General features: G+C 71.2%; 51 protein-coding genes, 2 tRNA genes, 1 pseudogene and 1 riboswitch (1 of these 55 running past the window's edge). Of the genes and pseudogenes, 34 read left to right on the forward strand and 20 right to left on the reverse strand.

Annotation, left to right across the window (positions count from 1 at the left end):
* Positions 1 to 97 precede the first annotated feature (97 nt).
* Positions 98 to 520, forward strand: a pseudogene (locus ACFY93_RS19790) (hypothetical protein); the annotation flags it as partial.
* Between the two features lie 223 nt (positions 521 to 743).
* Here ACFY93_RS19790 and ACFY93_RS19795 read toward each other — a convergent pair.
* A complete protein-coding gene (locus tag ACFY93_RS19795; protein WP_391360526.1) occupies positions 744 to 1001 on the reverse strand; it encodes a mycoredoxin in 258 nt (85 codons plus the stop codon).
* Between the two features lie 166 nt (positions 1002 to 1167).
* Here ACFY93_RS19795 and ACFY93_RS19800 point away from each other — a divergent pair, with 166 nt between their 5' ends.
* From ACFY93_RS19800 to ACFY93_RS19815, 4 genes are all read left to right on the forward strand, one after another.
* Positions 1168 to 3444 (forward strand): UvrD-helicase domain-containing protein, encoded by a 2277-nt coding sequence (locus tag ACFY93_RS19800; RefSeq protein ID WP_391360527.1) that lies wholly within the window; start codon positions 1168 to 1170, stop codon positions 3442 to 3444.
* Between the two features lie 167 nt (positions 3445 to 3611).
* Positions 3612 to 3932 (forward strand): hypothetical protein, encoded by a 321-nt coding sequence (locus tag ACFY93_RS19805; protein WP_391360530.1) that lies wholly within the window; start codon positions 3612 to 3614, stop codon positions 3930 to 3932.
* 175 nt (positions 3933 to 4107) lie between these two features.
* A complete protein-coding gene (locus tag ACFY93_RS19810; RefSeq protein ID WP_391360532.1) occupies positions 4108 to 4476 on the forward strand; it encodes a WhiB family transcriptional regulator in 369 nt (122 codons plus the stop codon).
* Positions 4473 to 4796 (forward strand): hypothetical protein, encoded by a 324-nt coding sequence (locus tag ACFY93_RS19815; RefSeq protein WP_391360535.1) that lies wholly within the window; start codon positions 4473 to 4475, stop codon positions 4794 to 4796. The genes ACFY93_RS19810 and ACFY93_RS19815 overlap by 4 nt, the downstream gene beginning before the upstream one ends.
* Positions 4797 to 4949: 153 nt before the next feature.
* On the opposite strand, the gene ACFY93_RS19820 is transcribed toward ACFY93_RS19815, so the two are convergent.
* Both ACFY93_RS19820 and ACFY93_RS19825 read right to left on the reverse strand, forming a co-directional pair.
* A complete protein-coding gene (locus tag ACFY93_RS19820; RefSeq protein WP_391360538.1) occupies positions 4950 to 6341 on the reverse strand; it encodes an AarF/UbiB family protein in 1392 nt (463 codons plus the stop codon).
* Positions 6334 to 7539, reverse strand: a complete 1206-nt coding sequence (locus ACFY93_RS19825; RefSeq protein WP_391360541.1) for a TOMM precursor leader peptide-binding protein — start codon at positions 7537 to 7539, stop codon at positions 6334 to 6336. Before ACFY93_RS19825 ends, ACFY93_RS19820 begins: the two co-directional genes overlap by 8 nt.
* Positions 7540 to 7750: 211 nt before the next feature.
* On the opposite strand from ACFY93_RS19825, the gene ACFY93_RS19830 reads away from it, so the two are divergent.
* From ACFY93_RS19830 to ACFY93_RS19845, 4 genes are all read left to right on the forward strand, one after another.
* Positions 7751 to 8347 carry a SprT-like domain-containing protein gene (locus ACFY93_RS19830; protein ID WP_391360543.1) on the forward strand — a complete coding sequence of 199 codons (597 nt, stop codon included), beginning with the start codon at positions 7751 to 7753 and terminating at the stop codon, positions 8345 to 8347.
* Positions 8348 to 8472: 125 nt separating this feature from the next.
* Positions 8473 to 10167, forward strand: coding sequence for a TerD family protein (locus tag ACFY93_RS19835; protein ID WP_391360545.1), 1695 nt, complete (start codon positions 8473 to 8475; stop codon positions 10165 to 10167).
* Positions 10168 to 10178: 11 nt separating this feature from the next.
* On the forward strand, positions 10179 to 10859 hold the full coding sequence (locus ACFY93_RS19840) for an AIM24 family protein (RefSeq protein WP_391360548.1): 681 nt from the start codon (positions 10179 to 10181) through the stop codon (positions 10857 to 10859).
* A 16-nt stretch (positions 10860 to 10875) separates the two neighbouring features.
* Positions 10876 to 11631, forward strand: coding sequence for an AIM24 family protein (locus ACFY93_RS19845; protein WP_391360551.1), 756 nt, complete (start codon positions 10876 to 10878; stop codon positions 11629 to 11631).
* A gap of 55 nt (positions 11632 to 11686) precedes the next feature.
* Here the strand turns inward: ACFY93_RS19845 and ACFY93_RS19850 are convergent, their stop codons facing one another.
* Together ACFY93_RS19850 and ACFY93_RS19855 are read right to left on the reverse strand one after the other, a co-directional pair.
* A complete protein-coding gene (locus ACFY93_RS19850; RefSeq protein ID WP_391360553.1) occupies positions 11687 to 12208 on the reverse strand; it encodes an NUDIX domain-containing protein in 522 nt (173 codons plus the stop codon).
* On the reverse strand, positions 12205 to 13668 hold the full coding sequence (locus ACFY93_RS19855; protein ID WP_391360556.1) for a zinc-dependent metalloprotease: 1464 nt from the start codon (positions 13666 to 13668) through the stop codon (positions 12205 to 12207). Before ACFY93_RS19855 ends, ACFY93_RS19850 begins: the two co-directional genes overlap by 4 nt.
* Before the next feature lie 191 nt (positions 13669 to 13859).
* On the opposite strand from ACFY93_RS19855, the gene ACFY93_RS19860 reads away from it, so the two are divergent.
* The 4 genes from ACFY93_RS19860 (at position 13860) to ACFY93_RS19875 (ending at position 17134) form a co-directional block, all read left to right on the forward strand.
* A complete protein-coding gene (locus ACFY93_RS19860) occupies positions 13860 to 14975 on the forward strand; it encodes an NAD-dependent epimerase/dehydratase family protein (protein ID WP_391360560.1) in 1116 nt (371 codons plus the stop codon).
* A gap of 135 nt (positions 14976 to 15110) precedes the next feature.
* Positions 15111 to 15569 (forward strand): molybdenum cofactor biosynthesis protein MoaE, encoded by a 459-nt coding sequence (locus ACFY93_RS19865; protein WP_391360563.1) that lies wholly within the window; start codon positions 15111 to 15113, stop codon positions 15567 to 15569.
* Between the two features lie 214 nt (positions 15570 to 15783).
* Positions 15784 to 15948, forward strand: a complete 165-nt coding sequence (locus ACFY93_RS19870; RefSeq protein ID WP_391360566.1) for a hypothetical protein — start codon at positions 15784 to 15786, stop codon at positions 15946 to 15948.
* A gap of 91 nt (positions 15949 to 16039) precedes the next feature.
* On the forward strand, positions 16040 to 17134 hold the full coding sequence (locus ACFY93_RS19875) for a PDZ domain-containing protein (RefSeq protein ID WP_391360568.1): 1095 nt from the start codon (positions 16040 to 16042) through the stop codon (positions 17132 to 17134).
* A gap of 36 nt (positions 17135 to 17170) precedes the next feature.
* Here the strand turns inward: ACFY93_RS19875 and ACFY93_RS19880 are convergent, their stop codons facing one another.
* Entirely contained in the window at positions 17171 to 17713 is a 543-nt protein-coding gene (locus tag ACFY93_RS19880; protein WP_391360571.1) for a PPA1309 family protein, read from the reverse strand.
* Between the two features lie 136 nt (positions 17714 to 17849).
* Here ACFY93_RS19880 and ACFY93_RS19885 point away from each other — a divergent pair, with 136 nt between their 5' ends.
* From ACFY93_RS19885 to ACFY93_RS19900, 4 genes are all read left to right on the forward strand, one after another.
* Positions 17850 to 20837 carry a UPF0182 family protein gene (locus ACFY93_RS19885; protein ID WP_391361063.1) on the forward strand — a complete coding sequence of 996 codons (2988 nt, stop codon included), beginning with the start codon at positions 17850 to 17852 and terminating at the stop codon, positions 20835 to 20837.
* Between the two features lie 43 nt (positions 20838 to 20880).
* Positions 20881 to 20954, forward strand: a tRNA-Met gene (locus tag ACFY93_RS19890).
* Between the two features lie 228 nt (positions 20955 to 21182).
* The gene (locus ACFY93_RS19895) at positions 21183 to 23144 is read left to right on the forward strand and encodes a sel1 repeat family protein (protein WP_391360574.1); all 1962 of its coding nucleotides are present in this window, start codon (positions 21183 to 21185) and stop codon (positions 23142 to 23144) included.
* A gap of 114 nt (positions 23145 to 23258) precedes the next feature.
* A tRNA-Met gene (locus ACFY93_RS19900) sits at positions 23259 to 23332 on the forward strand.
* Positions 23333 to 23488: 156 nt separating this feature from the next.
* Here ACFY93_RS19900 and ACFY93_RS19905 read toward each other — a convergent pair.
* Positions 23489 to 23905, reverse strand: coding sequence for a transcriptional repressor (locus tag ACFY93_RS19905; RefSeq protein WP_391360577.1), 417 nt, complete (start codon positions 23903 to 23905; stop codon positions 23489 to 23491).
* A 135-nt stretch (positions 23906 to 24040) separates the two neighbouring features.
* Between ACFY93_RS19905 and ACFY93_RS19910 the strand changes: the two genes are divergently transcribed.
* Complete coding sequence (locus ACFY93_RS19910; protein ID WP_391360579.1) at positions 24041 to 25492, forward strand: catalase; 1452 nt, start codon at positions 24041 to 24043, stop codon at positions 25490 to 25492.
* A 107-nt stretch (positions 25493 to 25599) separates the two neighbouring features.
* On the opposite strand, the gene ACFY93_RS19915 is transcribed toward ACFY93_RS19910, so the two are convergent.
* A complete protein-coding gene (locus ACFY93_RS19915) occupies positions 25600 to 26001 on the reverse strand; it encodes a CBS domain-containing protein (RefSeq protein WP_391360581.1) in 402 nt (133 codons plus the stop codon).
* A gap of 329 nt (positions 26002 to 26330) precedes the next feature.
* Positions 26331 to 27131 carry a histidinol-phosphatase gene (gene hisN, locus ACFY93_RS19920; protein ID WP_391360583.1) on the reverse strand — a complete coding sequence of 267 codons (801 nt, stop codon included), beginning with the start codon at positions 27129 to 27131 and terminating at the stop codon, positions 26331 to 26333.
* A 189-nt stretch (positions 27132 to 27320) separates the two neighbouring features.
* Here hisN and ACFY93_RS19925 point away from each other — a divergent pair, with 189 nt between their 5' ends.
* Positions 27321 to 27977 carry a TetR family transcriptional regulator gene (locus ACFY93_RS19925; RefSeq protein ID WP_391360586.1) on the forward strand — a complete coding sequence of 219 codons (657 nt, stop codon included), beginning with the start codon at positions 27321 to 27323 and terminating at the stop codon, positions 27975 to 27977.
* Positions 27978 to 27980: 3 nt separating this feature from the next.
* Here the strand turns inward: ACFY93_RS19925 and ACFY93_RS19930 are convergent, their stop codons facing one another.
* The 4 genes from ACFY93_RS19930 to ACFY93_RS19945 form a co-directional block, all read right to left on the reverse strand.
* Entirely contained in the window at positions 27981 to 28304 is a 324-nt protein-coding gene (locus tag ACFY93_RS19930; RefSeq protein ID WP_391360589.1) for an SMR family transporter, read from the reverse strand.
* Between the two features lie 188 nt (positions 28305 to 28492).
* Positions 28493 to 29506: a ribosome small subunit-dependent GTPase A gene (gene rsgA / locus ACFY93_RS19935; protein WP_391360591.1), complete on the reverse strand. Its 1014-nt coding sequence runs from the start codon at positions 29504 to 29506 to the stop codon at positions 28493 to 28495.
* A 16-nt stretch (positions 29507 to 29522) separates the two neighbouring features.
* Entirely contained in the window at positions 29523 to 30863 is a 1341-nt protein-coding gene (aroA, locus tag ACFY93_RS19940; protein WP_391360593.1) for a 3-phosphoshikimate 1-carboxyvinyltransferase, read from the reverse strand.
* Between the two features lie 97 nt (positions 30864 to 30960).
* A complete protein-coding gene (locus tag ACFY93_RS19945) occupies positions 30961 to 31683 on the reverse strand; it encodes a M50 family metallopeptidase (RefSeq protein ID WP_391360596.1) in 723 nt (240 codons plus the stop codon).
* Positions 31684 to 31787: 104 nt separating this feature from the next.
* Between ACFY93_RS19945 and ACFY93_RS19950 the strand changes: the two genes are divergently transcribed.
* The 10 genes from ACFY93_RS19950 (at position 31788) to ACFY93_RS19995 (ending at position 42222) form a co-directional block, all read left to right on the forward strand.
* Positions 31788 to 32603, forward strand: a complete 816-nt coding sequence (locus ACFY93_RS19950) for an SOS response-associated peptidase family protein (RefSeq protein WP_391360598.1) — start codon at positions 31788 to 31790, stop codon at positions 32601 to 32603.
* A 1-nt stretch (position 32604) separates the two neighbouring features.
* Positions 32605 to 33297, forward strand: a complete 693-nt coding sequence (locus ACFY93_RS19955) for an alpha/beta family hydrolase (RefSeq protein ID WP_391360601.1) — start codon at positions 32605 to 32607, stop codon at positions 33295 to 33297.
* Between the two features lie 275 nt (positions 33298 to 33572).
* Complete coding sequence (sigR, locus tag ACFY93_RS19960; RefSeq protein WP_391360603.1) at positions 33573 to 34256, forward strand: RNA polymerase sigma factor SigR; 684 nt, start codon at positions 33573 to 33575, stop codon at positions 34254 to 34256.
* Positions 34253 to 34555, forward strand: coding sequence for a mycothiol system anti-sigma-R factor (rsrA, locus tag ACFY93_RS19965; RefSeq protein WP_391360605.1), 303 nt, complete (start codon positions 34253 to 34255; stop codon positions 34553 to 34555). The genes sigR and rsrA overlap by 4 nt, the downstream gene beginning before the upstream one ends.
* A 257-nt stretch (positions 34556 to 34812) precedes the next feature.
* On the forward strand, positions 34813 to 36180 hold the full coding sequence (locus tag ACFY93_RS19970; protein WP_391361065.1) for an HD domain-containing phosphohydrolase: 1368 nt from the start codon (positions 34813 to 34815) through the stop codon (positions 36178 to 36180).
* Positions 36177 to 37502 carry an HD domain-containing protein gene (locus ACFY93_RS19975; RefSeq protein WP_391360608.1) on the forward strand — a complete coding sequence of 442 codons (1326 nt, stop codon included), beginning with the start codon at positions 36177 to 36179 and terminating at the stop codon, positions 37500 to 37502. The genes ACFY93_RS19970 and ACFY93_RS19975 overlap by 4 nt, the downstream gene beginning before the upstream one ends.
* A gap of 199 nt (positions 37503 to 37701) precedes the next feature.
* Positions 37702 to 38682: a tetratricopeptide repeat protein gene (locus ACFY93_RS19980; RefSeq protein ID WP_391360611.1), complete on the forward strand. Its 981-nt coding sequence runs from the start codon at positions 37702 to 37704 to the stop codon at positions 38680 to 38682.
* Positions 38683 to 38783: 101 nt separating this feature from the next.
* Complete coding sequence (def, locus tag ACFY93_RS19985; protein WP_391360613.1) at positions 38784 to 39434, forward strand: peptide deformylase; 651 nt, start codon at positions 38784 to 38786, stop codon at positions 39432 to 39434.
* Positions 39435 to 39820: 386 nt separating this feature from the next.
* Positions 39821 to 40858: an epi-isozizaene synthase gene (gene cyc1 / locus ACFY93_RS19990; RefSeq protein WP_391361067.1), complete on the forward strand. Its 1038-nt coding sequence runs from the start codon at positions 39821 to 39823 to the stop codon at positions 40856 to 40858.
* Positions 40855 to 42222: a cytochrome P450 gene (locus tag ACFY93_RS19995; protein ID WP_391360628.1), complete on the forward strand. Its 1368-nt coding sequence runs from the start codon at positions 40855 to 40857 to the stop codon at positions 42220 to 42222. Before cyc1 ends, ACFY93_RS19995 begins: the two co-directional genes overlap by 4 nt.
* A 24-nt stretch (positions 42223 to 42246) precedes the next feature.
* Here the strand turns inward: ACFY93_RS19995 and ACFY93_RS20000 are convergent, their stop codons facing one another.
* Positions 42247 to 43209 carry a helix-turn-helix domain-containing protein gene (locus ACFY93_RS20000; RefSeq protein ID WP_391360630.1) on the reverse strand — a complete coding sequence of 321 codons (963 nt, stop codon included), beginning with the start codon at positions 43207 to 43209 and terminating at the stop codon, positions 42247 to 42249.
* Between the two features lie 93 nt (positions 43210 to 43302).
* Here ACFY93_RS20000 and ACFY93_RS20005 point away from each other — a divergent pair, with 93 nt between their 5' ends.
* Positions 43303 to 43521 carry a hypothetical protein gene (locus ACFY93_RS20005; RefSeq protein WP_391360633.1) on the forward strand — a complete coding sequence of 73 codons (219 nt, stop codon included), beginning with the start codon at positions 43303 to 43305 and terminating at the stop codon, positions 43519 to 43521.
* Here the strand turns inward: ACFY93_RS20005 and ACFY93_RS20010 are convergent.
* From ACFY93_RS20010 to ACFY93_RS20030, 5 genes are all read right to left on the reverse strand, one after another.
* Entirely contained in the window at positions 43434 to 44390 is a 957-nt protein-coding gene (locus tag ACFY93_RS20010; RefSeq protein ID WP_391361070.1) for a ribonucleotide-diphosphate reductase subunit beta, read from the reverse strand. The genes ACFY93_RS20005 and ACFY93_RS20010 overlap by 88 nt on opposite strands.
* Before the next feature lie 80 nt (positions 44391 to 44470).
* On the reverse strand, positions 44471 to 46834 hold the full coding sequence (locus tag ACFY93_RS20015; protein ID WP_391360636.1) for a ribonucleoside-diphosphate reductase subunit alpha: 2364 nt from the start codon (positions 46832 to 46834) through the stop codon (positions 44471 to 44473).
* A 147-nt stretch (positions 46835 to 46981) separates the two neighbouring features.
* Positions 46982 to 47059: riboswitch (cobalamin riboswitch) on the reverse strand.
* 259 nt (positions 47060 to 47318) lie between these two features.
* Positions 47319 to 48947, reverse strand: coding sequence for a monocarboxylate uptake permease MctP (mctP, locus tag ACFY93_RS20020; RefSeq protein ID WP_391360637.1), 1629 nt, complete (start codon positions 48945 to 48947; stop codon positions 47319 to 47321).
* A complete protein-coding gene (locus ACFY93_RS20025) occupies positions 48944 to 49198 on the reverse strand; it encodes a DUF3311 domain-containing protein (protein ID WP_391360639.1) in 255 nt (84 codons plus the stop codon). Before ACFY93_RS20025 ends, mctP begins: the two co-directional genes overlap by 4 nt.
* A gap of 252 nt (positions 49199 to 49450) precedes the next feature.
* Positions 49451 to 50215, reverse strand: a complete 765-nt coding sequence (locus ACFY93_RS20030) for a UTRA domain-containing protein (RefSeq protein ID WP_391360642.1) — start codon at positions 50213 to 50215, stop codon at positions 49451 to 49453.
* Between the two features lie 434 nt (positions 50216 to 50649).
* Here ACFY93_RS20030 and ACFY93_RS20035 point away from each other — a divergent pair, with 434 nt between their 5' ends.
* The 4 genes from ACFY93_RS20035 (at position 50650) to ACFY93_RS20050 (ending at position 55481) form a co-directional block, all read left to right on the forward strand.
* On the forward strand, positions 50650 to 51933 hold the full coding sequence (locus tag ACFY93_RS20035; protein WP_391360645.1) for an extracellular solute-binding protein: 1284 nt from the start codon (positions 50650 to 50652) through the stop codon (positions 51931 to 51933).
* An 87-nt stretch (positions 51934 to 52020) separates the two neighbouring features.
* A complete protein-coding gene (locus ACFY93_RS20040; RefSeq protein WP_391360648.1) occupies positions 52021 to 53007 on the forward strand; it encodes an ABC transporter permease subunit in 987 nt (328 codons plus the stop codon).
* A complete protein-coding gene (locus ACFY93_RS20045) occupies positions 53004 to 53933 on the forward strand; it encodes an ABC transporter permease subunit (RefSeq protein WP_391360650.1) in 930 nt (309 codons plus the stop codon). The genes ACFY93_RS20040 and ACFY93_RS20045 overlap by 4 nt, the downstream gene beginning before the upstream one ends.
* Before the next feature lie 9 nt (positions 53934 to 53942).
* Positions 53943 to 55481 carry a glycoside hydrolase family 3 N-terminal domain-containing protein gene (locus ACFY93_RS20050; RefSeq protein WP_391360653.1) on the forward strand — a complete coding sequence of 513 codons (1539 nt, stop codon included), beginning with the start codon at positions 53943 to 53945 and terminating at the stop codon, positions 55479 to 55481.
* An 81-nt stretch (positions 55482 to 55562) separates the two neighbouring features.
* Here ACFY93_RS20050 and nagB read toward each other — a convergent pair whose 3' ends face one another.
* A protein-coding gene (gene nagB, locus ACFY93_RS20055) for a glucosamine-6-phosphate deaminase (RefSeq protein WP_391361072.1) crosses the window boundary here: on the reverse strand, positions 55563 to 56138 show its 3' portion. 210 nt of this gene lie beyond the right edge of the window; 576 of the gene's 786 nt are visible here — the last part of the coding sequence; the start codon falls outside the window, past its right edge; the stop codon is at positions 55563 to 55565.

Raw genomic sequence — 56138 nt, forward strand, 5'->3', positions numbered from 1 at the left:
GCCCGTCGAATACGAAGTCAACTACTACACCGAACTCACGAAACCCCAGTTCATCACCACAATCTGAGATCTCTACCGAACCCGGGGCGGTTCAGATGAGAACCTGACCGAGTTGCCTGCTGACATGCTGGCTGTTCTCGCGGCTCGTGGCCTGCGGATGCCGAGCCCCGACGAGTGGGAGCACGCTTGTGGAGCTGGGGCAGAAACCCTGTTTCGGTGGGGGAACGACTGCCCCCTCGACCGCATCCCCTACGGGGACCGCACGGGCCCGCAGAACCAGCTGAACGCCTTCGGCCTGCGCATCGCCTACGACACCTACCGCACGGAGTTGACGAGCGACGTTACAGCGGTCCACGGCGGAGACGGTGGCGAGTCGGTGTGCGGCGGCTACGGCCACATGCTGGCATGGCTGCCCCTGGCCACCGCCAATCGCAACCCATCCATGGTCGAGTTCGTGTATGGCCCGGATGGTGAGGACCTTTGCGAGGACTTCTCTACTCGGCCTGTGCTCGCGCTCTGAACCTACGGCTTTGCTACCGCGCGCTCAGAGGTTCTGTCGGTGACGGCCACCAGGTGGAACGCTCAGTCTCTCTGCGCCCTGTGCAGGGAGCGTTCAGGAGACGGCCTCGCATCTACAGCGGTGGTCGCCGGGGGCGGGCCTTGGTCCTGCCGCTGCGGTCTCCCCGGGGCACACAAAACCCCCGATCGGCGTCAGGCCGGTCGGGGGCTGCGTCTCGCAAGGGTCAGACGCCGAGCGCCTGCTTCACCTGGGCAAGGCTCGGGTTCGTCATCACGACCTCAGCGCCACCACTGGAGGGAACTACCTGAACGGTCGGGACCGTCTGGTTCCCGCCGTTCGCCTTTTCCACGAAGGCCGCGGACTGCGGGTCCTGCTCGATGTTGATCTCGGTGTAGGCGATGCCCTCACGGTCCATCTGGCTCTTCAGCCGACGGCAGTAGCCGCACCACGTGGTGCTGTACATCGTCACAGTGCCCTGCATGTGTCTCGCGCTCCTTCGCTGCCGGGGTTGCGTGTCCGCAGTCAGAGGAACGTACGTGAAGGTTCCACCATTCCCGTACCCGGGACCCTGCGGGGAGCGGGAGTGGGCGCCGCGCGGAGGGTGGGCGGGCGGCGCCCGTGCGTGACCGAGGCGACGGCAGGGGCCTGTGACGCCTGCCGCATTAGTACGACCGCGAGGGCCTCCCTGTGGACAACCGGCTCGTCCGTCCCGGGCGACCTGGCAGCATGGCGGGGTGACAGCAGCAACGCGCTCCCCTCTCTTCCCGCAGGTTCCGGATACGGCCGACGCGGTGCTCGAAGGGCTCGACCCCGAGCAGCGCGAGGTGGCGACCGCCCTGCACGGGCCGGTCTGCGTGCTGGCGGGCGCCGGCACGGGCAAGACCCGCGCGATCACCCACCGCATCGCCTACGGCGTGCGGGCCGGTGTCCTCCAGCCGTCCAGCGTGCTCGCCGTCACCTTCACCAACCGTGCCGCCGGTGAGATGCGCGGCCGCCTGCGCCAGCTCGGTGCCGCCGGCGTCCAGGCGCGCACCTTCCACTCCGCCGCGCTCCGCCAGCTCCAGTACTTCTGGCCGAAGGCGGTCGGCGGCGGCCTGCCCAGGATCGTGGACCGCAAGATCCAGCTCGTCGCCGACGCCGCGGCGTCCTGCCGCGTCCGCCTGGACCGCAGCGAGCTGCGGGACGTCACCGCCGAGATCGAGTGGTCCAAGGTCACCCAGACCGTCCCCGGCGACTACGCGGCCGCGGCGGCCGGGGCCGGCCGTGAGGCGCCCCGCGACCCGGCCGAGATCGCCCAGATCTACGGGGCGTACGAGGACGTCAAGCGCGACCGGGCCCTCATCGACTTCGAGGACGTCCTGCTGCTGACCGTCGGTATCCTCCAGGACCGTCACGACATCGCCGACCAGGTCCGCTCCCAGTACCAGCACTTCGTGGTCGACGAGTACCAGGACGTCAGCCCCCTCCAGCAGCGACTCCTGGAGCTCTGGCTCGGCGAGCGCGACAGCCTCTGCGTCGTCGGAGACGCCAGCCAGACGATCTACTCGTTCACCGGTGCAACGCCCGACCACCTTCTCGACTTCCGTGCCCGACACCCCGCGGCCACCGTCGTGAAGCTGGTCCGCGACTACCGCTCCTCGCCCCAGGTGGTCCGACTCGCCAACGGCCTGCTCGCCCAGGCCCGGGGCCGGGCCGCCGAGCACCGCCTGGAGCTCGTCTCCCAGCGGGCCCCGGGACCCGAGCCCCGGTACGCCGAATACACCGACGAGCCCGCCGAGGCGGAGGGGGCCGCCCGACGCATCCGGGACCTCGTCGCCTCGGGCGTCCCGGCGGGGGAGATCGCCATCCTGTTCCGTACGAACTCCCAGTCGGAGATCTACGAGCAGGCCCTCGCCGACGCCGGAGTCCCCTACCAGCTGCGGGGTGCCGAGCGCTTCTTCGACCGCCCGGAAGTGCGCAGGGCAGGTGTGGCCCTGCGCGGCGCCGCCCGCTTCGGGGGCAACGACGCCCTCCTCGACGACACCGTCGACCTGCCTTCGCAGGTGCGCGCCGTGCTGTCGGGCGAGGGGTGGACGAGCGTGCCTCCGGCCGGCTCCGGAGCGGTCAGGGAGCGCTGGGAGTCGCTGGCCGCACTCGTCCATCTCGCGGAGGACTTCAGCGGGGCCAGACCGGACGCCACCCTCGGCGATCTGGTGGCCGAGCTCGACGAACGGGCGAGCGCCCAGCACGCCCCGACCGTGCAGGGCGTGACCCTCGCGTCGCTGCATTCCGCCAAGGGCCTGGAGTGGGACGTCGTCTTCCTGGTCGGTGTCGCCGAGGGCATGATGCCGATCACCTACGCAAAGACGCCGGAGCAGCTGGAGGAGGAGCGCCGCCTGCTCTACGTCGGCGTCACCCGCGCCAGAGAGCACCTCTCCGTCTCCTGGTCGCTGTCCCGCACGCCCGGTGGCCGGGCGAGCCGCCGGCCCAGCCGCTTCCTCGACGGTCTGCGACCGGGATCGGTCGCCACCGCGGGCCGGACCGGCGCGGCGGGCGGCGCCGGAGGCGTCGAGCGCGGAGTGGGCGGGAGCGGGGGGACGGGGCCGCGGCGCGCGAGCAGGACCCCGGCCCGCTGCCGGGTCTGCGGGCGCACCCTGACCGACGCCGGTGAGATGAAGCTGATGCGCTGTGACGACTGCCCGTCCGACATGGACGAGGGGCTGTACGAGCGGCTGCGGGAGTGGAGGGCCGCGCAGGCGCAGCGCAGCGGGCAGCCCGCCTTCTGCGTCTTCACGGACAGGACCCTGATGGCGATCGCCGAGGCCACACCCGACGACGAGCGGGAGCTGGCGCGGATCCCCGGGGTCGGCGCACGCAAGCTGGGCCGCTTCGGCGCCGATGTCCTGGCCATCTGTGCAGGTCAGGAGGTCGGCGGTGGTGGGTGAAGTGGCTGATACAAACTCGTCGAGAAAATAGTTTGCGCGCGGCCCGGCAATCCCCATAGGTTCTTAACACGGAAACGGCGGGCTTCTCCGAGGCCCGGGTTCCGTGCTGTACTTGATGACCGTCGGACTGGTTCCAGTCCCCAAGACGCCGAGAGGAGGCGATTGCAGTGATCAGCATCAACAGCAGCTTCGTCAGCAACGTGAAAGTGACCGATCGCTCGGTCGTCTCCACGTGTGTCCTCGGCGGCTCGAACCAGGGCACCGGTCTGTCCGGCATGCATGCCGTCCGTCCGGCCTCCCCTGAGTTCCTCACGGGTCTGTCCATCCGTGAGCGCGATGAGCGACCGATCAAGGCACTGGAAGCAGTAGAGGCACAGGCGCAGGCCTATGCCTTTGCGGCAGCCGGTGCCGGATCCCTGAAGCAGACGAAGCAGAACCACACGATGTGGGCCTTCCGCGGGCCTGAACCCTGGAGTGATCCAGCCTGATCCTCGATCAGGCCGGCGCCTTCAGGGCCGCGGAACCCCACCCGGGATCCGCGGCCCTTCTGTTTGTCCCCGACCGGGGACGGCGGAGCGAAGGGGCCTCGGGACAAGAAAAGAACCCGGTACCAGCCGCCAACCGGCCGACCGGCCGGCACGACCCAGACGAGGAAGACGAACCGTGCAACTCGAAGCGCACGCCCCGTCCGTACCGCCTTCCGAAACGATCCCCCCGCCCGGCCCCACAGAGGACTCCGCCTTGACCCCGCTCATCACGCTCACCGCGCTCGACGACGCCATCGAGAACCTCGGCGTACCCGTCCCCTGCCGCTCCTACGACCCGGAGGTGTTCTTCGCCGAGTCGCCGGCCGATGTCGAGTACGCCAAGTCCCTCTGCCGTACCTGCCCGCTGGTCGAGGCCTGCCTCGCCGGCGCCAAGGAGCGGCGTGAGCCGTGGGGCGTCTGGGGCGGCGAGCTCTTCGTCCAGGGCGTCGTCGTCGCCCGGAAGCGGCCGCGTGGCCGCCCGCGCAAGAACCCGGTCATGGCATGAACATCACCGGAACGATCGACCGCCCCCTCACGAACGACCCCACGAAACAGGCCCCGATGAAGCCGTCCACCAGCGAGCCCGCCGGTTCCGCGATCCCAGACTTCACCACCACCGACGCGAAGGACTCGCGTCAGAACAGGACCCGAGAGATGCAACTCATCCCAGAAGCCCTGGCGCGTGCGCATATGCACCAGCGCCTGCACGAGGCCGAGCAGGAACGCCGGGCACTGCGCCTGGCGGCCGCTCGCCGGATACAGCGGCGTGCCGAGCGCGCCTCGCTGCGCGCTCGGCGCGCGCTGGCCATGGCCGTCATGCAGTAAGCAGCCGACGCACGTCGGAAGAAGGGCCGGTACACGTACCGGAAGAAGCAGTGATGTGATGCGGGGGCCGGTCCAGGAGGACCGGCCCCCGCGGCGCGTCGCCGGGCGCGTCACCGGACGCGTCACCCGGCGCGGGGGCCGGGCGCGGGGCCGTCACGCCTCTATGGCCGGCTCCTCCTCGTTCAGCGGCTCCCCCTCGTCCAGCGGTTCCTCCGCCGCCGTGTCCGCCAGGAACCCCGGCAGCCACTCCTCCAGTTCGTCGCGCAGCCGGACCGTGGCCCCGAGCTGGCACAGCACGCCGATCGTGCTCAGCGTCACCCGGTGGATCAGGAGGTAGGAGGGCGGCAGGTTCAGCTGCTTGCCCAACTGGTGGGCGGGGGAGCGGGGGTCGGCCACGCGCGCGGCCTGGCTGCGGATCCAGCTCCTGGTGAAGGTGAACTCGTGGGCCTCGGCGGGCTCGATGATCGGCAGGAGGTAGTCGAGGACCGCGTCGGGGTCGAGGTCTATCGACTCCTTGACGAAGCCCTCCTCGCAGAGCGTCTGGTAGACCGCTTCCGCCTCGCCTTCGATAGTCATGCGCAGACAGCCGCCGATCGTCGGGGGCAGGCCGCCGGGCAGCCGGTCCACCGTGCCGAAGTCGAGGACGCCGAGGCGCCACCCGACCTTGTCGTCGGGCAGCAGGCGGAAGTTGCCCGGGTGCGGATCGGCGTGCAGCAGTCCCGTGCGCGCGGGGCCCGAGAACAGGAAGCGGGCCAGCAGCTGTCCCGCACGGTCCCGCTGTTCCTGGGTGCCGTCGGTGATCACCTCCGACAGAGGTGTCCCGTCGATCCACTCCGTGACCAGAACCTGCTCACACTGGTGCACAACAGCCGGAACCAGTACATCCGGGTCGTCGGCGAACTCCTGCGCGTGCACCTCCTGGGCCTGGGCCTCCAAGCCGTAGTCGAGCTCCTCGGAGACCCGGTCGCGCATCTCCGTGATCAGCGGCTTGATGTCCATGCCGGGGACGAGGGGGCCCAGCAGCCGTGCGAAGCGGCTGAGTTGGTTCAGGTCCGACAGCAGGGCGTCGCCCGCGCCGGGGTACTGCACCTTGACCGCCACCTCACGGCCGTCGTGCCACACCGCGCGGTGCACCTGGCCGATGGAGGCCGCCGCGGACGGCTGGTCCTCGAACTCCAGGAACAGCTCGGGCCACTCCGGTCCCAGTTGGTCCTCCAGCACGGAGTGCACCGTGCGCGTCGGCATCGGCGGCGCCGCCTCCTGCAGTCTGGTCAGCGCCGCCCGGTAGGGACCCGCCACCTCCTCGGGAAGCGCGGACTCGAAGACGGACAGGGCCTGCCCGAACTTCATCGCGCCGCCCTTGAGTTCACCGAGCACCTTGAACAGCTGCTCCGCGGTGCGCTGCTGCAGCTCCCGGCCCACGATCTCGGCGGACTTCCCGCCGATCCGCTTGCCGAGGCCCCAGGTGACCCTTCCGGCGAAGCCGATGGGCAGGGCGGCGAGCTTGGCGGTTCGGGTGACCGCCTTCCGGGGAAGATCAGACATGCGCCCTCCAGGTCCCAGACGGCCGTGCGGCGTAAGGCTGTTGCCCCGCCATTGTCGCGTGCGGCTCCGTGCCCGTGGAGGTGTGATCCTCCTTACCCCGGTCCGCGGCCCCGCACGAGCAGTCGGGGTGCGGCCAGAGCGGGCGCGCGTGCCAGTTGAACCGGGGCACGGAGGTCTCCCACCGGGCCGCCGCACTCGACGGTAGTTCCCCGTCGAGAAAGGCCAGCGCGTGCCCTGCCGCCAGTCCGGCGACCGAGGCCGCCAGGGACAGGTCGCACGCCTGCACCTGCCGCTGCCGACCCGAGCGCCACTGCGCGACCATACGCGGCCAGGCCGGATCCCGGTCGGCGCGGCCCCGGTCCAGGCAGCCGGCGCAGCCCGTGTCACCGGGCAGCACCAGGGGGCCGACCACACCGGTGCCTTCCACGACGCCGGCATAGAGATGGGGTGTCCCCGAGGCGATCAGGGGCTCGGCGGCGGCCGGATCGGGTGCGTGGACGCCGAGCCCGTCACGGGGCGTGAGGACCACGAGTGACATCCCGGGCTCCTCGGTCCCCGTGCCACGCGTCCGGCCGCCTCCCCGGGCGCGGGCCCGTGGCGGCCGGTCCGGCATGGCCGCTCGCACGGCGCGCCGGGCCGCCTCGTCCCTGCGCTCGCCGACGGACTCGGCGGACAGCCCGCCCGGCGCGACATCCCACGGCTCGACGCAGCCGCCGTCGCGGACCTCGACCTCGCCGACACCCGCACCGGCCAGCAGCGAGGCCAGTACCACCCCCACGCGCCCGGCTCCCCGCACCTGCACACGCGGGGAGCGGCGGGCGGCCAGACGTCTCGCGCCATCGCCCGGACCGGAGGTGGACAGGGTGAGGGAGGCGAGGTCGGGGCGCAGCCGGTCCCACGTCGTCCGCTTCTTGCGCAGGGCGTCGGCGGCCGGGCCGCCGCCGGTCGCGTCGTCCAGCAGACCGGACCCGGCCAGGCGGTCCACCAGCGCGTCGACATGGCCGTCGGGCAGGCCCATCCTGCGGCCCTCGTCCCGTAGGAGCGGCAGTCCGCGCGTGCCGTCGAGCAGGGTCAGGAAGCTGCCCGTGGCCGTGTCCACCGGCCCCAGCACCATCGCGTGCGCGGGAGTCATCCCGAACTGCACGGTGTTGAGATCCCGCCAGCCGCGCCGCAGCGCGGGCTTCACCATCGGATGCATGACCGACCCCCGTACCCGTGAACGTCCCCGTATGCCGGCGTCCGTCCTGGTTCGCCGACTCGTGCCAGCATGCCCGCCCGGCTCGCCGACTGCCGAAAGTTGTCCACAGGCAGCGGCGTTCGTCGTACGAATCAAGCGCACGGGGACCGGATCGCAAGCGAACCGTCCCGGGGACGGGACTTCCCCCAGGTACAGCGGGTAACGTCGGGGCGTGCCCGCCGACCCACTGCACCGCGCCGGAAAACCACAGCGCAGCACGACGAGCCTGCCGCCGAGCGGCTCGGGGGCGAGCGCGATCGAGGTCCGCAGGAGCGCCCGCCGCCGCAGGACGGTCTCCGCGTACCGCGAGGGCGATCGCACCGTCGTACTGATCCCTGCCCGGATGTCCGCGGCGGAGGAGCAGCGCTGGGTGACCGTCATGCTCGACAAGCTGGCCGCCCAGGAGAGCAAGCGGATGCTCGGCGACACCGAGCTGTCCGAGCGCGCCGGGCGCCTTTCCGACCAGTACTTCAACGGCCGGGCCCGGCCCGCCTCGGTGCGCTGGGTCACGAACCAGAACACGCGCTGGGGCTCGTGCACCCCGTCCGAGGGCAGCATCCGCCTGTCCCACCGGCTCCAGGGAATGCCCGAGTACGTCGTCGACTACGTGCTGCTCCACGAGCTCGCGCACCTGCTGGTGCCCGGCCACGGCCCCCGCTTCTGGCGACTGCTGGAGGCGTACCCGCGCACGGAGCGGGCCCGCGGCTACCTGGAGGGCGTCGTCGCCGCCGACCGGCTGCCCCACCTTCCGGCTGCCCGGGACGAGTGACCCCGAGGCCGGTCCCCGCCGGAGACGGTTGTGTACCGGGTCTGTACCGGCATCGTCCCTTCCCAGATTTTGCCGTTAGCCTGGCGCGACGCACTCGCATTCGGGATGGGGGACGGTCGTTTCGCATGGCCAGGGATTTCCAACGCGGCCACAAGGCCAGGATCAGTGACCTCACCGCGGGCACCGATCTGTACGTAGGCGTGCAGATCACCGGCCCCGGCTTGACCTTCGACATCAGCTGCTTCGGTCTGGACGCCGACGAACGGCTCTCGGACGACCGTTACTTCATCTTCTTCAACCAGCCGAAGAGTCCCGAGGAGTCCGTCCAGCTGCTGGGCGAGCAGGCGGGTGACACGGAATCCTTCCGTGTCACGCTCGACCGGATCCCGCCGCGGATCCAGAAGCTGTCCTTCACCGCGACGATCGACGGCGCGGGACAGATGTCGCAGATCGCCCCCGGATACCTCCGGATCGTCGCAGGCGGCGAGGAGGTGGCCCGGTACGCGTTCAGCGGTGCGGAGTTCTCCACCGAGCGTGCCGTGATGCTGGGTGACTTCTACCTGAAGGACGTCTGGCGGTTCGCCGCGGTCGGGCAGGGCTTCGACGGCGGTCTCGACGCGCTGCTGAAGAACTTCGGCGGCGAGGTGGCCGAGGAGGAGCCGGCCGCCCAGCAGCCGCAGCCGGGCGGTGCCCCGTCCTTCGCGCCGCCGCCCCAGGCCGCCGCGCCCGCTTTCGGAGCCCCGGCCGCGCAGTCCGCGCCCGCCCCGGCCCCCGCACCCGCCCCCGCGCAGGGCTTCGCGCCGCCTCCGGGTGGCACTCCGCCTCCCGCCCCGGCGCCCGCGCCGTCCGTGCACGCCGCGCCGACGATCGTCGCCCCGCTGACGCCCCCCGGGGGCGGCACGGTGCACCCGCCGGCCCCCGCGCCGTACGGGCAGCCGAGCGCTCCGCCCGGATACGGCCAGCCCCCCGGCCAGTCGGCCCCGCCGCCTCCCGGGTACGGCCAGCAGCCCCCGAGCGCGCCGCCCGGATACGGCCAGCAGCCGCAGTACGGCCAGGTCCCGGGGCCGCCCGGTCCCCCCGGCCCGCCCGGACAGATCCCCGGCCAGCCCGGTGCCCCGTCCCCGTACGGTGCTCCGCAGGGCACCCCGCAGGGCGGCGCCGGTGTCGCCGCCGCGCTCAACGGCTTCAAGGAGAAGCCCACCGGCCAGCGCTGGACGCAGCAGAACAAAAAGCTCATCCGCGTCGACCTCGGCGTCGGCGGGGACCAGGCCGTTCTGGCCCGGCAGGGCAGCATGGTGCTGTACCAGGGCAAGGTCGACTTCAGCTACAAGGGAGCCGGATTCGCCGGCCGGATCGTGGGCAACGCGACCGGCCAGGAGATGCAGCTCATGCGCTGCACCGGCCGGGGCCAGGTGTTCCTCGCCGAGGAAGCCACCCACGTGCACCCGGTCGAACTGCAGGGCGACGCCATCTGCGTCTCCGCCGAGAACGTCCTCGCCTTCGACGAGTCGCTCCAGTACGAGGTGCGCCGGATCGAGGGGCACGGCATCCCCGGGGGCGCGCTGTTCACCATGCAGTTCCAGGGGACCGGCACCGTCGTCGTGAAGACGCACGGCGCGCCCGTGGTGCTGCCGGTGACCCCGACGACGTTCGCCGACTGCAACGCCGTCGTGGCCTGGTCCGCCGCCTCCCAGGTGATCGTCTCCAGCCAGGTGCGCATGCGCCGCAACGCCTACCCGGGGGACACCGGCGAGAGCGTGAACCTGCAGTTCCGCGGCGCCCCCGGCAATTTCATCGTCGTCCAGCCGTACGAGGTCTGAGGGAGCCCGTCATGAACCAGCCACTCGCGGGCTTCGCCCCTGCACCCGTCTCCGCGCGCATGGAGAACCACGGCAACCACATGCTCAAGGTCGCCATGCAGACCGGAAGCGACCTCCTCGCGCGCGTGGGGTCGATGGTCGCCTACGAAGGCTTCGTCCAGTACGAGCCGAATCCGCCGGCGGTGCGCCAGATCGCCCGCGACTGGGTCACCGGTGAGGGCGCCCCCCTCATGAAGTGCTCCGGGGACGGACTGCTCTACCTGGCCGACTACGGCGCCAACGTCGTCGTCATCAACCTCAACGGGGACGCGATCTCCGTCAACGCGACCAACCTCCTCGCCTTCGACGCGCACCTCCAGTGGGGTGTCGAGCGCGTCAAGGGACTGGCCAAGTTCGCAGGTCAGGGCCTGTGGAACACCAAGATCTCCGGTCAGGGCTGGGTCGCGCTGACCTCCCGGGGCAAGCCGATCGTCGTCGACTGCGGTGGCGGTGAGGACGAGACGTACGTCGACCCCGACGCGCTCGTCGCCTGGTCTCCGAACCTGAAGGTGAAGGGCAAGCGCAGCTTCAAGGCCCAGTCGCTGATCGGACGCGGCAGCGGCGAGGCGTACCAGATGGCGTTCTCCGGGCAGGGCATCGTCGTCGTCCAGCCCAGCGAGGACAGCACCGACCGCATCCGGGTCCGGGGCTGAGGGGGAGCTACACACCATGCAGAGTCCGCTTTTCGGCTACAACGAACAGCAGTCCCAGGACCGCTACAGCCTGCAGAACTCGCAGATGCTGAGGGTCGCCCTGGAGGGTCACGACGACATCCTCGCCCGCAAGGGCACGATGGTCGCCTACCAGGGGCTGGTGGAGTTCGACGCCGAGTACCAGACCTCCGGCCAGCGGCGCGCCCGCGCGCACACCGGTGAGGGTCTCGACCTGATGCGCTGCCACGGTCAGGGCACCGTCTACCTCGCCAACCTCGCCCAGCACGTGCACGTCGTCGAGGTCGACCAGGACGGTCTCACCGTCGACAGCAGCTATGTCCTCGCCATGGACTCCTCGCTGCACCACGAGGTCATCGCCGTGGACAGCCAGTACGGCATCTCCGGCTCGGGCAAGTACCAGCTGGTGATCACGGGACGCGGCAAGGTCGCGCTGATGACCTCGGGCATGCCGCTGATGATGCAGGTCACCCCCGACCGGTACGTGAACTGCGACGCCGACGCGATCGTCGCCTGGTCGAACGGCCTGCGCGTGCAGATGCAGGCCCAGACGCACTCCTCCGGGGTGTGGCGCCGTCGTGGCAACACCGGCGAGGGCTGGGAGCTCAGCTTCATGGGCCAGGGCTACGCGCTGGTGCAGCCCAGCGAGCTGCTGCCGCCGCAGAACGCGGCGATCGGCCAGGGCCTTCGCGCCCAGTACGGCATGGGCCAGCAGGGCGTCCACGCGCAGAACCGGGGCAACGCCTGGAGCTGAGCGCCGAGGGACAGAGGTGAGGGGCGACCGTCCAGGCGGTCGCCCCTCACGTCGTTCACAGGCGGGCGCGGGCCGCCTTCAGCAGTCGTACGACCGACGCGTCGGCGACGTCCGCGACCTCGTCGTAGCCGAACCAGCGCAGGTCGAGGGACTCGTCGCTGATGCGATGAACGGCTCCGGGCGGTGCCACGACCGCGTACTGCACATCGAGATGCCAGTGGCACGGCGCCGGGATCGGGTGCCGGTCCAGCGCCACGGGCCCGCCGGGAAGCAGCGTCAGACCCTCGACGCCGGACTCCTCGGTGGCCTCACGCAGAGCCGCGGCGTCGACCGTGACGTCGCCCGGCTCACAGTGGCCGCCCATCTGGAGCCACATGCGCAGCTTCCGGTGGAGCGTGAGCAGCACGCGGCCCCGCTCCGGGTCGATCACCAGGCCGCTCGCCGTCAGGTGCCCGGCCGTGCAGGCCTTCCACATGCCGTCCGGGTGCGCCGCGAGATGGTCGAGATAGGCGCGGCGCAGCTCGTCCTGGCCCTCGTACGCCTGGAGTACGAGGACCGCGTCGTCGTGAAGAGTCACTCGGAGTCGTCGTCCTTGCCGTCCGACGTGCCCCGCGACCCGTCCTCCTGCCCGTCCCCCTGCTTGTCCTCCTGCTTGTCCTCGGGCTTCTTCCTGAGGTCGGGCTTGCCCGCGGCCTCGCCGAGCATCTTGTCGAGCTCGGAGAAGTCCAGCTGCTCGTGGTGGACGAAGCCGTCCGGGTCGTCCAGGTCCGAGGCGTTCGGCAGCATGTCCGGGTGGGCCCACAGACCGTCGCGGCCGTCGACGCCACGGGCGTCGGTCAGCGACGCCCACAGCCGCGAGGCATCCCGCAGCCTGCGGGGCCGCAGCTCCAGGCCGATCAGGGTGGCGAACGTCTGCTCGGCGGGTCCGCCCGTCGCGCGGCGGCGGCGCAGGGTCTCGCGCAGCGCGTCCGCGGAGGACAGCCTCGGCTTCGCGGCCGCGTGGACCACCGCGTCCACCCAGCCCTCGACGAGCGCGAGCGCCGTCTCCAGACGGGCCAGCGCGGCCTTCTGCTCCGGGGTGTCCTCCGGCTGGAACATGCCCTGCTGGAGTGCCTGCTGCAGCTCCTCGGGGTTCTGCGGGTCGAACTGGCCGACCACGTCCTCCAGCTTGGCGGTGTCGACCTTGATCCCGCGCGCGTACCCCTCGACCGCGCCGAACAGGTGCGAGCGCAGCCACGGCACGTGCGCGAAGAGGCGCTGGTGGGCGGCCTCGCGCAGGGCCAGGTAGAGACGCACCTCCTCCTGGGGGATGCCCAGGTCCTTGCCGAACGCCTCGACGTTCAGCGGGAGCAGCGCGGCCTTGCCCGCCGGGCCCAGCGGCAGCCCGATGTCGCTCGAGCCGACGACCTCACCCGCGAGCACGCCCACGGCCTGGCCGATCTGCGAACCGAACATGGCGCCGCCCATCGAGCGCATCATGCCGATGAGCGGGCCCGCCATGGCCTGCATCTCCTCCGGCAGGACGTCGCCCATGGCCGCTCCGACGCGCTCGGCGACCGGGTCGACGAGCTCCTTCCAGACCGGAAGGGTCGCCTCCACCCACTCCGCGCGGCTCCAGGCCACCGCGGAGTGGGCACCGGACGGCAGCGACGTCGCGTCGTCGAGCCACAGGTCGGCCAGGCGCACGGCCTCACCGACCGCCGAGCGCTCGGCGGGGCCGACGCTCGCGTCCTTGGTGCCGTCGGAGGTGCCCTGGGCGACCTGCTGGCGGGCGATCTGCTTGGCCATGTCCCAGTTCACCGGGCCGCCCTCGTACGAGAGCATCTGGCCCAGCTGCTGGAACGCGGCGCCCAGGTCGTTGGGGTTCATGGAACCGAACATGGCTGCGAGCGGGTTGTCGCCGGCGCCGCCGGCTCCGGGCGGCCCGAAACCGAACGGTCCCTGACCACCACCGCTCTGCTGGTCCTTCTTCTTGCCCTCGTCGCCGTTCTCCGGCTCCTCCGGCGGAAGGCCGAATCCGAATGGGGTGTCACTCACGGGATTCCTCGGCTTGGTAAGGCCGCCGGTTCTTCCGACGGCGGCTGCCCGACAACACCACCCAGCGTAGACACCGGAACCCGATCGGGCCTCGATGCTTCGCCGACTCTCCGCCTGCGGCAGGATGGATGCCACCTGGTACGGACGCGTCACGCGTGTCCGCTACTGAAGACAACCGCTGGAGACGCCCGGTGAGTTCCCCAGATCCGCAGGTTCGCGCAGCGCGAAACCACTCAACCAGCCCGGCCGCGCGCGGGCCCGTCGTCGCGGTCACCGGCGCCGCGTCCGGTGTGGGCGCCCTGCTCACCGAGCGGCTCGCGGCCAGTGACGCGGTCGGCCGGGTCGTGGCCATCGACGAGCGCAGAGGCGAGTGCGCCGAGGCCCAGTGGCACGTCCTGGACGTCCGCGACCCGGCGATCGCCGAGAAGCTGCGGGGGGCCGACGTCGTCGTCCACCTCGCGCTCGACCTAGATCTGGAGACCGACGAGGCGGCTCGGAGCGCTTACAACGTCCGGGGGACACAGACCGTCCTGACGGCGGCCGCCGCCGCCGGCGTGCACCGGGTCGTGCTCTGCACCTCCGCGATGGTCTACGGGGCCCTGCCCGACAACGAGCTGCCCCTCTCCGAGGACGCCGAACTGCGCGCGACGGCCGAGGCCACCGGGGTCGGCGACCTCCTGGAGATCGAACGGCTCGCCCGCCGGGCGCCCCGGGCGCACCCCGGGCTCAATGTCACCGTCGTACGCCCCGCCGTACTGGTCGGCGGAGGTACGGACACGGCGCTGACCCGCTATTTCGAGTCGCCCAGACTGCTCGTGGTGGCCGGATCACGGCCCGCCTGGCAGTTCTGCCACGTCGAGGACCTCTGCACGGCCCTGGAGTACGCCGTGGCGGAGAAGGCGGAGGGGGAGCTGGCCGTCGGCTGCGACGGGTGGCTGGAGCAGGACGAGGTCGAGGAGCTCAGCGGCATCCGGCGGATGGAGCTGCCCTCCGCCGTCGCCCTGGGGGCGGCGGCCCGGCTGCACCGCATCGGCCTCACCCCGTCCCCGGCCGGGGACCTGGCGTACACGATGTACCCCTGGGTGGTGAGCGGGAGCCGCCTCCACGACGCCGGATGGCGGCCGAAGTGGACCAACGAGGAGGTCCTCGCTGAGCTGCTGGAGGAGGTCGCCGGACGGCACACCGTGGCCGGCCGCCGGCTGGGGCGCAAGGACGCGACCGCGGCGGGGGCCGCGGGGGCGACCGTCGCACTGCTGGGCACGGCCGCGCTCGTGCGCCGGGCGCGCAAGGCCCGGCGGCGCATCTGACCCGGGGCGCGGGACGGCGGCGGGAACGCGCGGTGCACGTCGCCGGAGGTCTGTAGGACGCTCCGAAGGCGCACGCGCGCGTGCCGGGTGATCCCTCTATTCCTCCGTGTCGCCCCCGTGGGGCACGATGGGGGTATGGCACCCCTCAACGACCACCCGGGTGAGCGCGCGGCGCAGGACCCCGTCAAGCTGCTCGCCGTCCGCGAGAGCGCGCTCTCCCTCGACGAGGTCTTCCGGGCCGTCGGGGACGACGCGTCCGGAGGCACGGCGCTCTTCGTGGGCACGGTACGCAACCACGACGGAGGCGCCTCCGTGGACGAGCTGGGGTACTCCTGTCATCCCAGTGCCGAGGCCGAGATGCGCCGGATCGCCGAGAAGATCGTCGCCGAGTACCCGGTGCGTGCCCTGGCGGCCGTCCACCGGGTGGGCGATCTCGCCGTGGGGGACCTCGCCGTGGTCGTAGCCGTCTCGTGCCCGCACCGGGGCGAGGCCTTCGAGGCGTGCCGCCGGCTCATCGACGACCTCAAGCACGAGGTGCCCATCTGGAAGCACCAGAAGTTCTCGGACGGCACCGAGGAATGGGTCGGCGCGTGAGCGCTGCCGTTGAGGGGTGGACGGGAGGGTGGGTGGGCGCGTGAGCGCTGCCGGCGCGCGCCGTCTTGGGCCGGTGGCCGGGCGGCGGACGGGCGGTGCCTGCTGACCGGCTGATTCCGGCGGCGTAACCCCACCCCTGGCGTGCGCGTTGTCCAGGTGGACGGTTAATCTGCTGATCAGTCAGTTGCCTCGTTCATGGGGTTGGGAGGTCGGCATGGCGGCGCTTGCCTGGTTGCTGATTCCGCTGTTCGCGGGAGTCGGTGCGGGCCTGTGGGGCAGTTGGGCCGGCCGGAATCGCAAGACCGGGGGCGACGGGCCCGAGCTCGCCGGTTACGCGCGCTTCCGGGAGGCCATGGAGAAGCCCCGCTCGCACACCTGAGCCGGCGGGGCCCGGCCGGTGCGCCCGGTCCCGGGCCCCGTACGGGCGGCCCTGACGGTGTGCTGACAGCCGGGTCCCGTACTGTCGTTCCATGCCACGCCGCACCGCGACGATGCTCGCCTCCACCCTGATGCTGATCGCGCTCCTGTGTGCGGGCGTGTTCATCGACGTGCCCTACGCGGAGATGTCCCCGGGCCCGACCGTGAACACGCTGGACGAGCACGACGGCGAGCCGGTGCTGCAGATCTCCGGCCGCAAGACGTACCCGGCGTCCGGCCACCTCAACATGACGACGGTCCGGGTCACCAGCGCCGACTACCGGATGAACCTCGTCGAGGCCGTGTACGGCTGGCTGGCGCACGACGACAAGGTCATCCCGCACGACACCCTCTACCCCGACGGCAAGACGGAGGAGGAGTCGACCCAGGAGAACGCCGAGGAGTTCAGCCAGTCCCAGGAGAGCGCCAAGGTGGCGGCCCTGAAGGAGCTGGACATCCCCGTGAAGTCCTGGGTGATCGTCTCCACCGTCGTCAAGGGCTCCCCGGCCGAGGGGAGGCTGCACGCGGGCGACGTCATCAAGGCCGTGGACGGCACGGCCGTCAAGGCGCCCGGTGACGTCGCGAAGCTGGTCACCAAGCACGCACCCGGTGAGAAGGTCGACTTCACGATCGTGCCGGCCAGGAAGCAGGCGGCCGCCGAGAAGGAGAAGAGGACGGCGACCGGGACGCGGCACGTCACGATCACGACCGAGAAGTCCGACGACGCCGGCAAGGAGCGGGCCATCGTCGGCATCTCCGCCGGGACCGACCACACCTTCCCGTTCACCATCGACATCAAGCTCGCCGACGTCGGGGGACCGAGCGCGGGCCTGATGTTCGCCCTCGGCATCGTCGACCGGCTCACCCCGGGCGATCTCACCGGCGGCGCGTTCGTCGCGGGCACCGGCACCATCGACGACGACGGCAAGGTCGGTCCGATCGGCGGCGTCGAGATGAAGACGGTCGGCGCGCGCGACAAGGGCGCCCAGTACTTCCTGACGCCCAAGGAGAACTGCGCGGCCGCCGCCGAGGACACCCCCGAGGGGCTCACGCTCGTCAAGGTGAACACCATCGACGACGCGCTGAGCGCCCTCAAGGACATCAGCTCCGGCAGGACCGGCGACCTGCCGAAGTGCACCACCGGGTAGGGCCCCGGGGAGCACAGGCCGCGCCGGTCCGCGGCGCTACTCGGCGAACGTCGCCGACAGCGCCTCCGCGAGACCCGGCACCAGGTCCGATCCGGTGAGCACCTCGGTCGCCGCGTCCTTCTCGCGCAGCCGCAGCGCGGAGTCACGGGTTCCGTCGCGCAGCACACCGACCGTCATCCGCACCTCCTGACGGTCGGGGTGCTCGGCGACCCACCGCGCCAGCTTCTTCTCGCCGAGGCCTTCCGGAACGGAGGCCTCCGCGGACGGCGGGAGCATCAGCCGCTCCACGGTGAGCGCGCAGCCGACGACCGCGTCCGGCCAGGCGATGGTGCCGAGGAACTCGTCCAGCGGTTTGCCCGCCGGGATCTCGTCCTGCTCGATGGGGGTGAGACCGCTGGTCTCCTGCTCGTCCTGCAGGCCGAGCTGGGCCGCGAGACCGGGCTCCTGGGCCCGCAGTCGCGCGGTGTCTACGAGGGCGAAGAGGCGAGCGGGCTGGTCCCAGCCGAGGCCGGAGGTGTACTCGTCGATCTCGAGCACGGCCCGGGTGAGGGGGTTCGCTGCCATGGGAGTGTTGGACATGGTCACAATCCTGCCTCGTTAGTACCCGGAAGCGGGAACCGAGTAAAGCGTGAGTAAGTTGCATAGGTGTGGGCTCCCGATCACGGGGGCCTGACGAATCAACAGCGACTTCGAGGTGCGCACCTTGGCTTTCCAGATGCCGGACCGCGGCGGAGGCCCGACGGGGCCACGGATCAGAGTGGGCCGACCGTCCCGGCGTGTCCGCACGCTGCTCATGACCCTGGGCGTGCTGGCCGTGCTGGCCATGGCGTTCGTCATGTTCGCCGGGTTCTGGACGGACTGGCTCTGGTACCGGTCGGTCGAGTACTCGTCGGTCTTCACCACCACCCTGTGGACCAAGATCGGGCTCTTCTTCGTCTTCGGTCTGCTGATGGCGGCCGCGGTCGGCGTCAACATCTGGCTGGCCCACAGACTGCGCCCGCCCCTGAGCGCCATGTCGATGGAGCAGCAGAACCTCGACCGGTACCGGATGGGCGTCGCGCCCTACAAGAAGTGGCTGCTCCTCGGCATCACCGCCCTGGTCGGGCTGATCGCCGGCGCCTCCGCGTCGGGCCAGTGGCGTACGTGGCTGATGTGGGTGAACGGCGTGCCGTTCCACCAGAAGGACCCGCAGTTCCACCTCGACGTCTCCTTCTACGCCTTCGAGCTGCCCTGGTACCGCTTCCTGCTGGGCTTCGGCTTCGCGGCCACGGTGCTGTCGCTGATCGCCGCCGCGCTTACGCACTACCTGTACGGCGGCCTGCGGATCACCAGCCCCGGGGCGCGTGCCACGGCCGCGGCCACCGGGCACCTCTCCGTACTGCTGGGCGTCTTCGTCGCGCTGAAGGCGGTCGCCTACTGGCTCGACCGGTACGGGCTCGCGGTGAAGTCCAGCGACTTCAAGGCGACCGGCAACTGGACGGGCCTTCGGTACGTGGACGCCAACGCGTATCTGCCCGCCAAGACGATCCTGTTCTGCATCGCCGTCATCTGCGCCCTGCTGTTCTTCGCCACCCTGTGGCGGCGCACCTGGCAGCTGCCGGTCATCGGCTTCGGCCTGATGGTGCTCTCCGCCATCCTCATCGGCGGCCTGTACCCCGCGATCGTCCAGAAGTTCCAGGTGCAGCCGAACGAGCAGGCCAAGGAAGCGCCGTACGTCGAGAAGAACCTGAAGGCGACGCGCGAGGCCTACGGCATCGACGGTGCCGACGTCACGGAGTACCCGGGCAAGAGCGACACCAAGGACACGGCGAAGCTGCGTGAGGACGCCAACGGCACGGCGAGCATCCGCCTGCTGGACCCGAACATCGTCTCGCCGACGTTCGAGCAGATCCAGGAGATGAAGGACTACTACGCCTTCCCCGCCAACCTGGACGTCGACCGGTACACGAAGAACGGCACGGACCAGGACACGGTCATCGGTCTGCGTGAGCTGGATCTCAAGGGCATCCCGAAGAACAACTGGATCAACGACCACTTCCGCTACACCCACGGTTTCGGCGCGGTCGCGGCCAAGGGCACGACCGCCGACTCCGACGGCCGCCCGGTTTTCACCGAGTCCGACCTGCCGTCCAAGGGCAACCTCGGCGACTACGAGCAGCGGATCTACTACGGCGAGGGCACCAAGCAGTACTCGATCGTCGGCGGTCCCCAGAAGGAGATCGACTACTCCGACAACAAGGGCGAGAAGACCACCAGCTACAAGGGCGACAGCGGGGTCAGTCTCTCCAACCCGGTCAACCGGGCCGCGTACGCGGTGGCCTTCAGTGAGCCCCAGATCCTTTACTCGGGCGCGATCGGCGACGGTTCCCGGATCCTCTACAACCGGACGCCCAAGGACCGTGTGGAGGCGGTGGCGCCGTGGCTGACCATCGACGGCGACGCCTATCCTGCCGTGGTCGACGGCCGGATCCAGTGGATCGTCGACGCCTACACCACGACCAACGGATATCCGTACGCCTCGCGCACCACGCTCGGTGACACGACGGCCGACTCGCTGACCGCCGCCAACAACCAGCGGGCGGTGGTGGCCCAGCAGAACCAGGTCAACTACATCCGCAATTCGGTGAAGGCGACCGTCGACGCGTACACCGGCAAGGTCACGCTGTACGAGTGGGACACCAAGGACCCGGTCCTGAAGACCTGGGAGAAGGCCTTCCCCGGCACGGTGAAGTCGCGCGGCGACATCCCGCAGTCGCTGATGGACCACCTCAGGTACCCGCAGGACCTGTTCAAGGTCCAGCGCGAACTGCTGACCCGCTACCACGTGAAGGACGCGCAGACGTTCCTCAGCGGCAGCGAGGTGTGGCAGGTCCCGGACGACCCGACCAACAAGACGGGCAACGCCGTTCCGCCGTACTACCTGAGCATGCGGATGCCGGACCAGCAGGCGCAGGCGTTCTCGCTGACGACGACGTTCACGCCGAACGGCCGGGACAACCTGAGCGCCTTCATGTCGGTCAACGCGGAGGCGGGCACCGACGACTACGGCAAGATCAGAGTCCTGAAACTGCCGACGAGCAGAACCGTCGACGGGCCCAAACAGGTCCAGAGCCAGTTCAACTCCGAACAGGACATCGCCGAGTCGATCAGGCTGCTGAGAGGCGGCGACTCGGACGTCGAGTACGGCAACCTGCTGACGGTGCCGCTCGACGGAGGCCTGCTCTACGTGGAGCCTGTCTACGTACGCGGTGGTGGGCTCAAGTACCCGCTGCTGCGGAAGGTGCTGGTGACCTACGGAGGCAACACCGCCTTCGAGGACACGCTCGACGAGGCGCTCAACAAGGTGTTCGGAGCGGAGGGCTCGACGAAACCGCCGTCCGACGAGGACACCACGAAACCGCCGGCCAAGGGCAACCCGACGGTCGAGGCCGCGCTCGACGACGCCCAGAAGGCATTCGACGCCGGTCAGGACGCCCTGAAGAAGCAGGACTGGGACGCGTACGGCAAGGCGCAGAAGGACCTCGAGGACGCGCTGCAGCGTGCCGCGGACGCCCAGGCCAAGGCCGGCAGCGCCGGCGACAGCGGCAAGAACGGCGACAAGAGCACGGACAAGGCGGGAGACAAGGACGGCGGCACCTCACAGGCTGCCAAGGACTCCGCCAAGGACTCCGACAAGAGTGACGGGAGCGGCGACAGCGGCTGATCAGGAGCGCCCCCCGCGCCGTGGTACGGTTGCAACACAACGGCGCGGGGTGGAGCAGCTCGGTAGCTCGCTGGGCTCATAACCCAGAGGTCGCAGGTTCAAATCCTGTCCCCGCTACTGAAGACGAAGGCCCGAATCCTCAGGGATTCGGGCCTTCGTCATGTCCGGATGTGGACAGGCACGGATATGGGTAGGTGATCACGACGCGCGCGAAGACCGCGTGATGCGAAGGGAGTTGGAGTATCTGTGTTTGACTTGTCTCTCTGTGGGCATGTCGACAAAACGCTGTAGTGACCTCAATGGCTGCGGTATACCAGGTGTACCCAGGTTGCAGGTGGTGCGACGATGGACGTTATGGGGGACAAGGCAACTCTGTTGGATACAGGGCGTTTTGTGCAGCCTCCCGACCGGGACGAGGCCGGCGAGGCTGTCGAGGAGGCTCGTCAGCGGCTCGCCGCCGAAGCCGGCGACGTCGAGGCGATGAGCGTCCTCGGAGCCATGCTCCTGCGCCGCGGTGATCTCGACGGGGCCGAGCCGCAGTTGCGTGCCGCCACCGCCGCCGGTGACCGGGCGGCCGCCAACAACCTGGGTGTCCTCCTGCACCAGCGCGGATACGCGGAGGAGGCCGCCGGCTGGTGGCGGATCGCCGCCGTGGCCGGGTCCGCGGCCGCCGCGCACGCGCTCGGGCGCCACCACCGCGAGCGTGGCGACGAGCCGGCCGCCGAGTACTGGCTGCGCCAGTCCGCCGAGCAGGGCCACGCCCTCGGCGCCTACGCGCTCGCGGACCTCCTGGAGCACCGGGGCGACGCGGGGGCCCCGGCCTGGATGCGCACCGCCGCCGAACACGGTCACCGCGAGGCCGCGTACCGGCTGGCCCGGGCGCTCGACCGGAGAGGGAACGCCGGGGGCGCCCGGGAGGCGGAGAGCGCCGGGGACGCCGGACCGCCGTCCCCGGCCTGGGGAGCGGAGCAGGCCGCCGCGCGTACGGCTTCCGGCACGGGTGCGCGTACGGTTCCCGGCCGGGTCCCCGCCGCGCGCCGGGGCGACAGCGGTGCCGGCACCGATGCCGGTGCCGGCCCGGCCGCCGGCAAGGGTGGCGAGGCAGAGCAGTGGTATCGCCAGGCCGCCGCGCGCGGGCACCGGCGGGCCGCACTGCATCTCGGCGCGCTCCTGGAGAAGCGGGGCGAGCTCAAGGAGGCCGGACGCTGGTATCTGACGGCCGCCAAGGACGGCGAGGCCCGGGCCGCGTGCGCGCTCGGCTTCCTGCTGCGCGACGCGGGCGACACCGAGAGCGCCGCCGTCTGGTGGCTGCGGGCCGCCCAGGACGGCGACGGCAACGCCGCGAACGCGCTGGGCGCGCTGCACGCCGAGCGGGGCGAGACCCAGACCGCCGAGCGGTGGTACCGCGCCGCCATGGACGCGGGCGACGTCAACGGCGCGTACAACCTGGGGCTGCTCTGCGCCGAGCAGGGCCGCACCACCCAGGCCGAGCAGTGGTACCGGCGCGCCGCGTACGCCGGGCACCGGGAGGCGGCGAACGCGCTCGCCATCCTGCTGCTCCAGGTCGGCGACGCGGCGGGGGCGGAGCCGTGGTTCTCCAAGGCCGCGGAGGCGGGCAGCGTGGACGCCGCGTTCAACCTCGGCATCCTGTACTCGGGGCGCGGCACCGACGACGCCGAGGCGATCGCGCTGCGGTGGTACGAGCGGGCGGCGGCGGCCGGGCACACCGAGGCGGCGCTGCAGGTCGCCATCGCGCGGCTGCGCGACGGCGACGAGCGCGCGGCCGAGCGTCATCTGCGGTCCGCGGCGGGCGGCGGCAGCGCGGAGGCGGCCTACCGGCTCGCGGCCGTGCTGGACGCGCGGCGCCCGCCCGCCCCGGAGCACGAGCTCGGCGAGCCCGCGCACGAGAAGTCCGAGTGCGAGGAGTGGTACGAGCGGGCCGCTTCCCAGGGGCACCGGCGCGCCCAGGTGCGGGTCGGCATGCTCGCCGCGGCACGGGGAGACGTCGTCGAGGCCGCGCGCTGGTACCGCGAGGCGGCGGAGGCGGGCTCCCGCAACGGGGCGTTCAACCTCGGGCTGCTGCTGGCCAGGGAGGGGAGTGAGCCGGAGGCCGCGATGTGGTGGGCCCGGGCGGCCGACGCGGGCCACGGGCGGGCGGCCCTCCGGCTGGCGCTGGTCTACGCGCGACGCGGGGAGCTGGCGGAGGGCCAGCGGTGGGCCGACCGCGCGGTGACGCTCGGTCCGGCCGAGGTGTCCGAGCGGGCGGCACGGCTCCGCGACGCGCTGCGGCAGGAACTGTCCGCCTGAGCGGGCCAGTGCGCCTGAACGGCGGGCAGGTGCGCCCTTCGCCCCGCCGTCCGAGCGGCCTCTTCGATGAATTTGCGCTGGTCCACACGGTTGACGTACTGTTGCATTCATCGACGCGGGGTGGAGCAGCTCGGTAGCTCGCTGGGCTCATAACCCAGAGGTCGCAGGTTCAAATCCTGTCCCCGCTACTGAAGACCGAAGGCCCGGAACCACTGGTTCCGGGCCTTCGGTGTGTCCGGGGTCCCGTCGTGCGCGCGGGCACCGTCGGCAGGCGCCCACGCGAAAGTCCCGGCACCGTCGGGTGCCGGGACTTCGGAGAGCGGGCGGGCGGGTCGGCCGGGCGGTCAGGCCGTCGCGCAGTTCGGGCAGACGCCCCGGTAGGTCACCTCGACGTCGGACACGGTGAAGCCGAAGCGCTCCGAGTCGGGCAGGTCGGCGAGCGGGTTGCCGCTCGGGTGCACGTCGCGGATCGCGCCGCAGTGGGCGCAGACCAGGTGGTGGTGCGGGCGGTGCGCGTTCGGGTCGTACCGCTTGGCGCGCTTGTCCGTGGCGACTTCCAGCACCTCGCCCAGGGACACCAGCTCGCCCAGCGTGTTGTACACCGTGGCGCGGGAGATCTCCGGGAGCTTCACGACAGCGCGGGCGTGCACCTCGTCCGCCGTCAGGTGCACGTGGTCACCGTCGAGCACCTCGGCCACGACACGTCGCTGCGCCGTCATGCGCCAGCCTCGTCCGCGCAGCCGTTCCAAAAGGTCACTCATAGGACCACCTTAACAGCAAAGGGACCAGTTTCCGAACAGGTGTGACTTTGGATGCCTGCTTGACTTAGACAAAGTCTATCGTAGGATCGAGTCGTACAAGAGGACCCGCCGGACAGGTATACGCAGGAGGCGCACGTGACGCAGGGACCGCTTACGACGGAGGCCGGCGCGCCGGTGGCCGACAACCAGAACAGCGAGACCGCGGGCGCGGGCGGCCCCGTCCTCGTCCAGGACCAGCTGCTGCTCGAGAAGCTGGCCCGCTTCAACCGCGAGCGCATCCCGGAGCGGATCGTGCACGCACGGGGCGCCGGTGCGTACGGCACCTTCCGGCTGACGCGTGACGTGTCCCGGTGGACGCGTGCGGCGTTCCTCTCCGAGGTCGGCAAGGAGACCGAGGTCTTCGCCCGGTTCTCCACGGTCGCGGGCAACCTCGGCGCGGCGGACGCGGTGCGTGACCCGCGCGGCTTCGCGCTGAAGTTCTACACGGAGGAGGGGAACTACGACCTCGTCGGCAACAACACCCCGGTGTTCTTCATCAAGGACGCCATCAAGTTCCCGGACTTCATCCACACCCAGAAGCGCGACCCGTACACCGGTTCCCAGGAGGCGGACAACGTCTTCGACTTCTGGGGTCTGAGCCCGGAGTCCACGCACCAGGTGACCTGGCTCTTCGGCGACCGCGGCATCCCCGCCTCGTACCGGCACATGGACGGCTTCGGCTCCCACACCTACCAGTGGAACAACGAGGCCGGCGAGGTCTTCTGGGTCAAGTACCACTTCAAGACCGACCAGGGCATCAAGTGCCTGACCGCCGAGGAGGCGGAGGTCCTCGCGGGCAAGGACCCCGACTCGCACCAGCGGGACCTGCGCGAGTCGATCGAGCGGGGCGAGTTCCCGTCCTGGACGGTCGGCGTGCAGATCATGCCGGCGGCCGAGGCGGCCGGCTACCGCTTCAACCCGTTCGACCTGACCAAGGTGTGGCCGCACGCGGACTACCCGGTCATCGAGATCGGCGCGATGGAGCTCAACCGCAACCCGGAGAACATCTTCGCCGAGGTCGAGCAGTCGGCCTTCAGCCCCGCGGCCTTCGTGCCCGGCATCGGCCCGTCTCCGGACAAGATGCTCCAGGGCCGCCTCTTCGCCTACGCGGACGCCCACCGCTACCGGGTCGGCATCAACGCCGACCTGCTGCCGGTCAACCGCCCGCACGCGACCGAAGCGCGCACCAACTACCGTGACGGCTACATGTACGACGGCCGCCACAAGGGTGCGAAGAACTACGAGCCGAACAGCTTCGGCGGCCCCTTCCAGACGGACCGGCCGCTGTGGCAGCCCGTCCCGGTCACGGGCGTCACGGGTGACTCCCCGGCTCCGGTGCACGCCGAGGACAACGACTTCGTGCAGGCCGGCAACCTCTACCGGCTGATGTCCGAGGACGAGAAGCAGCGTCTCGTCGACAACCTCGCGGGCGCCCTCTCCGGTGTCTCCCGTGACGACATCGCCGAGCGTGCGATCAACAACTTCCGCCAGGCGGACGGTGACTTCGGCAAGCGGCTGGAGGCCGCGGTCCAGGCCCTGCGCGGCTGACCGGTACTGGATCGCTTGTCGTGGGCCGCGGGCCGGATCCCCTCACGGGGGTCCGGCCCGCTCGCCGTTCGCGGGGCCGCCCGGTGCCGGGCGGCCCCGTCGCGCGGTCAGCTCGCCAGGGAGGCCTCGGCGCGCCGGGCCGGAGCCCAGCAGCGGATGATGTCGCGGACCGAGACGACTCCGACGGGGCCGTTGTGTTCGAGCACGATCAGATGGCGGAAGCCGCCGTGCGACATGGCTGCCGCCGCCTCCTCCAGGGTCCAGGTAGGGCCGGCGAAGACCACGTCGGTGGTGGTGTGGGTGCCGGCTGTCTCGGTGTCGGGATTCTGGCCGTGGGCCAGGGAGTTGAGGATGTCGCGTTCGGTGAGGATTCCCAGGCCGCAGGAGTCCTCGTCGAGGACGACGGCGGCGCCGACGTGGCGCGCCGACATCAGCCGGGCCGCCTGTCGGAGGGTGTGTGTCGGGCCGATGGTGAGGACCACCGTACTCATGGCGTCGCGGACGAGCATGGGCGGAAGCCACCTCCTTGGTGAAGCGCCAGGAGAAGCGATTCACAAGTTCACAAGTGGGGGCTCTCAGAGTCGCAGGCAAAGGGACGGTCAACAAGGGGGCGTGCGCGGTGAATTCGGGGCGCACGGCTGCGGGCCCGCCACCCATCAGCCGACCTCGCCCCGCGCCCGGCTCGCCCCGCCACCGGCCGGCCTCACCCCGCGCCCGGCCCGGACGTGGCGCCGCCCGGTCCCAGCCCTGGCCCCTGCACCGTCCGGCCACGGCCCCGCCCGGCCCGCTGCCGTCCGGGAGCGACTCCGCCCGGGCCGACAGGCGGGCGGCCGCCCGCTCAGTACCGCTGGTTCAGATAGCCCAGGAGTTCGTCGTGGAGGGTGCCGTTCGACGCGGCGGCGTTGCCGCTGTGGGGGCCCGGACGTCCGTCGAGGCCGGTGAAGGAGCCGCCCGCCTCGGTCACGATGATCGCGTTCGCCGCCATGTCCCAGAGCGAGAGCTCGGGTTCGGCGCAGATGTCGACGGACCCCTCCGCGACCATCATGTACGGCCAGAAGTCGCCGTACCCGCGCGTGCGCCAGACCGCCTTCGTGAGGTCCAGGAAGCCGTCCAGGCGGCCCTGGTCCTCCCAGCCGGTCAGCGAGGAGTACGCGAACGAGGCGTCCGCCATCCGCGACACCCCCGACACCCGCAGCCGGGACGCGGACGACAGGCTGCGCCCCGTGAAGGCGCCGTGGCCCTTCGCGGCCCACCAGCGGCGGCTGAGCGCCGGCGCCGAGACCACGCCGACGACCGGCTCGAAGCCGCTCTCGCCCGCTTCCATCAGGGAGATCAGTGTCGCCCAGACGGGTACTCCGCGTACGTAGTTCTTGGTTCCGTCGATCGGGTCGATCACCCAGCGGCGCGGGCCGGTGCCCTCGATGCCGTACTCCTCACCGAGCACGGCGTCCCGTGGGCGCGCCCGCTGGAGCTGGCCGCGGATCAGCTCCTCCGAGGCCTTGTCCGCCTCGCTCACCGGCGTCATGTCCGGCTTGGTCTCGACCTTGAGGTCGAGCGCCTTGAAGCGGTCCATCGTGGCGGCGTCGGCGGCATCCGCCAGAACATGGGCGAGGCGCAGGTCATCGAGATAGTCGGGCATGACGAAACCGTATCCGGCCCACTCGGGCCGCAACCATACGGCCGGGCGGTCATCTCGCGGACCGGCCTCTCGCCGTACGGTCCGCGAGAGCGCGCCTTCCCGCGTCGGGCACCCTTGACAGGGTCCGTGTACGCGTCAAATCTGTGGTGTCGGAGTCGCTAGGGCCTGCCGGTCGGCCCCGGGGAGGCGATGATGCCCGCAGCGCGGGAGGTCTTACTGGACGCCGCCTACGCGGCGCTCGCCCGTCGGCCGTGGTCCGCGGTCCGGATGGTGGACGTCGCCGCCCTGGCCGGAGTGTCCCGCCAGACGCTCTACAACGAGTTCGGGAGCAAGGAGGGGATCGCCCGCGCCCTCGTCCGCCGGGAGGCCGACGCCTACCTGGCCGGGGCGGAACGCGCGCTGGCCTCGCACGCCGACCCCTGGGAGCGGCTCGTCGCGACCGCCGAGTGGACGGTCTCGGCGGCGCGCGCCAACCCTCTGGTGCGGGCCCTGCTCACCGGCTGCTGGAGCCGGCGGCTGCCCGCGCCGACGCTCTCCGCGGTGCGGTCGTCGTCCGCGGTGCCCGCGCAGCGCCGGGCCGACGCGGCGCTTCCCTCGCCCGCCGACCTCGTGGCGCTGGTCCGGGACCGCGCCGTCGCCGCCCTCACCGCGCACGGCGCGTCCGTCACCCACGGCGCTCCGGCCACGCACGGCGCTCCCCGATCCGGAGCCCGCGAACTCGCCCGCTCCTGCGAACTCGTCGTGCGCCTCGCCCTGTCCTGCGTGGCCGCGCCCCCGGAGCGCGGCGGCGTCGCGGACCTGGTGCGCGGCGCCCTCGGCGCGCTCGACGGGCGGGTCCCGCGGTGAGGGTCAGTGGGCCGAGCCGGACAGCTGGAGGCCGATCACTCCGACGATCACGAAGGTGATCGACACGATCTTGAGCGTCGAGACCAGGTCACCCAGGAAGATCATCCCGTAGACCGCCGTGCCCGCCGCGCCGATGCCGGTCCACACCGCGTAGGCGGGGCCGACGTCGAGCTTGCGCAGCGACAGTGTGAGCAGACCGAAACTGCCCAGTGCGAAGGTGCAGAAAGCCACCGTGGGCCACAGCCGGGTGAACCCGTGGGACAGTTTCAGACAGACGGCGAAGCCGGTCTCCAGTATCCCCGCCACAACGACCAGCAGCCACGCCATGTGCTGTCCTCCCGTGTCCCCACGTTCCGTGACTGGTTCGCCCGGCTCGGATCCGGCCTGCCCGAGTGTGCCGAGTATGCATTTACCGGCCCGCGGATCACCCAAACAACGCGGAGGTCATCGACTTCCGGCCGACGGACCGCGGACCGCCCCCGCTCGGCCGCTCCCCGTACTCCGCCGACGGGCCGTCAGTCGCCCTCCGTGCGCTCCCGGGTGGAGAGCAGCCTGCGCAGGGAGTAGAGCCGGGCCGGGTCGGCGTGGCCCTTCTCCACCCACTCGTCCAGGGCGCAGTCCGGCTCGTCGTGGCTGCACGCGCGAGGGCAGCCCTCGGTGCCGGGCTCCAGGTCGGGGAAGGCGTGGATGACGCGGGACGGATCGACGTGGTGCAGGCCGAAGGACCGTACGCCCGGTGTGTCGATCACCCATCCGCCGCCCATGTCCGGCAGCGGGATCGCCCGCGCCGACGTGGTCGTGTGCCGGCCGCGGCCCGTGACGGCGTTGACGACGCCGGTGCTGCGCCGCCGCTCCCGTGACACCAGGGCGTTGACGAGGGTCGTCTTGCCGACCCCCGAGTGCCCGACGAACGCCGTGATCTTGCCGTCCAGCTGCTCGCGCACCCGGTCCACCGCGGCGCCGCTCTCCAGCTCCGCCCGGCTGGTGACGACGTAGGGGACGCCCAGGGCTCCGTACAGCTCCAGGAGTTCGTCGGGCGGCGCCAGGTCCGACTTGGTCAGCACCAGCAGCGGGTCGAGGCCGCCGTCGTACGCGGCGACCAGGCAGCGGTCGATCAGCCGGGGGCGCGGCTCCGGGTCGGCCAGGGCGGTGACGATCGCCAGCTGGTCGGCGTTGGCCACGACCACCCGCTCGTAGGGATCGTCGTCGTCGGCCGTGCGCCGCAGGACCGAGGTGCGGGTCCCGATGCGGACGATCCGGGCGAGGGTGTCCTTCTTGCCGGTCAGGTCGCCGACCAGGGCCACCTGGTCGCCCACCACAGCGGCCTTGCGGCCGAGTTCGCGGGCCTTCATGGCCAGCACGAGCCGGTCCTCGACGAGGCAGGTCAGCCGGCCCCGGTCGACGGTGAGGACCATGCCCTCCGCGGCGTCCTCGTGCTTCGGCCGGATGTTCGTCCGCGGCCGGTTGCCCTTGCGGTTGGGACGGGAGCGGATGTCGTCCTCGTCGGTGTGCTTGCCGTAGCGGCGCATGATCCGTGTCCGCCCGTCAGTTCCCGAGCATTCCGGCCCACAGTTCGGGGAAGTCCGGCAGGGTCTTCGCCGTCGTCGCCACGTTCTCGATGCGCACGCCCTCGACCAGCAGGCCGATGACGGCACCCGCGGTCGCCATGCGGTGGTCGTCGTACGTGTGGAAGGTGCCGCCGTGCAGCGGGCGCGGGCGGATGTGCAGTCCGTCGGCGGTCTCGGTGACGTCGCCGCCGAGTTCGTTGATCTCCTTGGTGAGCGCGGCGAGCCGGTCCGTCTCGTGCAGCCGGAGGTGGGCGACGCCCCTCAGGGTCGAGGGGGAGTCGGCGAGGGCGGCGACCGCCGCGATGCCTGGGGTCAGCTCGCCGACCTCGCTCAGGTCCACGTCGATGCCGTGGATCGCGCCGGTGCCGGAGAACTCCAGGCCGCCGTCGGTCAGTTCGCAGGAACCACCCATCTCGGTGAAGATCTCGCGCAGCCTGTCGCCCGGCTGGGTGGTCCGCTCGGGCCAGTCGGGGACGACGACCCGGCCGCCGGTCACCAGGGCCGCCGCCAGGAACGGCTGGGCGTTGGACAGGTCCGGCTCGACGGTGAGGTCGCGGCCGAGGAGGGCACCCGGGGTGACGCGCCAGACGTTCGGCTCGCCGCCCGACTCGGGGGTGTCGACCTGGGCGCCGACCGCGCGCAGCATGTCGACGGTCATCCGGATGTGCGGCATGGACGGCAGCGACGAGCCGGTGTGACGCACCTCCACGCCCTGGTTGAAGCGGTGCCCGGACAGCAGGAGCGCCGAGACGAACTGCGAGGACGAGGACGCGTCGATCTCGACGGGGCCGCCCTCCAGGGCGCCGCCGCCGTGCACGGTCAGCGGCAGCGCGCCCCGGCTGTCGTCGTCGATGCGGGCGCCGAGGACGCGCAGCGCGTCGATCACACCGTTCAACGGGCGCTCGTACGAGCGGGGGTCGCCGTCGAAGCGGATGGGGCCGTCGGCGAGCGCGGCGACCGGAGGCAGGAAGCGCATCACCGTGCCGGCGTTGCCGACGTCCACCGTGGCCGGGCCGTGCAGGCCCGAAGGGATGACCCGCCACGCCTCGCCGGAGGCGTCCGAGCCGGGGGCGGCGGCGGAGCTGGACGACACCGTCTCCTCGATGCCGACCCCCATCGCGCGCAGGGCGCCGGCCATGAGCAGCGTGTCCCGGGAACGCAGCGGACGGCGCAGCCAGCCGGGCTCGGAGGCCAGCGCGGCCAGCACCAGGGCGCGGTTGGTGACCGACTTCGACCCGGGCACGTGGACCCGCGCGTCGACGGCCGCGCTCGCGTGCGGGGCGGGCCAGAGAGGGGCGTGAGCGGGATTAACGGTCATGCGCACCACTTTAGTGGCTGACGATGGGCGGAGATCTTGATCAGAAGTGGCGGAATACGAGCGGAACCCGCCTCCGCCGCGTGAGGGGGCGCGCGGTTCAGAGCCCCAGGAGCCAGCGGCCCCCGCCCACCAGGGAGCAGAGCGAGACCGCGTGGAAGAGGAACAGCCACAGGCCGGCCGGGACGTTCGTCAGCCGGGCGAGCTGGTCCGCGTCGGAGTCGCCCGCGGCGCCGCGGGCGCGCTTGGCCTGGAGTTCGAACGGCGGGCGGACACCGCCCAGGAGGAGGAACCAGACCACCGCGTAGGCGAACGCCGCCTGCACCTGGGGGCCGGCGAGCCACGAGACCAGCAGGAAGGTGCCGCCGGTGAGGACGACGGTGAGCGCCCCGTAGGCGTTGCGGATCATCACGAGCATGACCAGCAGCAGCGCCGTGGCCAGCCACAGCAGCGCGGTGATGTGTCCCGCGGCCAGCAGCGCGGCCCCGCCGAGGCCCAGCAGCGGGGGAGCGGTGTAGCCCGAGGCCGCGGTGAGGATCATGCCGAGCCCGGTCGGCTTCCCGCGGCTGACGGTGAGACCACTGGTGTCGGAGTGCAGCCGGATGCCGCTGAGGCTGCGCCCCGTGAGGAGCGCCACCAGCCCGTGGCCGCCCTCGTGCGCGATGGTGACGGCGTTGCGGGCGACCCGCCAGACGCCCTGTGGCAGGACCGCCGCCAGCGCGGCGACCAGGGTGGCTATGACCACCCAGGTGTCCGGGTCCGGCTGACTGCCGAAGACCTCGTCCCAGAGATCGCCGAGCGAGGTGAACGCGGTGCTGTCCATGGTCGGTGGGGGCTCCCTCAGGTCGCGGTCGTGGGGTGTCCGGCGCGCGCGCCGTGTCCGAAAGTGGTGGCCGGGCGACGGGTGGGCCTGGCAGTCTGGCACGTATGTGCGGACGGTATGCGTCGAGTCGTGGGCCCGGGGATCTCGCGGGAGTCTTCGAAGTCGAGAGGTGGGAGCCGGAGGAGGCGCTGGCACCGGACTACAACGTGGCCCCGACCAAGGAGGTCTACGCGGTTCTCGACCGCCCCCTCAAGGACGCCGAGGACCCGCGGCCGGTTCGCCAGCTGCGCATCCTCAGGTGGGGACTGGTCCCGTCCTGGGCCAAGAACCCCGAGGGCGGCGCCCGGATGATCAACGCCCGCGCGGAGACCGTCCACGAGAAGCCCTCGTACCGGCGGGCCTTCACCTCCCGGCGCTGCGTCATCCCGGCGGACGGCTACTACGAGTGGGTCACCGGCACCGCCGAGCGCGAACTGGAGGTGGAGGGCAGGAAGAAGCGCCCCCGCAAGCAGCCGTACTTCGTGACGCCCGCCGACGGCTCCGTCTTCGCGATGGCCGGGCTGTACGAGTTCTGGCGGGACCGCACGCTGCCCGACGACCACCCGCGCGCCTGGTGGGCGACGTGCTCCGTGATCACGACGGAGGCGGAGACCTCGCCGCTGGCCGTGGCCCCGGCCGGGGGACCGCGGGCGCTGGCCGACATCCACCCCCGGATGCCCCTGATGCTCACCCCGGACCGCTGGGACGCCTGGCTGGACCCCTCCCGCACGGACCCCGACGGCCTGCGTGAACTGCTCACCCCGCCGCCCGCCGGACTGATGCGCGCCTTCCCGGTCTCCACGGCCGTCAGCAACGTCCGCAACAATGGCCCGGAGCTGCTGAAGGAGCTGGACGGCCCCGAAGAGGGCACACTCTTCTGACGTGACGGACGACACGACGCGCGACACGGAGAAGGCCGGGGCGGCTGCGAGGGCCGGGGCCGCCGGGGCGGCCGAGACCGTAGGGACCGACGCCGGGACCGCCCGCGTCACCTGGCACCGGGCCGGGGACGCGCGGCTCGTCCTCGCCGTGAGCCACGGCGCCGGGGGCGGCATCGGGGCGCACGACCTCCAGGCCCTCGCCGCGGCCCTGCCCGCGCACGGGGTGACCGTCGCCCTCGTGGAGCAGCCCTGGCGGGTGGCCGGCAAGAAGGTCGCCCCTGCCCCGAAGACCCTCGACACGGGCTGGCGCGGTCTGTGGCCGGCGCTCGTCCGGCCGGGGCTCCCCGTGATCGCGGGCGGCCGCAGCGCCGGTGCCCGCGTCGCCTGCCGCACCGCGACGGAACTGGGCGCCGCGGCCGTCCTCGCGCTCAGCTTCCCGCTGCACCCGCCGGGCCGGCCCGAGAGGTCCCGGGCCGCCGAACTCCTCGGCGCCGGGGTCCCCACGCTCGTCGTGCAGGGCGGCAACGACCCCTTCGGGAGGCCGCGGGAGTTCCCCGAGGGCCCGTACGAACTCGTCGAGGTGCCGTACGGCGATCACGGCCTCACGGTCCCGAAGCGCGCCCCGCTCGGCCAGGACGAGGCCCTGAGGACGGTCACGGACGGCGTCCTGAAGTGGACCTCGTCACTCGGGTGACGCCCGGGAATGCGGGATCGGGGACCACTGTTGTGCGGAGCAGACAGCACCTGTCGTGCTGAACCTTCGTAGGAGAGGAAGTCCGCCGCATGGGTTCGACCCTTTGCCCGAGCCGTCGCAGCGCCGCTGACCTGGACTGGTCGGTGCTGCCCGCGGCCAAGAACGCCCCTGTCAGGGCGCAGGGCGGACCGAATCGACCTCACTCCTCCACCCAAGGTCGTCTATCCTCCGATTCAGGTGGGACCGGTCTCGGTTCCGCGACGTCGTTGGAGGAGGTGGGTCCGGTCACTGGGACCGACGCAGGGACCGAACACGGCCAGGCGGAGCAGCCCGAGGGCCGGGGCGGCAGCACGGAGTCGACGGCCGAGCGCAGCGCGCGCTTCGAGCGGGACGCGCTGGAGTTCCTCGACCAGATGTACTCGGCGGCGCTGCGCATGACGCGCAACCCCGCGGACGCCGAGGACCTGGTGCAGGAGACGTACGCGAAGGCGTACGCGTCCTTCCACCAGTTCCGTGAGGGCACCAACCTCAAGGCCTGGCTGTACCGCATCCTGACGAACACGTTCATCAACTCGTACCGCAAGAAGCAGCGCGAGCCCCAGCGCAGCGCGGCCGAGGAGATCGAGGACTGGCAGCTGGCGCGCGCCGAGTCGCACATGTCGACCGGTCTGCGTTCCGCCGAGGCGCAGGCGCTCGACCACCTGCCCGACTCGGACGTCAAGTCGGCACTGCAGGCGATCCCCGAGGAATTCCGTATCGCGGTCTATCTCGCGGACGTCGAGGGCTTTGCGTACAAGGAGATCGCGGACATCATGGGGACACCCATCGGTACGGTGATGTCCCGGCTGCACCGGGGCCGTCGCCAGCTGCGCGGCATGCTCGAGGACTACGCGCGCGACCGCGGGCTGGTCCCGGCCGGCGCCGGGGAGTCGAACGAAGCGAAAGGCTCGGGCTCATGAGCTGCGGAGAGCCGCACGAGACGGATTGCAGTGAGGTTCTCGACCATCTCTACGAGTTCCTCGACCACGAGATGCCGGACTCGGACTGCACGAAGTTCGAGGTGCACTTCGAGGAGTGCTCCCCGTGCCTCGAGAAGTACGGACTCGAGCAGGCCGTGAAGAAGCTGGTCAAGCGGTGCTGCGGTCACGACGACGTCCCCACCGACCTGCGGGCCAAGGTCATGGGCCGCATCGACCTGATCCGTTCCGGACAGGCGGTGCCCGAGCACGACGTGACCGGCACGCCGCAGGAGTCCTGACCCCGCCGCACGACACCTCCGCCCGCACGACGCCCCGGCCCGCGCGACACCTCCGCCCGCGGGCAGGAGCAGCGCCGGACCGCCGGCGGAGTCCGGCCGCTCGCCGGTGACGGCCGGAGTGCCGGTCTCCCTCCACTGCCCGGTCATCACTCGAACGTGGTAATCCGTGGGTCGTAGGCCTGCGGATTCACCCATTGGCACGCCCCCGCCTCCCCTCCCGGCCTAGGCTCCGGAGCTTGAACCAGGAGGGGGACGAGATGGGGACGATTCCGGCGTGGGCCCGCGTCTACGTGGCCTGTGTCGTCCTCGGCGCCCTGGCCTGCCTGGCGGCGCTGCCTGCCGTCCGCGTCGACTGGCCCGCCGTCCTCCCGCTCGCCGGGCTGTACGCCTGCTGCGAGCAGATCACCGTCCCCCGCTCACGGCTGGGCCCCGGCGGCGCGACCCCGCTCCGCCTCCTCGGCCGCCGGACCTCCGGCGCCATGGGCACCTTCTTCCCCGTGCTGCTCGCCGGGGCCTTCCTGCTGCCGCCCCCGGCCGCCGCGCTCGTCGCGCTGCCGGGGGCGCTGCTCGCCCGGGTGACCCGCCGGCCGCGCCGGCTGCGCCGGGTCTGGCGCGCCGCCCAGCTCGCCGTCGCGGTCGCGGCGGCGTCCGGGGTGCACCGGGCACTAGGCGGCCGCGAGACCGTCGTGGCCCCCGGCTTCCCGTACGCGCTGGTGCCCGCCGGCGCCGCGGTGCTGGCGTTCTGCCTGGTCCTGACCGTGCTGGACGGCGGAATCCTGGTGGCCGCCGAGCGGGTGCCGCCGCGCGGCGCCTGGCGCGGGCGCTTCCCGCGCTCCCTCGCCCCGGTCGCCGTGCACGGACTGGCCGGGCTGATGATGGCGGTGCTGTGGCGCAGCCCGTACGGGCCGGTCGCCGCGCTGCTCGTCCTGCTGCCGATGTACGTCTCCGGATGGGTGTTCGCGCAGTACCACCGGGAGCGTGGCGCCCACCAGGCGACCATCCGGGCGCTGGTGCAGGCCGTCGACATCAAGGACGGCTACACGCGCGGGCACAGCGAGCGGGTCGGCCAGGCGTCCGTGCTGATCGCCCGGGAGCTCGGCATGGACGACGAGCGGGTCGAGGTCCTGCGGTTCGCGGGGATCCTGCACGACGTCGGCAAGCTCGGCGTCCCGACCCGGCTGCTGCGCAAGGACGGTCCGCTCACCCCCGAGGAACGGCGGATCATCGAACTGCACCCCGAGTACGGGCACGAGATGGTGCGCGGCATCGGGTTCCTGGAGGAGGCGCGCTCGGCGATCCTGCACCACCACGAGCGCATCGACGGCAGCGGCTACCCGTACGGGCTGACGGGCCGGCAGATCCCCGAGTTCGCGCGCGTCGTCGCGGTCGCCGACGCCTTCGACGCGATGACGTCGACCAGGTCCTACAGCCGGGCCCGGCCGGTCGGCGCCGCGCTGGAGGAGCTGGAGCGGTGCGCCGGGGCGCAGTTCGACCCGCTGATGGTGACCGCTCTCGTCCGGGCGCTCGGCCGGCACGGCTGGCACCCGGCGGTCACCGCCGACGACTCCGGCGGGAACGCCGCCCCGTCCCGGCCCCTGCCGGTGCGCGCGGAGGCCGGGGCATGACGCCGCCGGCCGGGGCGGCCGGCCCGGCCCGCCCGCCCGGTGTCCTCGCGGGCCGGGCCGCCCTCGCCCCGCTCGCCCACGCGAGCGCGGCCCTGCTCGGCGCGGCGGCCCTCGCGGCCACCCTCTGGCACGGGGTCGACGACCGGGGCACCGCCCTCGCCTTCGGCGTCCTCGTCGCGGCCGGTGAGCTCGCCCGGTGGAGCGGCACCGAGGAGCGCGAATCGGCCCCGCTGGGTGCCGCCGGGGCGCTCGCGTACGCCCTGCTCGGGGAGAACGCCGGGCGGGCCGCCCACCAGAGCCCGCTCCAGGTCGTCGCCGTGGTCCTCGCGGCGGCCCTCGTCGGCTGCGTGCCGCACGTGGCCCGGGGCAGGGGCTCCACGCCCGACCACCTCACCCGGCGGGTGCTGACCGTCGGCTTCGCCGCCGTCTGCTTCCAGCCGCTGTACCAGCAGGGACGGCTGCACGGATGGGACGGCTCCGCGCACGCCCTGCTGCTGGTCGCGCTGCTGGTGCTCACCACGCTGTGCGACGCGGTGCTCGCGGCCGTCATGGCGCACTCCCGTACGGGCTGGCCCTTCGGGCCGCTGCTGCGCGACCAGTTGCGGGCGACCCCCGGCGTCGGATCGGCGGTGTGCGCGACCGGCGTGGTGATGTCGCTCGCGGTCGCCGTGGCCGGGCTGTGGGCGCTGCCCGTGCTCGCGCTGCCGCTGCTGCTCACCCAGCTGTCGCTGCGGCGGTACGCGGCCGTGCGGGCCACCTACCGGCAGACCATCGCCTCGCTGGCCCGGGCGACCGAGATCGCGGGCTGCACGCCCGCCGGACACGCCCGCCGGGTGGCCGCGCTCAGCCGGGCCGTGGGCCGTGAACTGGGCCTCGCCGAACCGGAGCTGACCGTGCTGGAGTACGCGGCGCTGATGCACGACATCGGCCAGCTGAGCCTCGTCGACCCGGTGCCCGCCGGGGCGACCGCCGCGCTCCCCGCCGACGAGCAGCGGCGCATCGCCCTCCTCGGGGGCGCCGTCGTCCGTCAGACCGGCGTGGACGCCGAGGTCGCCGTCGTCGTCGAGCGGCAGGCCGACCCCTACCCGGAGCAGCCGGTCACGGCGCGGATCGTGCGGGTGGTGAACGCGTACGAGGAGATGGTCAGGGAAGCGGGACCCGGGGGGCCGCTGACGGCTCTGGAGAGACTGCGTCTGGACACCGCCCGCGAGTACCAGCCCGAGGTGGTGGAATCGCTGGCCAGGGTCCTCGTCAGAACGGGAGGGACACCGCGCGAGCGGCTCGGCCGGGAGTGGTCCCCGGACGGCGCGCGGGCGGTCTGACTTCCCCGCGGCTGGGTAACCCATGGGTAATGAGCGCCCGTCCGACGGTACGTGGTTGGATGCGAGGAAGAGGATGTTCGGGGGCACGAGCAGGCCTGGGGCAGGCGTCCGGATCAGGGCGGGCGGCAAGGCCCCGGACGCCGCACCGGGTACAACGGACCAGCAGGCGGGAATCGCACGGAACTGGCAGGCGGGAATCGTGAGGATCTTCGGCAAGGGGCGGCACCGGCCCTCCGCCTCATGGCGGCAGGCCACCGACCGGGCGTTCACGCTGATCGGCGACGGCCGGTACGAGGACGCGGGAGCACTGCTCACCCGTGCCGCGGACCTGGAGCCGTGGCTCTCGGAGTCCTGGTTCAACCTCGCCCTGCTGCACAAGTTCCGGCACGACTGGGAGCAGGCGCGCGCCGCCGGACTGAGGGCCGTCGCGCTGCTCGACCGGGAGGCCGGCGCTCCCGACTGGTGGAACGTCGGCATCGCCGCCACCGCCCTGCAGGACTGGTCGCTGGCCCGCCGCGCGTGGCAGGCGTACGGGCTGCGGGTGCCCGGCGGAGCCGCCGTCTCCGGTGAGCCCGTCGGCATGGAGCTGGGCAGCGCGGCCGTCCGGCTGTCGCCCGAGGGCGAGGCCGAGGTCGTGTGGGGGCGCAGGCTCGACCCGGCCCGGATGGAGGTCCTGTCCATCCCGCTGCCGTCCTCCGGGCGCCGCTGGGGAGAGGTCGTCCTGCACGACGGCGTCCCGCACGGCGAGCGGACCACGTCCGCCGGGCACGCGTTCCCGGTGTTCGACGAGATCGAGCTGTGGGCGCCGTCGCCGGTGCCCACCTGGGTCGTCCTCCTGGAGGCCGCGACCGAGGACGACCGGGACGCTCTGGAGCAGCTCGCCGCCGACGCGGGCTTCGCCGCCGAGGACTGGTCGTCGTCCGTACGGCTGCTGTGCCGGACGTGCTCGGAGTCCCGGATGCCCTCCGACGAGGGGGACGGGGAGCACCTCGACCCGCACGACCACAGTGAGCCGGGCCACCCGGGTCCGCTGGGCCACCGCACCGACGGACAGCTGTGGGTGCCCGAGCGCGAGTGCGGTCTGGCGGCGCCGGCGTCACTGGTGCGCGGCCTGCTCGACGGCTGGGTCGCGGACAGCCCGGACTCGCGGGACTGGCGCGATCTCGAAGAGGTCTGCTAGGGCCTCTCGTCCGGATCAGGCGAAAGACCCTGGCCGTCCTCCGGCCCCCTTAGGCTGTACTCGCAGATTTTTCCAAGGTTGCAGGAAGGCGTACGTCGGTCATGGCGCAGCAGGACACCGATCAGCAGCACGGGGGCGTGCTCCCCGTGGACGACGAGGGCTTCGTCATCGACACCGAGGAGTGCGAGGAGCGCGAGACGGCCTACCGCGAGCGCGGCACGTCCCGCCCGATCACGGTCGTCGGTAACCCGGTGCTGCACAAGGAGTGCCGGGACGTCACGGAGTTCGGTGACGAGCTGGCCGCTCTCGTCGCCGACATGTTCGCCAGCCAGCGCACCGCCGAGGGCGTGGGCCTGGCCGCCAACCAGATCGGCGTCGACCTCAAGGTCTTCGTGTACGACTGCCAGGACGACGAGGGCAAGCGGCACGTCGGCGTGGTCTGCAACCCGGTCCTCGTCGATCTGCCCGCCGAGGCGCGCAGCCTGGACGACAGCAACGAGGGCTGCCTCTCGGTGCCGACCGCCTACGCGTCGCTGGCCCGCCCCGACTACGCCGAGGTGACCGGGCAGGACGAGAAGGGCAACCCCGTCAAGGTGCGCGGCACCGGCTACTTCGCGCGCTGCCTCCAGCACGAGACGGACCACCTGTACGGCTACCTGTACATCGACCGGCTCTCCAAGCGCGAGCGCAAGGACGCGCTGCGGCAGATGGCCGAGAACGAGCCGCGGTACGCCGTCGTCGCCAACGACTGAGCGGGGCGCGTCCGCGCACCCCCCGTACAACCGCCGCACGGCGCGCGCAGAGCGCTCGCGCGGCGCCCGGACAGCGTTCCCACCGCGCCCGGTCGGAGACCATCCCGGCCGGGCGCGTTCGTTCGTGTGTCGGATGTTCGCCCTCTTGTACCGCCCGGTTGATCCAGAAGTGGTCACACAACGGGAGAATCTCGGCACCTCGGGGTAGTGAGGGGCGCAAATCCGTTCCCAGAACGGTCAGTTGTGGTGCTGAATGGGAAGTGCGGGGATACGCAACGGCGCACGCCCGGCACAGCGGAGGGGCGCGGCGTCAGCAGGCGGCTGAGAGGGGTTAGTTCGTGCATCCTTATCCGCGGAGCACTTCAGCGACGACAGCCACGGTCGAAGTGCCACCGGCGCTCTCCTTACCGGTGATCGAAACCGGGTTTTCCCGACGACTGCACCCGTATTGGCCGAGCCTCCAGGAGAACACGCGTTCCTGGCTGCTCGAAAAACGCCTCATGCCGGCGGACAAGGTCGAGGAACACGCCGACGGCCTGCGCTACACCGACCTCATGGCGGGCTACTACCTGGGCGCGCCCGACGAGGTGATGCAGGCGATAGCCGACTACAGCGCGTGGTTCTTCGTCTGGGACGACCGTCACGACCGTGACGTGGTGCACGGCCGGCAGGCGGCCTGGCGCGGTCTCAGGCTCCGGCTGCACCAGGCGCTCGACTCCCCCCACACTCATCTGCACCATACGGATCCCCTGGTGGCGGGGTTCGCGGACAGCATGGTGCGGCTGTACTCGTTCCTGGGGCCCCGATGGAACGCCCGGTTCGCGCGGCACTTCCACGCGGTGATCGACGCCTACGACCGGGAGTTCGACAACCGCACCGCCGGGCGCGTCCCCACGGTCGAGGACTATCTCGAACTCCGGCGCCTCACCTTCGCGCACTGGATCTGGACCGATCTGCTCGAACCGAGTGCCGAGCAGGAGATTCCAGACGCCGTGCGGAAGCACCCCGCATATCGCCGTGCTGCCCTTCTGAGCCAGGAATTCGCCGCCTGGTACAACGACCTCTGCTCACTCCCGAAGGAGTTGGCGGGTGACGAGGTCCATAATCTCGGCATCAGCCTCATCCATCATCGCGGACTGACGCTCGCCGAGGCCATCACGAAATTAAGGCGGCGGGTCGAGGAATGCATTAGCGAATTTCTCTCCGCCGAAAAGGATGCGATTCGGCTGGCCGACCGGCTGGCCGACGGAACCACCCGCGGCAAGGAATTGAGCAGCGCGGTGCAGACGTGTCTCGGCAACATGCGGAATTGGTTCAGCTCCGTGTACTGGTTCCACCACGAGTCCGGCCGGTACCGGGTCGACAGCTGGGACGACCGCGCCACGCCCCCGTACGTCAACAACGAAGCGGCAGGTGAGAAATGACCGTCGAGTCCGTACGGCCTCCGGTGTCCGGCGCATCGCGATTGCCCGCTCCGCCCCTCGCGGGAGGAGGCGTGCCGGGCCTCGGCCACGGCTGGAAACTGGTGCGCGACCCGCTGGGCTTCCTGTCCCAGTTACGCGACCACGGCGACCTGGTCCGGCTGAAACTCGGACCCAAGACGGTGTACGCCGTCACCTCGCCGGGCCTGGTCGGCAGCCTGCTGACAAGTCCCGACTACCAGATCGGCGGCCCCCTGTGGGAGACCCTGGACGTCCTGCTCGGCAAGGGCGTCGCCACCAGCAACGGGGCGCGGCACCGGCGTCAGCGGCAGGTGATCCAGCCCAGCTTCCGGCTCGACGCGATCCCCGGGTACACCCAGGTGATGGCCGAGGAGGCGCGTGCCTTCGCGGAGCGCTGGAAACCGGGTGAGACGTTCGACGTGACGCGGGAGGCGTTCCGCATCGGCGTCCGTGTCACGGCCCGCTGCTTCCTGCGGATCGGGCCGATCGACGACCTGGCGGAGCGGCTGAGCGCCGCCCTCACCACCGTGTTCGGCGGCATGTACCGGCGGATGATCCTCTCGTTCGGCCCGTTCTACCGCCTGCCGCTGCCGTCCCATCGCGAATTCGACCGGGCGCTGGCCGAATTGCACCGACTCGCCGACGAGGTCATCGCAGAGCGCCGGGCCTCGAAGGAGAAGCCGGACGATTTGCTGACGGCTCTGCTGGAAGCAAAGGACGAAAATGGTGAAACGGTCAACGAACAGGAGGTGCACGATCAGGTCATAGCGATACTCACCCCAGGTACGGAAACCGTCGGATCTCAGCTGGTGTGGATCTTGCAATTGCTCACCGAGCATCCGGAACACGCGGACCGGCTGAGCGAAGAGGTGCAAACGGTCGTCGGTGACCGCCCGATCACCTTCGGAGACCTCAGGAACCTCACCCACACGAACAATGTCATCACCGAAGCGCTGCGTATCCAGCCCGCTGTCTGGATTCTGACGCGGCAGGCGCTGGCCGAAACCGAACTCGGCGGGTACCGCATTCCGGCCGGGGCGGACATCATCTACAGCCCGTTCGCGATCCAGCGCGATCCGCGGTCGTACGAGCGGCATGCGGAGTTCGATCCGGACCGCTGGCATCCGGATCGCTCCAAGGACGTGCCGAAGTACGCCATGAGCCCGTTCAGCGTGGGCAACCGCAAGTGTCCGGCCGACCACTTCTCGATGGCCGAACTCGCCATCATCCTGGCCGCCGTGGTGCCGAAGTGGCGCTTCGAGTACCCGCCGGGGACCGACATCACCCCGCACGCCGGCATCACGCTCCGTCCCCGCCGCCTGCTGCTGAGGGCCGTGCCGCGCTGAACCCCGGCGGTGCCCGGCGCACGGTCAGGCCGCCTGCGAGCCCCTGAACGTGCGCCGGTACCCCTGCGGCGTCGTCCCCACGGACCGCACGAACTGATGGCGCAGCGCCGCCGCGTTCCCGAACCCGGCGCGGTCCGCGATCACCTCCATCGTCTCGTCCGTGGCCTCCAGCAGCCGCTGCGCGAGCAGTACCCGCTGCCGCAGGAGCCAGCGGTACGGTGTGGTGCCCGTCTCCTGCTGGAACCGGCGGGCGAAGGTGCGCGGGGACATGTGCGCGCGGGCCGCGAGCTGTTCCACGGTCACCTCCTCGTCGAGGTGGCGCTCCATCCAGACGAGCACCTCGCCGACGGTGTCGCACCGGGAGCGCGGCAGCGGCCGCTCGATGTACTGGGCCTGCCCGCCGTCCCGGTGCGGCGGCACGACCATGCGGCGCGCGATGCTGTTGGCGACCTCCGGGCCCTGCTCCTTGCGGACGATGTGCAGGCAGGCGTCGATCCCGGCGGCCGTGCCGGCCGAGGTGATGACCGGGTCCGCGTCCACGTACAGCACGTCGGGCTCGACGACGGCCCGCGGATACTGCCGGGCCAGCTCGTCCGCGTGCTGCCAGTGCACCGCGCAGCGCCGCCCGTCGAGCAGGCCGGCCGCGCCGAGTACGAACACCCCGGAGCAGACGCTGAGCACCCGGGCGCCCCGGTCCACCACCCGGCGCAGCGAGGCGAGCAGTTCCGGCGGGTAGTCACGCGTCGCGAAGGTGCTGCCGGCCGGGACGACGACGAGGTCGGCCGCCTCCAGGCGGTCGAGGCCGTACGGCGTGGAGACCGTGAACCCGGCATGGGTGCCCAGGGTGGGGCCCTCGGCCGAGGCGACCGCGAAGTCGTAGACGGGCAGGCCCTCGTCGCCGCGGTCGAGGCCGAACACCTCGCAGACGACTCCTAGTTCGAAAGGATGCACGCCGTCGAGCAGGACGGCTGCCACGTTGTTCAGCATCCTGCCAGTGTGCCCCCTGGATGGCAGGAATTCGAGGGTGCGCGGCAGAGCTGCCACTGACCCCGAGGAGGAATCGGCGCGAGAGTGAAGGACATGAACGCACTCACCGACATCCTCACCGTCCTCGGGGTCCTGCTGGTCCTCGTCCTCCCCTCGCTGATCGGACTGGCCCACGAGCGGCGCGTGGACCGTCAGCTCAGGGCGGCGTCACGGCCCCGCCCGGCTCAGAAGTCGTCGTCGAACCCGACCGTCCCCTCCACCGCCACCTGGTACGCGGAGGGCCGCCGCTCGAAGAAGTTGGTCAGCTCCTGAACCCCCTGGAGCTCCATGAAGGAGAAGGGGTTCTCGGAGCCGTACACCGGAGCGAAGCCGAGCCGCAGCAGACGCTGGTCGGCGACGCACTCCAGGTACTCCCGCATCGACTCGGTGTTCATCCCCGGGAGGCCGTCACCGCACAGGTCGCGCGCGAACTGCAGCTCGGCCTCGACGGCCTCCCGCAGCATGTCGGTCACCTGCCGCTCCAGCCGGTCGTCGAACAGCTCCGGCTCCTCCTTGCGGACGGTGTCCACCACCTCGAAGGCGAAGGACATGTGCATCGTCTCGTCGCGGAACACCCAGTTGGTGCCGGTGGCCAGACCGTGCAGCAGACCCCGGCTGCGGAACCAGTAGACGTACGCGAACGCCCCGTAGAAGAACAGGCCCTCGATGCAGGCGGCGAAGCAGATCAGGTTCAGCAGGAACCGGCGCCGGTCCGCCTGCGACTCCAGCCGGTCCAGCTTCTCGACGGAGCCCATCCACCGGAAGCAGAACTCCGCCTTCTCGCGGATGGACGGGATGTTCTCCACGGCCGCGAAGGCCGCCGACCGGTCGTCCGGATCGGGTAGATAGGTGTCCAGCAGCGTCAGGTAGAACTGTACGTGCACCGCCTCCTCGAAGAGCTGACGGCTCAGATACAGCCGCGCCTCGGGGGAGTTGATGTGCTTGTACAGCGTCAGCACCAGGTTGTTCGCCACGATCGAGTCGCCCGTCGCGAAGAACGCGACCAACCGGCCGATCAGATGCCGCTCACTCGGGCTCAGCCTCGCGAGGTCGGCGACGTCCGAGTGGAGGTCGACCTCCTCGACGTGCCAGGTGTTCTTGATCGCGTCCCGGTAGCGCTCGTAGAAGTCCGGGTAGCGCATGGGACGCAGGGTCAGTTCGAAGCCCGGGTCGAGCAGGTTCTTGGTCGTGTTCGTGTTCTTGGTCGTGTTCGTGGAGCTCGTCACTGACAGGCCTCGCAGGACTCGGGGTTCTCAAGGGAGCAGGCGACCGCGTCGGGGTCCGGGGCGGCCTGCACGGGGGCGGCGGCCCGCGCGGCGCGCGCGATGCGGGTCGCCGGGCGCGAGCGGAGGTAGTACGTCGTCTTCAGCCCCGACTTCCAGGCGTACGCGTACATCGAGGAGAGCTTGCCGATCGTCGGCGTCTCCAGGAACAGGTTCAGCGACTGGGCCTGGTCCAGGTACGGGGTCCTGGCCGCCGCCATGTCGATGAGGCCGCGCTGCGGGATCTCCCACGCCGTGCGGTACAGCGCCCGGACGTCCTCGGGCACCCGGCCGAAGCCCTGCACCGAGCCGTTCGCCTCGCGCAGCGCCTCCCTGGTCCCGGCGTCCCACACGCCGAGCCGCTTCAGCTCGTCCACCAGGTAGGAGTTGACCTGGAGGAACTCGCCGGACAGCGTCTCGCGCTTGAACAGGTTGGAGACCTGCGGCTCGACGCACTCGTAGACGCCCGCGATGGACGCGATCGTCGCGGTCGGGGCGATCGCGAGGAGCAGCGCGTTGCGCATGCCGACGGCGGCGATCCGCTCGCGCAGCGCCGCCCACCGCTCGGGCCAGGCGGGTTCGACGCCGTAGTGGTCGGGGTGCAGCACGCCCCGGGCGGTGCGGGTCTTCTCCCAGGCGGGGAAGGAGCCCGCGCGCTCGGCGAGGTCGGCGGAGGCCTCGTACGCGGCGAGCATGACGCGCTCGGCGATGCGGGTGGAGAGGGCGCGGGCCCCGGGCGAGTCGAACGGCAGGCGCAGCTGGAAGAAGACGTCCTGGAGGCCCATCGTGCCGAGGCCGACCGGCCGCCACCTGGCGTTGGAGCGGCCGGCCTGCTCGGTCGGGTAGAAGTTGATGTCGACGACCCGGTCGAGGAAGGTCACGGCCGTGCGGACGGTGGCGTCCAGCCGCTCCCAGTCGAGGGTGCCGGCCGCCGGGTCGACGAAGGCGGCGAGATTGACCGAGCCGAGGTTGCAGACCGCCGTCTCCCCGTCGTCCGTGACCTCCAGGATCTCCGTGCACAGGTTCGAGGAGTGCACGGTGTGGCCCGGTTCGGCGGTCTGGTTGGCGGTGCGGTTGGCGGCGTCCTTGAAGGTCATCCAGCCGTTGCCGGTCTGCGCGAGGGTGCGCATCATGCGTCCGTACAGCTCGCGGGCGGGGATGGTCCTCCTCGCGAGTCCCGCCTCCTCGGCCGCGCGGTAGGCGGTGTCGAACGCGTCGCCCCACAGGTCCACCAGCTCCGGCACGTCGGACGGTGAGAACAGCGACCAGACGCGGTCCTCCTCCACCCGGCGCATGAACTCGTCCGGGATCCAGTGCGCCAGGTTCAGGTTGTGCGTGCGGCGGGCGTCCTCGCCGGTGTTGTCGCGCAGTTCGAGGAACTCCTCGATGTCCGCGTGCCAGGTCTCCAGGTAGACCGCGGCCGCGCCCTTGCGCCGTCCGCCCTGGTTGACGGCGGCGACCGAGGCGTCCAGCGTCTTCAGGAACGGGACGATGCCGTTGGAGTGGCCGTTCGTGCCGCGGATCAGCGAGCCCCGGGCGCGGATGCGGGAGTAGGACAGCCCGATGCCGCCCGCGTGCTTGGAGAGCCGGGCGACCTGCTGGTAGCGGTCGTAGATCGAGTCCAGCTCGTCCAGCGGCGAGTCGAGGAGGTAGCAGGACGACATCTGCGGGTGCCGGGTGCCGGAGTTGAACAGCGTGGGGGAGGACGGCAGGTAGTCGAGCCGGCTCATCAGGCCGTACAGCGAGGCGACCTCGTCCACGGACCGGTCCGTGTCGTCCTCGGCGAGACCGGCGGCCACGCGCAGCATGAAGTGCTGCGGGGTCTCGACGACCTTGCGGGTGACCGGGTGGCGCAGCAGGTAGCGGCTGTGCAGCGTACGCAGCCCGAAGTAGCCGAAGCGGTCGTCGGCGGCGGTGTCGACGAGGTCGTCGAGCCGCTGTGCGTGCCGCTGGACGAAGGCCGCCGTGCGGTCCGCGATCAAACCCTCGCGGTGCCCGGCCGCCACCGATCCGGAGAACGACGTGACGCCCTGCGAGGCGGCCTCGGCCCGGATGCCGAGGGTGAGCAGCCGCGCCGCGAGCCGGGAGTACGCGGGGTCCTCGGAGATGAGGCCGGCGGCCGCTTCGGTGGCCAGCTCGCGCAGCTCCGCCTCGTCGGCGTGCGCGGACCGGCCGCGCAGCGCGGCCGCGGCGACCCGTCCGGGGTCGGCGTCGGGGAGGTCGGCGGTCAGCTCGGTCAGGGTCCGCAGCAGTACCGCTCCCGGCCCGTCGGCCTCCGCCCGTGTCGTGGTCGCCGAAGCCGGTCCGGCGGGCGCGATGGTCACGTGTTGCTCTCCCTCGCTCGGCGGGCCGTGGGGAGGGCAGCAGGGCGCACGGATCCGGCAGCGGGGCCCGCGCGCGTCCGCCGGCCCACTCCGCGAGGCCCGGACGTCATGGCACCCGGACCGGGACGGCCGGGCGCGCTGTCGGCAGGTCCTCGGACTGGACACGCGTGCGAAGACACGCGGGCACACCGTTGCGGGACAGTTCCGGATTCGCACCGGATTCCCCTGCGGCGACAGCGAGCATGAGCATACATCTTGTGCCCGGCTCCGTGAGCACCCCCAGATGTTGTGTCCAGGCCCGGCTCGCGGCGGTGGTCTGGACGGTGCCGGAGCGTCAGTTCGCGGGCGGGGAGCGTGAGGGCGTCGAGCTCCGGAGCGGGCTTCGCCCGGCCGCCGCGTGCCGGGCCGCGCATCACGGGGCCGAGTGCGCCCCGGATACGACGACGGGCCGCCGGATCTCCCCGGCGGCCCGTCGTGAGCGGGGTCAGTGCGAGGTGCCCGCCGTGGCCGGCGGGAGCTCCACCTGGACACCGGGGTCGCCCGCGTCCACCGTGTAGTCCTGCGGCGACGTCTCGTCGACGCCGTCGGGGGCCTTGAAGGCCTTCAGGGCGAAGGTGAGGACCACCGTCACCACCACGTTGAGCACGAACGCCGTCAGACCGATGTAGCCGATCTCCCCGATGCCGGGGATCTCCTTCGAGCTGCCGCCGAAGTGGTCCTGCGTCGGCGAGGCGACGCCGTACGCGGCCAGCGTGCCGTAGACCATGCCGACCGCCCAGCCCGCCAGCAGCGCCCAGCGGTGGAACCAGCGGGTGAACAGGCCGCCGACCAGCGCCGGGAAGGTCTGCAGGATCCAGATGCCGCCCAGCAGCTGGAAGTTGATGGCGACCGTCTTGTCCATGGTCAGGACGAAGACCAGGGCGCCGACCTTCACCAGCAGCGAGACCAGCTTGGAGACCTTGGTCTCCTGCTGCGGGGTCGCGTTCGGCTTGATGAAGTCCTTGTAGATGTTGCGCGTGAACAGGTTCGCCGCCGCGATGGACATGATCGCCGCGGGCACCAGCGCGCCGATGCCGATGGCGGCGAACGCCACGCCCGCGAACCAGTCCGGGAACATGTTCTCGAACAGCTGCGGGATGGCCAGCTGGCCGTTGTCCACCTTCACGCCGGCGGCGATCGCCATGAAGCCGAGCAGCGCGAGCAGGCCCAGCATCAGCGAGTACAGCGGCAGGATCGTGGTGTTGCGCCGGATCACCTCACGGCTGCGCGAGGAGAGCGTCGCCGTGATGGAGTGCGGATACATGAACAGGGCCAGCGCGGAGCCGAGGGCCAGCGTCGCGTACGTCCACTGACCGGCCTCCGCGGGGACGAGCGCGCCGCGTGGCTTGCCCGTCGCCGGGTTGGTCTGGCTGAACGCGTCGCCCGCCTTCGCGAAGATGTCGTCGAAGCCGCCCAGCTTGATCGGGATGTAGATGATGGCCACCGCGATCACGATGTAGATCAGGGCGTCCTTCACGAACGCGATCAGCGCCGGGGCCCGCAGACCCGAGGAGTACGTGTACGCGGCGAGCACACCGAAGGCGATGAGCAGCGGCAGGTCCTTGACGAACCAGTTGGTGTTCTCGCCGCCTCCGACGCCCATCACGTCCAGGACGGCCTGGATGCCGACGAGCTGGAGTGCGATGTACGGCATCGTGGCGAGGATGCCGGTGACGGCGACCGCCAGCGACAGCCCCTTCGAGCCGAACCGGCCGCGGACGAAGTCCGAGGTCGTCACGTATCCGTGCTTGTGCGAGACCGACCAGAGCCGAGGCAGGAAGGTGAAGATCAGCGGGTACACCAGGATCGTGTACGGCACGGCGAAGAAGCCGGCCGCGCCCGCCGCGTAGATGGCCGCCGGGACGGCGACGAAGGTGTACGCCGTGTACAGGTCGCCGCCGAGCAGGAACCATGTGATCCAGGTGCCGAACGAGCGGCCGCCCAGACCCCATTCGTCGAGGCTGTGCTCGTTGTCGGCCTTGCGCCAGCGTGCGGCCATGAAGCCGACGACCGTGACGGCAAGGAAGAAGAAGATGAAGACGCCGAGCGCGACGCCGTTGACGCCGTCCTTCACTTCGACGCACCCCCCGTGCGGGCGCGCTGGTCACGGCGCCACAGCGTGTAAGCGAGCATCGTCAGCGCGGTGGAGATGACCACCCACAGCATCTGGTACCAGTAGAAGAACGGGATGCCGATGAAGGCCGGGTCGGTCTTCGCGTACGAGCCGACCCAGAGCATCGCCGCGAACGGGGCGATCAGACAGAGGGCGATGACCACGCGGACCGGTGTCACCACCGGCGGCTGCACTTCGGGCACATCTGACATAAGGCGGCTCCGTCCCCTCGCTGATCACCTGTGTAATGCGCAGCGAAATCTAAGGGACGCTTCCGCCTTATGGAAGCCCCGTCCGCATAACGGATCCGCACGTGTTCACAGAATCCGGAATGAGATATTCCGTGCCGTCACCGGCAATGCCCTCGCTCGGTCGTCGTACGGCTCGGTCGTCGTACCGGTCGGTCGTGGTACCCCTCGGTAGGCGTACCGGTCGGCGGACGGGCCGCTCGACCGGCAGGCCGCTCAGTCGACCGGCCGCTTCAGCCTCGCCACGAACTTGTAGCGGTCGCCCCGGTACACCGAGCGCACCCACTCCACCGGCTGGCCGTGCTTGTCCAGCGAGTGGCGGGAGAGCATCAGCATGGGCAGGCCGACGTCGGTGCCGAGCAGGCCGGCCTCGCGCGGGGTGGCCAGCGACGTCTCGATGGTCTCCTCGGCCTCGGCGAGATGGACGTCGTACACCTCCGCGAGCGCCGTGTAGAGGGAGGTGTACTTGGCCAGTGACCTGCGCAGGGCCGGGAAGCGCTTGGCGGAGAGGTGGGTCGTCTCGATCGCCATCGGCTCGCCGCTGGCCAGCCGGAGCCGCTCGATCCGCAGCACGCGCCCGCCGGCCGAGATGTCGAGCAGGCCGGCCAGGGTCTCGTCGGCGGTGATGTAGCCGATGTCGAGCAGCTGCGAGGTCGGCTCCAGGCCCTGGGCGCGCATGTCCTCGGTGTACGAGGTCAGTTGCAGCGCCTGGGAGACCTTGGGCTTGGCGACGAAGGTGCCCTTGCCCTGGATGCGTTCGAGCCGGCCCTCGACGACCAGCTCCTGCAGCGCCTGGCGCACGGTGGTGCGCGAGGTGTCGAACTCGGCGGCGAGCGTCCGCTCGGGCGGCACTGGCGTGCCGGGGGGCAGCGTGTCCGTCATGTCGAGCAGGTGCTTCTTGAGGCGGTAGTACTTGGGCACGCGCGCGGTGCGGACGGTAGCCCCGCCCTCGTTCTCCGCACTGCTGACCTCGGTGCTCATGCTCTGCCTTCCCGGCTCCGGGTGCCGAATGCGACCGGTGTCCCCACCGGCTCGCGGACCGACCGGCGTACCCCGTCGGTCACGGATCACATCGTGGCACGGCTTGGTCCGCGAGTGTCCCCCCGCAGCCCCGTGATCCCTCTGTATACCGTCGGGCTTCCGCGTTGGTCTAGTCCAACGCCCGGAAGTGGTCCACCATGGAGTGCGTCAACTCACCTGCCCTTTCTGCGGCTTACCTACTTAAAGGTCCTTGCATATGTAGGTCGCATAACGGACGACCGAAGCGCGCCGAACACCCTTGACACGCCTATTGGTCTGGGCCAAGCTCCAGCCTACTGGTCTACACCATTGGTCCAGGTCCTGGCACCACGGGCAGCACTCTCACAGTCACCGGGGTGGGCAGGGGGGTTTATGGCATCCCTGAGGAGGGTGGCGTGAAGCGCAAGCTGATAGCCGCGATCGGTATCGCGGGCATGATGGTTTCCATCGCGGCGTGCGGGGACAGCGACAGCGGGTCCGGGGGCAGCAAGGGCGCGGACGCCAAGGAGCTGACCGTCTGGCTCACGGTGGACGCGCAGAACAACTGGCCCGAGCTGGTGAAGGCCGCCGATGCCGCCGTGAAGAAGCAGCACCCCGGCATCAAGATCAACCACGAGTACTACGGCTGGCCGGACAAGAACGCCAAGCTCGACGCGGTCCTCGCCACCGACAAGGCGCCCGACGTGGTCGAGATGGGCAACACCGAGATGCTCAGCTACATGGTCAAGGGTGCCTTCGCGCCGGTCGACCCGAAGAAGTTCGACCACTCGGACGCCTGGCTCGACGGCCTCGAGGAGTCCGTCACGTACGACGGCAAGACCTACGGCGTGCCGTACTACGCGGGTGGCCGCGTCGCCAACTGGCGCAAGGACATCGCCGCTTCGGCCGGGGTGAAGTCCGTCCCCGAGACCTACGAGCAGCTCACCGCCGCACTGGACAAGATCCAGAAGAAGCAGGGTGACAAGTTCAACGCCTGGTACCAGCCGACCCGTGACTGGTACGCCGCCATGTCCTTCGTGTACGACGCCGGCGGCTCCATCGCCAAGGAGGAGGGCGGCACCTGGAAGGGCAACCTCTCCTCGCCCGAGTCCGTCAAGGGCCTCAAGTCGTTCAAGTCGGTCGTCGACAAGTACATGCACGGCGACAAGACCAAGGACGAGTCCGACCGCTACATCGTGTACGGGCAGGGCAAGTCCGCCATGATCTTCGGCGCGGCCTGGGAGGGCGCGACCGCCGAGGACCCGAAGAACGACAAGACCGGCAAGCTCAAGGGCAACCTCGAGAACTTCGTGATGCCCGGCCCGTCCGGCAAGAACATCCCCGTCTTCCTCGGCGGTTCCGACCTCGCCGTCCCGGTGAAGTCCAAGGCGCAGGGCGTCGCGGCCGAGTGGATCAACGCCCTCACCGGCGCCAAGGGGCAGAAGGGCCTGATGGCCAAGGGCAACCTGCCGAACAACAAGATGGACCTCGCGAAGCTGCAGAGCGACCCGAAGACAGCGGTCCCGGCCACGGCGGCCGAGAGCAACTGGTTCGTGCCGATGGCGCCGGGCTGGGGACAGGTCGAGAAGGCCCAGGTCCTGCAGACGATGCTGCAGAACATCGGCACCGGCAAGAAGTCCGTCGAGGCCGCCGCCAAGGAGGCGGACGCCGCGATCGACAAGGTCATCAACACCAAGTGACCCGGTGGCAGGGCCTCGTCGGACCCCGGAAGGGGGGACGGGGCCCTGCTTCCCGTAGGACCTGAGGGACCGCTGAGGAGCGCGCGGATGAGTGCCGCAGACACGACCACTGCCAAAGTGCCGCCCACGCGGCAGTCGCCACCACCAATACCGGCCGCTCCACGGCCACGCCCGCGGCGGACCACCGGCGGGGCCGCGGTGCCGTGGGCGCTGCTCGCCCCCTGCCTGCTGATCCTCGTGCTGGTCCTCGGCTATCCGATGGTCCGCCTGGTCACCCTCTCCTTCCAGAAGTTCGGGCAGTCCCAGCTCTGGGGCTTCCAGCCGGCCGAGTCGGTCGGCTTCGACAACTTCTCCAAGGTGCTCGGCGACAGCGAGTTCTGGGACGTCGTCGTCCGCACGATCGTCTTCGCCGCCGGCTCCGTCATCTTCACGATGGTCATCGGCATGCTGATCGCGCTGCTCCTCCAGCGGGTCTCCGGCTGGGTGAAGACGCTCGTCAACATCGCGCTCGTGGCCAGCTGGGGCATGCCCATCATCGTGGCGACGACCGTGTTCAAGTGGCTGTTCGACTCCGACTACGGCGTCTTCAACGCGGTGCTCAGCAGGCTGCCGGGCGTCGACATGATCGGCCACAACTGGTTCGCCAGCGGGCCGCAGGGCCTCGCGGTCATCATGCTGCTCGTGGTCTGGGGCGCGGTGCCGTTCGTCGTCATCACCCTCAGCGCCGGTCTCACCCAGGTCCCCAAGGAGCTGGAGGAGGCCGCCCGGCTCGACGGAGCGGGCGCCTGGGGCGTCTTCCGCTACGTCACCCTGCCCATCCTCAAGCCCATCATCGTCATGCTGACGACCCTCTCGGTCATCTGGGACATGGGCGTCTTCCCCCAGGTCTTCGTGATGCGCGGCGGCCATCCGGAAGCCGAGTTCCAGCTGCTCACCACCTGGTCCTACGACCGGGCGTTCGTGGTCAACGACTACGCGCAGGGCTCGGCGATCGCCCTGCTCACGGTGCTCCTGCTGCTGGGCGTGGTCGCCGTCTACATGCGTCAGATGCTCAAGATCGGAGAGGTCGAATGAGCGCGATCACCACGCCGGGTGCCGCCGGCGACGGTGCCACCGAGATCCGGGCCCGCAAGGCGGGGCCCGGCAGGGGCCGGGTCCGCGAGACCCGGGACACCTCCCGCCGCCGCAGGCCGAAGTCCGGCTGGAACGTGCTCGGTCTCCTCGTGTTCGTCGTCGCGGGCTTCCCCGTCTACTGGATGCTCAACACGGCGTTCAAGCCGGCCAAGGACGCCATCGACCCCGACCCCAGCCTGCTGCCCACCGCGCTGACGCTGGACAACTTCCGGCGCGCGCTGGACATCGCCGACTTCTGGGGCCCGGTCGGGCGCAGCCTCATCGTCTCGCTCTCGGTGGTGCTCATCGGGATCGTGGTCGGCATGCTGGCCGCCCTCGCCATCTCCCGCTTCGCCTTCCGCGGCCGCAAGATCGTGATCGTGGGCATCCTGGCCGTCCAGATGGTCCCCCTGGTAGCCATGATCATCCCGGTCTTCCTGCTGCTGAACGACCTCGGCCAGTACGACAGGCTCACCGGCCTGATCATCACCTACCTGACCTTCATCCTGCCCTTCACGGTGTGGACGCTGCGCGGCTTCATCGTCAACATCCCGAAGGACCTGGAGGAGGCGGCCATGGTCGACGGCTGCACCCGCACCGGCGCCTTCATCCGGGTGGTCTTCCCGCTGCTCGCCCCGGGCATGGTCGCCACCTCCGTCTACGGCTTCATCCAGGCGTGGAACGAGTACCTCTACGCCCTGATGCTGATGAGCCAGAAGAACCAGACCGCCACGATCTGGCTGAGCAACTTCACCACCAAGCACGGTACCGAGTACGCCCCGATGATGGCCGGTTCCACCATGATGGCCGTGCCGATCGTCGTCCTGTTCCTCATCGTCCAGCGCAAGATGGCCGCGGGCCTGACCGCGGGCGCCGTGAAGGGATAACGCCACCCGATGACGACACTCGCCAGTGGTACCACCGCGTCCCACGCCCAGGACCGGCTCACCCGCGACGCGCTCGCGGTCCTCCAGCCCGGCTTCACCGGCACCAGCGCCCCGGACTGGCTGCTGCGCAGGCTCGACGAGGGCCTGACCTCCGTGGGCCTGTTCGGCCGGAACATCGCCTCAGCCGAACAGCTGTCCGCCCTCACCGTCCGACTGCGCGCCGAGCGCGGCGACGTGCTCGTCGCCATCGACGAGGAGGGCGGCGACGTCACCCGGCTGGAGGTGGGCGCCGGTTCGTCCTTCCCCGGCAACCACGCGCTCGGCGCCGTCGACGACGTGACCCTCACCCGGGACGTGGCCGCGGAACTGGGCCGCCGCCTCGCCGCCTGCGGCGTCAACCTCAACTGGGCCCCGTCCGCCGACGTCAACTCCAACCCCGGGAACCCGGTCATCGGCGTGCGCTCTTTCGGCGCGGACACCGCCCTGGTGGCCCGCCACACGGCGGCCTACGTCACCGGGCTCCAGTCCGCGGGCGTCGCCGCCTGCACCAAGCACTTCCCCGGGCACGGCGACACGGCCGTCGACTCCCACCACGCGCTGCCGCGCATCGACGCCTCCCTCGCGGTGCTGCAGGAGCGCGAACTCGTCCCCTTCCGGGCCGCGATCGCCGCCGGGTCGCGCGCCGTGATGAGCGCCCACATCCTCGTCCCGGCACTCGACCCCGACCGGCCCGCGACCCTCTCGCGCCGCATCCTCACCGGCCTGCTGCGCGAGGAACTCGGCTACGACGGCCTGATCGTCACCGACGGCATGGAGATGCGGGCCATCGCGGGGACGTACGGCATCGAGCGGGGCAGCGTCCTCGCCATCGCCGCGGGCGCCGACGCCATCTGCGTGGGCGGGGGGCTCGCGGACGACGAGACGGTACTGAGGCTGCGCGACGCCCTCGTGTCAGCGGTGCGCGCGGGCGAACTCGCCGAGGAGCGCCTGGCGGACGCGGCCGAACGGGTGAGAGCGCTGGCCCGGTGGACGGCGGACACGGCCAGGAGCACGCCCTCGGCGCCGGAGACCGGCGGCCGGGACACCGAGGGCGGAGTCGGGCTCGTCGCCGCCCGCCGCGCGCTCACGGTGACGCACTCGCGGACGTACACCCCTGCCGCATCCGGCGCCGCCGCCGGGGCTCCGTTCGTGGCGGCCTTCACCCCCGTCGCGAACATCGCGGTCGGTGACGAGACGCCGTGGGGCGTCGCCGCCGAGCTCGCGCGGCTGGTGCCGGGGACGGAGACCGGCGCCTTCACGGGTGACGCCGCCGGCGCGGACGCGCTCGCCGCCGCGGGTTCGCGGCGCGTCGTCGCCGTCGTCCGGGACGAGCACCGCCACCCCTGGATGTCCGCGGCCCTGGACACCCTCCTCGCCGCCCGGCCGGACACGGTCGTCGTCGAGATGGGCGTCCCGCAGGCCCCGGCCCGGGGCGCCGTGCACATCGCGACCCACGGCGCCGCGCGCGTCTGCGGCAAGGCCGCGGCGGAGGTCATCGCGGGGGAGTGACCCCGCCGGGGAACACGGATGCCGGGCCACCCACGGGGGGGTGACCCGGCATCTCCACGTCCGTGCGCCGATCGAAAGACCTTAGATGCCCTGCCAGTCCGGCTTGTTCGCGTACGTGTGACGGAAGTAGTCCGCGAGCTTCAGCTTGGAGGCGGCCGCGTCGTCGACGACGACCGTGGCGTGCGGGTGCAGCTGGAGCGCGGAGGCCGGGCAGACCGCGGCGACCGGTCCCTCGACCGTCGCGGCCACCGCGTCGGCCTTGCCCTCGCCCGTGGCCAGCAGCACGAGGTGGCGCGCCTCCAGGATCGTGCCGATGCCCTGGGTGATCACGTGGTGCGGCACCTGCTCGATGTCGCCGTCGAAGAACCGCGCGTTGTCCACCCGGGTCTGCTCGGTGAGCGTCTTGATGCGGGTCCGGGAGGCGAGCGAGGAGCACGGCTCGTTGAACCCGATGTGTCCGTCCGTGCCGATCCCGAGCAGCTGCAGGTCGACTCCGCCGGCCGAGGCCAGCGCCCGGTCGTAGGCCACGCAGGCGGCCTGTACGTCGTCGGCGGTGCCGTCCGGGCCCATGAAGGCGCGCACGTCCACGCCGAGCGGTTCGAGCACCTCGCGCCGCAGCACCGACCGGTACGACTCGGGGTGGTCGGCCGGCAGTCC

Origin of the sequence: Streptomyces sp. NPDC008313 (assembly GCF_042956125.1) — a bacterium.
GTDB lineage: Bacteria > Actinomycetota > Actinomycetes > Streptomycetales > Streptomycetaceae > Streptomyces.

Bases quoted from the DNA above. Each gene is read 5' to 3' on its own strand.
- ACFY93_RS19795 (WP_391360526.1), bottom strand. From the start codon at position 1,001: ATGCAGGGCACTGTGACGATGTACAGCACCACGTGGTGCGGCTACTGC.
- ACFY93_RS19815 (WP_391360535.1), top strand. From the start codon at position 4,473: ATGAACATCACCGGAACGATCGACCGCCCCCTCACGAACGACCCCACG.
- ACFY93_RS19820 (WP_391360538.1), bottom strand. From the start codon at position 6,341: ATGTCTGATCTTCCCCGGAAGGCGGTCACCCGAACCGCCAAGCTCGCC.
- ACFY93_RS19825 (WP_391360541.1), bottom strand. From the start codon at position 7,539: ATGCATCCGATGGTGAAGCCCGCGCTGCGGCGCGGCTGGCGGGATCTC.
- ACFY93_RS19835 (WP_391360545.1), top strand. From the start codon at position 8,473: ATGGCCAGGGATTTCCAACGCGGCCACAAGGCCAGGATCAGTGACCTC.
- ACFY93_RS19840 (WP_391360548.1), top strand. From the start codon at position 10,179: ATGAACCAGCCACTCGCGGGCTTCGCCCCTGCACCCGTCTCCGCGCGC.
- ACFY93_RS19845 (WP_391360551.1), top strand. From the start codon at position 10,876: ATGCAGAGTCCGCTTTTCGGCTACAACGAACAGCAGTCCCAGGACCGC.
- ACFY93_RS19865 (WP_391360563.1), top strand. From the start codon at position 15,111: ATGGCACCCCTCAACGACCACCCGGGTGAGCGCGCGGCGCAGGACCCC.
- ACFY93_RS19870 (WP_391360566.1), top strand. From the start codon at position 15,784: ATGGCGGCGCTTGCCTGGTTGCTGATTCCGCTGTTCGCGGGAGTCGGT.
- ACFY93_RS19875 (WP_391360568.1), top strand. From the start codon at position 16,040: ATGCCACGCCGCACCGCGACGATGCTCGCCTCCACCCTGATGCTGATC.
- ACFY93_RS19880 (WP_391360571.1), bottom strand. From the start codon at position 17,713: ATGTCCAACACTCCCATGGCAGCGAACCCCCTCACCCGGGCCGTGCTC.
- ACFY93_RS19885 (WP_391361063.1), top strand. From the start codon at position 17,850: ATGCCGGACCGCGGCGGAGGCCCGACGGGGCCACGGATCAGAGTGGGC.
- ACFY93_RS19895 (WP_391360574.1), top strand. From the start codon at position 21,183: ATGGACGTTATGGGGGACAAGGCAACTCTGTTGGATACAGGGCGTTTT.
- ACFY93_RS19905 (WP_391360577.1), bottom strand. From the start codon at position 23,905: ATGAGTGACCTTTTGGAACGGCTGCGCGGACGAGGCTGGCGCATGACG.
- ACFY93_RS19915 (WP_391360581.1), bottom strand. From the start codon at position 26,001: ATGCTCGTCCGCGACGCCATGAGTACGGTGGTCCTCACCATCGGCCCG.
- hisN (WP_391360583.1), bottom strand. From the start codon at position 27,131: ATGCCCGACTATCTCGATGACCTGCGCCTCGCCCATGTTCTGGCGGAT.
- ACFY93_RS19925 (WP_391360586.1), top strand. From the start codon at position 27,321: ATGATGCCCGCAGCGCGGGAGGTCTTACTGGACGCCGCCTACGCGGCG.
- ACFY93_RS19930 (WP_391360589.1), bottom strand. From the start codon at position 28,304: ATGGCGTGGCTGCTGGTCGTTGTGGCGGGGATACTGGAGACCGGCTTC.
- rsgA (WP_391360591.1), bottom strand. From the start codon at position 29,506: ATGCGCCGCTACGGCAAGCACACCGACGAGGACGACATCCGCTCCCGT.
- aroA (WP_391360593.1), bottom strand. From the start codon at position 30,863: ATGACCGTTAATCCCGCTCACGCCCCTCTCTGGCCCGCCCCGCACGCG.
- ACFY93_RS19945 (WP_391360596.1), bottom strand. From the start codon at position 31,683: ATGGACAGCACCGCGTTCACCTCGCTCGGCGATCTCTGGGACGAGGTC.
- ACFY93_RS19950 (WP_391360598.1), top strand. From the start codon at position 31,788: ATGTGCGGACGGTATGCGTCGAGTCGTGGGCCCGGGGATCTCGCGGGA.
- rsrA (WP_391360605.1), top strand. From the start codon at position 34,253: ATGAGCTGCGGAGAGCCGCACGAGACGGATTGCAGTGAGGTTCTCGAC.
- ACFY93_RS19970 (WP_391361065.1), top strand. From the start codon at position 34,813: ATGGGGACGATTCCGGCGTGGGCCCGCGTCTACGTGGCCTGTGTCGTC.
- ACFY93_RS19975 (WP_391360608.1), top strand. From the start codon at position 36,177: ATGACGCCGCCGGCCGGGGCGGCCGGCCCGGCCCGCCCGCCCGGTGTC.
- def (WP_391360613.1), top strand. From the start codon at position 38,784: ATGGCGCAGCAGGACACCGATCAGCAGCACGGGGGCGTGCTCCCCGTG.
- ACFY93_RS19995 (WP_391360628.1), top strand. From the start codon at position 40,855: ATGACCGTCGAGTCCGTACGGCCTCCGGTGTCCGGCGCATCGCGATTG.
- ACFY93_RS20000 (WP_391360630.1), bottom strand. From the start codon at position 43,209: ATGCTGAACAACGTGGCAGCCGTCCTGCTCGACGGCGTGCATCCTTTC.
- ACFY93_RS20005 (WP_391360633.1), top strand. From the start codon at position 43,303: ATGAACGCACTCACCGACATCCTCACCGTCCTCGGGGTCCTGCTGGTC.
- ACFY93_RS20010 (WP_391361070.1), bottom strand. From the start codon at position 44,390: ATGCGCTACCCGGACTTCTACGAGCGCTACCGGGACGCGATCAAGAAC.
- ACFY93_RS20025 (WP_391360639.1), bottom strand. From the start codon at position 49,198: ATGTCAGATGTGCCCGAAGTGCAGCCGCCGGTGGTGACACCGGTCCGC.
- ACFY93_RS20030 (WP_391360642.1), bottom strand. From the start codon at position 50,215: ATGAGCACCGAGGTCAGCAGTGCGGAGAACGAGGGCGGGGCTACCGTC.
- ACFY93_RS20040 (WP_391360648.1), top strand. From the start codon at position 52,021: ATGAGTGCCGCAGACACGACCACTGCCAAAGTGCCGCCCACGCGGCAG.
- ACFY93_RS20045 (WP_391360650.1), top strand. From the start codon at position 53,004: ATGAGCGCGATCACCACGCCGGGTGCCGCCGGCGACGGTGCCACCGAG.
- ACFY93_RS20050 (WP_391360653.1), top strand. From the start codon at position 53,943: ATGACGACACTCGCCAGTGGTACCACCGCGTCCCACGCCCAGGACCGG.